Source organism: Ruegeria sp. BC6 (assembly GCF_056539185.1).
The window spans coordinates 1-57,671 of the sequence record NZ_JBQFUM010000002.1 but is presented as its reverse complement, the minus strand read 5'-3'; the positions used below and the strand labels follow the sequence as shown (position 1 = coordinate 57,671).

Below are 57,671 nucleotides of genomic sequence, written 5' to 3'. Positions count from 1 at the left end.
CCCGGGCTGCTTGCCCAGAATGATCATCGACAGCAGATCGTCGTCGGTCACGTCCGCGATATCGACCGTGCCGACCAGCTTGCCGTTCTTCATAACCGAGGCCCGATCACACAAATCCATGACCGCATGGACATCATGGTCGATCAGGAAAATTCCGATCCCCTGCGCCTTGAGCTGGTGAATCAGATCGGCAACCATCTGCGTCTCGTGCGGGCCCAAGGCGGCCGTCGGTTCGTCCATGATCAGGATGCGGGCGTTGAAATAGACAGCCCGCGCGATGGCCACCGACTGTCTCTGGCCACCGGACAGAGCCGAAACCGGATCGTTGAACTTCTGAAAGTTGGGGTTCAGCTGCGCCATGATCTTACGGCATTCGGCCTCCATCGCCGCGTCGTTGACCAGACCGAAAGGCGTAGTCATTTCGCGTCCCAGGAACAGGTTCGAGGTGGCGTCCAGATTGTCGGCCAGGGCCAAGGTCTGGTAGATTGTCTCGATATTGTTGGCCCGCGCGTCGCGCGGATTGTTGATCTCGACCGGCTTGCCATCGATCAGGATCTGCCCGTGGTCCATCTGATAGGCTCCGGACAGGACCTTGATCAGCGTCGATTTGCCAGCCCCGTTGTGCCCCAGCAATCCCACCACCTCGCCGGGATACAGATCGACCGAGACCTGGTCGACGGCCTTGATCCCGCCGAACGAGATCGAAATGTCTCGCATCTCGACCAGAGGTGGTTGCCCGGAACCGCGACCGGATGCCGGCGGCGTTTTCTGAGTTTCCTGCGCTTGCGTCATTTTCCACCCAATCGCTTGCGATAGACGATGTCGATATAGACGGCCAGAACCAGCACGCTGCCGACGACGATGTTCTGGAACGGCGCATCCACGCCGACCATGGCCATGCCCGATTGCAGCGCCTGCATGATCAGCGCACCAAGGATCGCGCCATAGATGGTGCCGATCCCGCCGGACAGGGCGGTTCCGCCAATGACCGCAGCCGCAATCACTCGCAGTTCGTCCAGTGTTCCGATGTCGTTGGAATGGTTGGCCAGCCGCGCCGAGGCGACCACTGCCGAAACCGCGCACAGGAAGCCCATCAACGCAAAGATCTTGACGGTCAGCAGGCGGGTATTGATGCCCGACAGCTCGGCTGCGTCCGGGTTGCCGCCGGTCGCGAAGATATAGCGCCCGAACCGGGTCTTGCGGGCCACGACCGTCAGGGTCACGGCGACGATGATCAGGATCAGGACCGAGATCGGGATGCCGTACCCGACGATCAGGCCCTCGGGCATCGTCTCGCCGCGGGCTTCGAACATACGCTGCAACCGGCGCGTCGGAATGGCATAGCTGTTCAGGATGTACACATATCCCAGGATGCTTGCGGCAATGATCCCGGCGAGCGTTGCCTCGGCCCAGACGGGTTTGACCGGGAAGCCATGCGCCGCCTTGGCCCGGCGGCTGCCCCACAGCGCCCAGATTGCAATAGCCGCCGCAAACAACCCGAACAGCCAGCTTGCCGTTGTTCCCAAGGTTCCGTTCGTTCCCCCGAACATCAGGAAATTGCTGTCCAGCGGCCCGATTGTCTGCCCGCTTGTCAGATACCAGGCGACGTTGCGCCAGACCAGAAAGCCACCCAAAGTCACGATGAACGCCGGAATGGTCAGGTAGCCGACCATCCAGCCATGAAACGCTCCGATCAGCGTTCCGATGGCAAGACCGACCAAGATGGTGATGATCCAGGTGGCGGGATGGTCCAGACCCATCCCCAACACGCGCGGCAACAACTCGGTCTGCGTCATGGCCATCACCGCCGAGGTGGTCGCCAGCAAAGCGCCAACGGACAGGTCGATGTGCCGGGTTACGATGATGAACACCATACCGCAGGCCATGATCGCCACCGAAACCGATTGGATCGACAGGTTGAACAGGTTGCGGGGCGTCAGGAACCGTCCGTCAGTGACTATATTGAACCCGATGCACAGGATCACGAATGCGCCGATCATGCCCAAAAGCCGCATGTCCAGTTCCAGCTGTTGGAATAGGCTTGGCTTGGTTTTCTGAGGTATCGGCTGAGACGAAGTTTCGGTCATTTCCGATCTTTCATATTCAGCAAGGGTCCCCGGCCCGCCCATGCAGGCCGGGGACTTTGGAGTTTAGTTGCAGGGTGCGGGGCCGTTCTCGACGCCCTGGCACAGATCTTCCAGCGCGATCCATCCGGCATCCACAACAACCGACAGATTGTCCTTGGTGATCGGAACCGGAGCCAGGAAGACAGAATTCATCGTCGTTCCGCCCGGCGAGGTCCAGCTGACCACTCCGTCGATTTCCGACGGGTCGGTGCCACTGCTGAGTGCGACGGCAATCTCGCCGGCTGCCTTGCCCAGCTCGCGTGCGTCCTTCCAGACGGAAACGGTCTGCGTACCCAGGGCCACGCGGTTCAGCGCGGCGTGATCGCCATCCTGACCCGACACTGGGATACCTTCCATGCCCTGCGCGGTCAGCGCCGCGACAACGCCACCTGCGGTCCCGTCATTCGACGCGACAACCGCATCGACCTTGTTTTCATTGGCGGTCAGGATCTGTTCCATGTTCCGCTGCGCATTCGCGGGCAACCAGCCATCAGTATAGGCTTCACCGACGATCACGATGTCACCGCTGTCCAGCGCCGCCTGAAGGATTTCCTGCTGACCACCGCGCAGGAAGTCCGCGTTCGGATCCGTAGGCGAACCCTTGATCATGACGTAGTTGCCCTTGGGCATCGCCTCGTATACGGCGCGCGCCTGCATGCGTCCCACTTCGACATTGTCGAAGGTCAGGTAGAACGCGCGATCGTCCTCGATCAGGCGGTCGTAGGCGATGACGGGAATGCCCTCATCCGCGGCGGCCTGTACGGCCGGACCGATGGCCTGCGCGTCCTGCGCGAGAATGATCAGAGCGTCCACACCCTGTGCGATCAGGCTTTCGATGTCGGACAGCTGCTTGGCCGAGGACGACTGGGCGTCCGCCGAGATATATTCGGCCCCACCGGCCTCAAGCGCAGACTTGATTGCCGCTTCGTCCGTCTTCCAGCGCTCTTCCTGAAAGTTGGACCAGCTTACACCGACGACCGGCTCGGCAAAGACAGCCGAGCCAACCATGGCAACAGCAGCTGAAAAGCTGAGAATTCGTTTCATGATTTCCTCCCGTTGATGGGGCCATCGCGTCATGATTCGCGGCCCTCGTATTTCTGCGTATCATATTTATTTCAGCGGGTAAAATATTTACTCTGTTCGTGGGTCCCAAATCCCAATAGATTGAGGCCTACAGAAGATTCGCGGAGACAAGATGCTGAAAAGCAAGGCTTCTCAAAACTCGCTGGACCAACGGAATGCCACGCGCCTGCGGGTGTTGGAGCATATCCGGACCAAGGGGTCGATTTCGCGGATCGACATCGCATCGGCCCTGCAGACCAGCCCGGCCACCGTCACCGCTGCAACCGCTGACCTGATTTCCGCCGGCCTGGTCCGAGAGACCGAAGGCGAGGCGCATTCCAAATCGGCCAAACGCGGGCGGCCGCGGGTTCTTCTACAACTGGACGGGCCCTCCTATCTTGTGGCGGGCCTCAAGGTCGCGCGCCAGGTCATCTCGGTCATCCTGGTCGATTTCGAAGGCAACGAAGTCACCTCGCACATGTACGCCCTGCAAGATGCCAGAATGTCTCCGCGCGATTTCGTCCGCACCGTGCGCCTTGCGCTTGAGGAGACCTGCGCAAAGATCGACCGTACGATCGACGGGCTTTCAGGTGTTTCCATAGGCATCGCCGGTTTGGTCGATGCCGAGAGGAATTTCGTGCACTGGTCATCTTCGATTACCGAGCGCAATGTGAACTTCGCCGCGTTTCTGGCCGAAGGCCTGCCCTGCCCGGCCTTCATTGAAAACGATGCGAACCTGGTGGCCAAGGCCGAACAGCTGTTCGGGCTGGGCAAGGGCCTGTCGAACTTTCTTGTCGTCACGATCGAGCACGGTGTCGGATTGGGCATTGTTCTGGACGGCAAGCTGTTCCGGGGCAACCACGGATGCGGGGCCGAATTCGGGCACGCCAAGGTCCAGTTGGACGGGGCGCTGTGCCAATGCGGGCAACGGGGATGCCTCGAGGCCTATGTCGGCGACTATGCTTTGATCCGAGAAATGACGGTCGCCGGGCAAAGCAGCGCGCTGAAAACCGTTTCCGACATTCACGACCGCGCGCACGCCGGAGACCAACGGGCAATTTCCGTTCTGGCCCGCGCGGGTCAGATGTTCGGCTTGGGCCTGTCAAACCTCATCAATCTGTTTGCCCCAGATTGCATCATTCTGTCCGGAGCCCAGGTCAGCTTTGAGCACCTGTGTTCGGACGACGTGATGGCGCGCATTCGAAACGGAGTGGTGAATGTCGACACCGCCCTGCCCGAGATCAAGGTGCATCATTGGGGCGACCTCATGTGGGCCAAGGGCGCGGCGGCCTACGGGATCGAACAAGTGTCGATCCTGAAGGTGCAGGAGATCGCAGCCCATGCGAGCTGAACTCGCCTTGGTGGCGGCCCTCGCCACGACCGCCAGTGCCGATCCTGCCATCCCCCGGTATCAACCGATCGATGTTCCCTCTCATGTCTATGACGGCGGTTGGGAGCATTTCGTGGGTGGCGGTGTCGCGGTTTTCGACTGCAGCGGGGACGGCTTGCCGGAACTCTTCCTTGCTGGTGGGGCGAACCCATCGCAGCTGTTCCGAAACACCTCTCAGGCGCAAATATCCTTTCAGGCAAACACGCCAGAGCCGCTGTCCCTGACAGGTGTGACCGGCGCCTACCCGATGGACATCGACGGCGACGCCATCCTGGACCTTGTGGTTCTGCGCGTTGGGGCGGACCTGTTGCTCAAAGGTGGGCCCGATTGCCAGTTCAGCCCATTCGCGGGGCTGGGGTTTGAGCCCGATGACCACTGGACCACGGCCTTCTCGGCCACGTGGGAACCCGGGCAGACACTGCCCACTCTCGCCTTCGGAACCTATGTGGACCGCGACAATCCGAATGGCCCATTCGAGGCCTGCGGCCCCACTCTGCTGTACCGCCCCCTTGGTGAAACCTATGGCCCGCCCGTTCGGCTGGAACCTGGGTACTGTGCGCTGTCGGCTTTGTTCTCGGATTGGGGCCGGACCGGGCGCGCGGATCTGCGGATCAGCAACGATCGGCACTACTATGTCCGTGGCGGACAGGAACAGATGTGGGCGCTGGAAGAAACTCCGCGCCTGTATGATCAGGCAGAAGGTTGGTTGCCCTACTCGATCTGGGGCATGGGCATCGCCTCGCGCGATCTGACGGGGGATGGCTATCCCGATGTCTACCTGACCTCGATGGGAGATCAGAAATTCCAGATTTTCGACCCCGAAGCCGGCGGTCCCACATGGCGTGATGCGACCTATGACAAGGGCACGACCGCACATCGGCCGCACATCGGCGCGGACGGGCGACCATCGACCGGTTGGCACGCGCAATTCGCGGATGTGAACAACGATGGGCGTGACGACATTTTCGTCGCGAAGGGCAATGTCGAGCAGATGCCGGATGCGGCTCAGGACGATCCCAACAGCCTGTTGCTGCAGCTGGAATCCGGTCAGTTTTTCGAATCCGCGGCTGAGGCCGGTGTGGCATCAATGGCCAAATCTCGCGGCGCCGCGCTGCATGATCTGAACAATGACGGCTGGTTGGACCTGGTTGTGGTCAATCGCGGATCACCCGCCGAAATCTATGAGAACCAGCCCGCAACAGGGAATTGGGTCATGGTGGATCTGGGCCAGGACGACGTCAATTCGCAAGCCATCGGCGCCTTTGTCGAAGTCCGGACCGCTGCCGGAATTCAGACCCGCGAGATCACGATCGGCGGAGGCCATGCCAGCGGGATGGCAGGGCCGCAGCATTTCGGTCTGGGCGACGCCGAGACCGTGGACATTCGTGTCGTCTGGCCCGGCGGAGACCGCTCGGACTGGGAGACATACGACACCAACCGGATCATCCGACTGCGGCGCTGATCACTTGTCGACTGGCAGCCCACTGGGCACCCGCTGTGGTACACCCAGCCGTTCGGCAGGATCCTCCAGTGCAGCCAGAAAACTCAGGATGTCGTCAATCTCTGCGTCTGACAGGGCAATCGGTTGCAGTTCGTTGGCCGCGGCGATGGCATCGACCAAGGCCGGATCCTGTAGCGGCCGTTGATCATCGGCTCCGGGAAAGACAGGCAGCTCTGCCATTTCGATCGAGTAGCGCCGCAACGCGCCTTCGGGGTCAAGGTGGTGCCGTACCACGTCCTCCAGCCGAGCATAGGCACCATCGTGACCATAGGGTGCAGTCAGCGTCACATTGCGCAGCGACGGCGTCCGGAAGGCAAACGCATCTTCCGCTGCACCGGTTACGCGCAGCCGACCATCATCCCGGACGTGATTTTCAAAACGAGCAGCCTTTCCCGGACCGATCTGGGGCATCGCGATCGCATGAAACCCGTGGTCGGTCTGAAACCACCCCGAATGGCACGATCCGCAACCGGCCTTGCCGAAAAACAGCTGCATGCCGCGCGCCGCGTCGGGCGGCAGAGGTTCCTCTCCGCGCATCGCGCGATCAAAGGGGCTGTTGTCGGCGCGCCATTCAAAGGCGATGAAATCGGCAATTGCGTTGGCGATGGCTACGAACGAGACCTCCTTTTCGGGGGTAACGTCGCGGAACATCCGTTGATATTCCGGAACCGAAGCCACCCGCACGGCGATCAGGTCCCATGCACCACCCTGTTGCGTCAGAAGGCCCAGCCGCACCGCCTTGCTGATCGGGTTTTCCGAATAATGTCCGGCCATCTCATCCGGCGACAGAACCGGGAACATCGCCTGTGCCGCCAATGCCGAGCGGAACCCCGGCCGCATATGCTGCCCCAACGGTGTTCTGATGCCGAAAGGTTGCTCAGGAGCATCCTCGAGCCTGCCGTCGTGAAAAAACGTCGTGAACTCGGTCGCGCCAAGGTTCCAGAGGGCCGGAGAGTTGCGCGGGATGCGCTGCTCGGGCAGGTTGTCGGACCCAAGCCCGCGGGCGCTGCCCAGCCCCACCCCGCCTTCTCCGATGCCCAGCGACATCCCGTCCGAGGTCCCGAACCTTGGGTGGTGGCAGGTGGCGCAACTGATGTTTTCGTTTCCCGACAGGATCGGGTCGTAGAACAGCATTTGCCCCAGTTCCACGATCGCAAGGTCGGGCTCGATGAACTCGGGAGCCGGGCCAAGGTTCTGGGCCGCTGTCCCGGTGGCAAAGCTGGCGAAAACAGCCAAGGCCGATAAGGAACGGATCACGCTCATGCCCCTGCCTCGGATATCTCAAGCATCAGCGTCTGGTGATACGGTTTCTCGGACGTACATATGATCGAGGGGAACGCGGGGACGTTCGGCGCATTCGGATAGCCCGATGGCTCGATACAGAGCCCGGCATGCGGCGCAAATGGCGCGGACAAATGGGCGGCAGAGTAGACCTGCGCCCCGGGCTGATCGGAATGGACCGTCATCGTCAATCCCGACGGCGCCGCAAGGGTGGCAACCGGTTGGGCCACCTTGCCGCCGGTGCCGAACAGGAAGAAGTGATCGAGGTCCGTGGCGGCCTGTCCGATCGGTTCGGGGGCCGCGAAATCCAGCCCGACCGATGCAGAGTCGACGATCCCGCCAGACGGTATCCCCTGATCGTCCAGTTCCAAGTGACGATCTGACGCCAACTGCAATCGGTGCTCGGAGATGCCTCGAGCGGACCCCAACGTGTAGTAGTTGTGTTGCGCGATGCTGATCGGGGTCGGCCTGTCCGGCCAGGCAGAGATCGAATATGTCAGGCGAGGGAAATCCAACCGGACCCTGACCTCGAAGCGCACAGCCCCCGGAAATCCGCCCGCGCCGTGGGGCGAGACATGGACCAGCACCGCCTCGCACGGCGAAAGCTGCTCGACCTGCCAGAACTGGCGCGAGAGCCCTTCTGCCCCCCCATGCAGCGTATTCGACCCTTCGTTCGCAATCAGCGCATGATGGGTGCCGTCCAGATCGAACCCTGCGCCGCCGATCCGGTTGGCAACCCGCCCGACGAGCGCGCCCAGATAGAACGGGTCGTTCAGGTATTCGGTCAGGTCGTCATAGCCAAGGATCAGCGGTTGGCCCTTGTACCACCACCCTTGCGTGATCGCTCCATAGCCCAGCAATGACACCCGCATGTCCCCGTCTTGCAGGACGATAACCGGGATATCAGTGCAATCAGTGCGACTTTTGTTCATCATCCAGCCAATGGCGCCAGCGCCTTGTAATACGCTCTGTATCGTCTGTAGGCGCTGTCATAGGCTTCGGTCAAATCACTCTGCGGTTCGATGATGGCGTCGATCTCTGGCGGGGTCATGATCTGTTCGGGTGTTGCGTCTCCGGCTGCGCACATGGCCAGCCGTGCGGCACCAGTCGCAGCCCCGAACGCGCTTCCCTTGGGCAGGGCCAGCGGCACATTCAGCGTGGTGGCGATGGTCTGAAGCCAGTAGCGGGACCGCGCACCGCCACCTACGGCAATCAACTGCGCCGGTTCGGTACCGGTGCTCCTCAGGGCCTCAAGGCAATCGCGCATTGCGAAACCGACACCCTCCATCACTGCCTGCACCAGATCCGTCGGCTCCGAAGCGATGTCTAGGCCCAGAAAAGCTCCTCGGATGGTGCTGTCATTATGCGGCGTCCGCTCGCCGGACAGGTAGGGCAGAAAGGTCAACGACGACGGCCCGTTTGGCTGGTCGGGCAGCGCCCCGGCCAGCGCCTCGACCGGTTGGCCCAGATTGCGTGACAGCCAGTTCAGGCTGTTGGTCGCCGACAGGATGACGCCCATCTGAATCCATCGCCGAGGCACCGCGTGGCAAAAGCAATGAACCGCCGTCTCGGGTGCCGGTGCATAGCTGTTCCGAGCCATCAGCAGCACACCCGAGGTGCCAAGAGACAGAAACCCGGACCCCTCGTCGATGCTGCCGATACCGCAAGCGGCCGCGGCGTTGTCGCCAGCACTGCCAGCGACCACAACCGGGCCGGACAGCCCCCATTCCCGAAGCAGTTCATCCCGCAGTTCGCCACCATGGTCAGTGCCCTCGACCAGTCGCGGCATCTGATCGGGCCTCATGTGACCCAACTCCAGCGCCCTGTCCGACCAGTCTCGCGCGCCGACATCCAGCCAGGACGTTCCCGCGCTGTCGGACATGTCACTGACATATTCCCCGGTCAGCCAGAACCGCAGATAATCCTTCGGCAACAACACCATGGCCGTACGGGCGAACAGGTCGGGTTCATGGGCACGGACCCATTCCAGCTTGGGCGCGGTGAACCCGGGGAACACGATATTGCCCGTGATCTCGCGCATCCCGGGGGTCTGGTCCAACTCTTTGGCCTCTAGCGCCGATCTGGTGTCATTCCACAGAATGCACGGCCGCAGGACGGTGCCGTCCCGATCCAACAGCGTTGCGCCGTGCATGTGGCCACTCAGTCCGATCGCCCGCAGTTGCGCCAGTGCATCGCCGTTCGTCTCACGCAGCCGGCCCATGACGGTCGCGCAGGCGTCGATCCAGTCCTGCGGGGCTTGTTCGGACCATCCCGATTGCGGGTTCGACGTAGCGATCTCAGCCTCAGCCTCGGCCAGAACCTGCCCGGCCTCGTCCACAAGAATTCCCCTGAGACCAGAGGTCCCCAGATCCAAACCCAGATACACGAGACGCGCCCTCACCAACATTATTTTAGTTGGTAAAATTATTAACCGAGATCACAAAATGTCAACACCGGAATCCGGCGCGCAAATTCATACGAGACAAATAGGGCGGAACGTTCGGCCCCACCAGGCTTCTTTGATCGGCAGCGGATCAGCCAGTACTCTGCCAATAGGCTGTTTGCGCGCTGAAGACGTAGTTCGCTGTAGTTTGCCAACTCTTGCGCATGCTGTCCTATATCTCCGAGATCAAGGCGGGAGTCTCATTGCATGACGACCGCAACATGGGGCATGGCTGAAATTCAACCTGCAAGGAAAGCGCGCGCGTTCTTTGGGTTACGCCCATCAGGTTTGATGGATGGCGACATCCCCTTTCCCGGCGACCGGGCCTCAGGGATCCGGGCGCAGGCACAGCCAGATCAGAAAGCCCAGGTACAGAAAGACGGTGACGTTCAGAACGGTATCCAGAACCTCGCCTGTCATGGCCCTTCCTCCCGCGCCAGCACCCGGAACAGACAGACCACCAGAACCGGAACTATGAAAACAAAGGCGATCGCCGAAATTGCGATCACAGATCGCACCAGCCCGATATCCCCGACAAAGACCATGGCAAGCCCAAGCGCACCCAGAATTGCCCCCCACACCGTGCGGATCCGGGGAGACGGGTTTTCATCACCACCGGTTCCGATCATCGCGAGGGTAAATCCGGCGCTGACAACGCTGGTGACCACAAACAGAAACGCGGCGACGATGGTCGCTGTCTGCGTCAGTCCGGACAGTGGAAACCGCTGAAGCAACGCGAATGTGGTCGCGTCAAGATTCTGCTGATTGACTACGGACAAGGAACCTTGCTGCCGCAGCGCGTCAAAAAACCCAAGCCCGCCAAACACGCCAAACCAAAGAATCGAGAACAAGGTTGGCGCGACGATCACACCCAGAAGAAACGCCCGGATCGTTCGGCCCCGGGAAATCCGGGCGATGAAGATACCGACGAACGGCGACCAGGCCAGCCACCAGATCATGTAGTTCAGAGTCCAGTCCTGGAACCAGTTGACGAGGTCGTCACCAAAGAACTCGGCCGTGGCAAACCCTGCGGGCAGAACGTGGAACACGTATCTTCCGAAGCCGCTCACGATACCGTTCATCAGGTATGAGGTGGGGCCAAGGATCAACAGATAGATCATCATTGCCACGGCAATCAGCATCGCAGCATTGGACAGCTTCGCCATGCCGTCCCCCAGATCCCGGCGCAGAGGAATGACAAATGCCACACACATGGCGACAAAGACCGGAAGCGTCAGAGCCGCCGAATCCGCCACGCCAAGCAATCCGGCCAGCCCGGTCTGCACCTGAAACACCCCCATGGCCAGCGAACCAGCCAACCCCACGGCAATGGCAACGATTGACAGAAGGTCAAAGCCCCAGCCCATCGCCCGAACCCACGGGGCCGACCCCAGAGCGTCTTTCAACGGCGCGCTCAGCAGCAGAGTGCCCCCACGGCGGAAGGCGAAATAGGCAATGATCAGACCGACCACCCCGTAGATTGCCCAGGCATGAAAGCCCCAGTTCAGGTAGGTTACGAACAGAGCGTTTCCGGCGGCCCTCGGATCTGGTTCGTATTTTCTGAGCTCTTCGAAATGAGTCAGCGGCTCGGCCGCACCATAAAACAGCAGCCCAACCCCCATCCCGGCCGCAAACAGCATGGCGATCCATGCGGGAGTCGAAAACTCGGGATCGGCACCATCCGGCCCCAACCGGATGCGCCCAAAGCGCGAAAAGGCCAGAAACAGCGCAACGAACAACAGGCCGCTGGCCTCGAGCATGATGAACCAGCCCCGGCTTTCGAACTGCGTCGCAACCGCGGCAGACGCCAACCGGCCCAGCCCCGCCGGGTCGACAAGACCCCAAATCGCAATGCCTGCGCTGATCGCAAGCGCGATGACAAGCAGCGAATTGGTCGATGTGCGGCGCATGGGCTTTGGTCCTTGGATTTGATCCAAGGCCGAGCGTAGAGACCCGTTTGCAACCTGTCCAGAAATCAACTCTTTCGAGAATTTTGTTTGAGAACAGCCGAATATCTGTGCCTAATGGCGGAATCGACCAACGGTGGCGGGCCGCAATGGTGCTGAGCCCGCAGGAGACGTGCATGGCAACTCAACCCAAGGCCGACAACCAGCGCGTGGGCAAGCCTGGGCTGACCTTCTGGTATCAGCTGGTTGTTCTGCTGTTTCTGACCATCGCGTCATTGGTGCTGGCGTCCTCGGTTCTGATACCGCTTTCCTTCGCCATACTGTTGTTTGTGCTGCTTACTGCAACATCTGACCGGATCCACCGGATCGTCATTCTGGGCCATTCCGTACCGAAATGGATGGCGCATCTTGGGGCCTTGTGCCTGATCCTGTTTGGATTGCTGATCATCCTGTCGATCCTGTCCAGCCAGGCCGGTCTGGTGTCCGAGGCTTTCCCGAAATACGAAGAGCGCCTGTCCGGTATCCTGGCAAAACTTGTCGCCCTCGTCGGCAACGAGAACTATGCCGCGGCCCAGAAGGCGCTGAGCCAGATCAACCTGTCGGGTTTTGCCGGCAGCATCATCGGATCCGCTGGCGCCTTCCTCAGCGCCTTCTTCCTTGTGCTGCTCTACGTGCCGTTCATGCTGGTTGAACGCCTGCCGATGCAGACCAAGATTGACCTCGCGATCTCGGATCCAAGGCTTGCCAACAAAGTTCGCAACGTGCTGCACAGCACGTCCGCCAGCATCCAGCGCTATGTCGGGATCAAGACTTTCGTCAGCGCGCTAACCGGGTTCGGCAGCTTTCTTGTCATGTGGGCGGTTGGGTTGGATTTCGCCGAGACCTGGGCGGTTCTGGCCTTTCTGTTGAATTTCATCCCCACGGTCGGCTCGATCATCGGTGTCGCCCTGCCCTCTCTGGTCGCTCTTGTCCAGTTCGAGGAACTAAGCCCGTTCCTGATGGTGCTGTTGGGATGCGGGGCCGTGCAATTCTCGGTCGGAAATATTCTTGAGCCGACCTTGCTGGGCAAAAGTCTGAACTTGTCCCCTCTCATGGTCATACTGGCCCTGACATTCTGGACCGCGATCTGGGGCATTCCCGGTGCGCTGATGAGCGTGCCGATCACTGTCTGCATCATGATCATTCTGACCCACATTCCGGCCACGCGCCCCATCGCCATACTGATGTCGGGCGATGGCCGCGTGGGTCCCAAAGACTGATCTCGATGCCGCCAAACCGGATTATCGGCCAATCGCCCGCGCGACTGGCCGCTTCACGAAAGGACAACGCCAATGGTTACCAAAGCGGAACTTGAACAGCAGGTCGCTGAGTTGAAGCGGCAGCTTGAGGAGCAGGCCGAGGACAAAAAATCGGGCGCGCGCAAGGCGGGCGAAAAGGTGAAAGAGGCCGTCCAGGACATTCCCGATAAGTTGTCGGCCGAGTTCGAAGACTGGTCCGGTGAGATCGAGACCGCGCTGGCCGAGTTGGATGCCATGCCACACAAGAAAGCCATCCTGTTCGCCCTAGGCGTTTTTGCTCTGGGCTACGTGATCGGTCGGTCCAGGTAGGAGACAGTCAGATGAGCCGCATTTCCCGAAACATTTCCATCATCCTGCGCACCGAACGGCTGATCGCTCAGCGGAACATGACCGTCTTGGCCAAACGCGCAGGCTTTTTCGCCGCAGCCGGATTGGCGGGCGGGTTGGCCATCATCATGCTGAATGTCGCGGGCTATCTTGCTCTGGCGTCAGTGATGTCCAAGCCGTTGGCTGCACTGGTCATCGCCCTGATCAACCTGATCGTGGCGCTGATACTCGCGGCTATCGCCAACTCGGTCAGCGCCGAGGCCGACACTGCGCCAGTAGCAGAACTGCGCGACATGGCGATCGGCGATATCGAGGCCGAGGTTCAGGACATGATGTCAGAGGCTCGCGAGACGGTCCGCGACCTTAGAACCGTCTCACGCGACCCTCTGGGAACGCTTGCCCCCGGGGTGGTGACCATGATCGCAAGCGCCGTTCTGAAACACCTGAAGAACCGCAAAGAGTAAGCGGCGACTGTCGCCCTAGACGGTCGCCCCTTTCTGACGGATCAGACAGCCAATGCTGCTGGCGCACACACCGACCAGAACGCCGATGATCAGTTCCATGGGCTCGACCTTGGCAAAGGTCCAATGCGCAAAAGCCAGGGTTTCCAGTACTCCGATCACCGCGCCCATGGTCGCGGCCAACCACAGTTGGCGGGTCATCATGCCTACCGCAAGGCCCAGAATGCCGGGCAGGCTCAGGATGTTGCCGCCGATTGTTCCAAGAATCTCAAGCATGTCGTGCCACTCCTAGTCGGATGTGCTGTTCAGGAATGACCGGATCTCGGCCGCGCCGGTACTCTGCGCAATTTCGGTGCCGGTCACCGGATCCAGCGAGGCGACCACTTTCTGATACTCCTCCAGATAGCCCGGCGGCAGGCTGTGCGCGATGCCCTGGTGGCAGTCGATGCAGGTCATGTTCTCGTCGATCGCACGCTGATGTTCGTTGGCGGCGCGCGTTTCCTGAATGGTGAAGTCCATGTATTCGAAATTGTGGCAGTTGCGGCATTCGCGGCTGTCCGACGCCTTCATCTTTTTCCACACGGCCGAGGCCATCTTCAGGCGGTGATCCTCGTATTTCTCGGGCGTGCTGATGGTGCCGACCAGCTCGTGATAGACGTCTTTCACCGCCATGATCTTGGCTTCGATCTTGAAGCTCCATTCCTTGGGCACGTGGCAATCGGAACAGATGGCCCGTACGCCGGAATGGTTGTTGTAGTGGATCGTTTCCCGGTATTCGCCAAGGTTGGTTTCCATCGTGTGGCACGAGACGCAGAATTCTTCGGTATTCGTCATCTCAAGGGTCCAGTGGAACCCACCCCAGAACAGGATGCCGGCCAGAAAGCCCGCCAGAACCAGAAAGCCTGCGCTGAACGCGGCGGCCGGAGTCCAGATCCACGCCCAGATGCGGCCGATCAAGCCGCGCTTTTCAGGAGAGTCTGCCATATTTGGTGCTCCTTTCAGTCCAAAGCTGGATCAGTTTCCGGCCGAGGGCTGGAACAGGTTGTCGACCAGGGCCGGCGCATCCGCCTGCGGCACATGGCACTGGTTGCAGAAATACCGGGTGCCCGCGATCTGATCGAGCTCGTTGCCTTCGCGATCCAGATAGTGGGTCATCGACAGGGTCGGCGCGTTGCGCTCGCCGGCCTTGGTCCAGTCGTGGCAGGACAGGCACTGATTGGTGCGGATGTCGATCTGGTACTGGTCGATCTTGTGCGGAATCAGCGGCGGCTGCTGGCGATAGTTGCGCTGCATGCGCCCTTCGATGTTGCGGTGCACATCATCTAGGATGGCCGGATCATCGATATCCACGCCTCGCAACGTGGTCACGGACGCGGATTGCGCAAAGGCAAGCCCGGTCACAAGAAGAACAGGGATCAGGGCTATTGCGCCTGTCGCTATTGATTTTTTCATCTTGGCACTCCCTTAAGCAGGTCTGGCGGCGCGCGGTTCTGGCGCGGCGGCTGGATCGGGTGGCGCGACGACGGCGTCATCGAACCGGTGGGTAAGTTTGAATACGTCGACTGAGCACACGTCGATGCAGCGGCCGCATGTGGTGCAACCGGGCGACAGGATCAGCGGGCTGGATCCCGGCTTGCCCTTCAGTGCGGGCGAGATCACCTGGTTTTCTGGACAGACCGCATAGCAATCCATGCAGTCGTCACAGGCGGCGCGGTTGGTGGCGCTGACCCGCAGCAGGCTTTTGGTGCCGATCAGGCCATAGAAGGCCCCGACCGGGCAGATATGGCCACACCAGCCATGCCGGGCCACGAACAGGTCAAAGACAAAGATCGCCACGACCATCGCCCAAACAAAACCCATACCAAAGACCAGCCCGCGGTGCAGCATGGTGATGGGGTTCACCAGTTCCCATGCAATCACGCCGGTCAGCGCCGACACGATCAAAACGGTCGCCAATATCCACAATCGGGTGCTGCGTTTGGGCTGCCAGCCTTTGGGCAGGTCCAGCCGGCGGTGCAGCCAATGCGCGGCATCCGTGACCGGGTTGATCGGGCACACCCACGAGCAATAGACCCGCCCTCCGATCAGCGCATAGGCCACCAGAACGATCAGCCCGCCGATCAGCGCGGTCATTTCCGGCCAGTGGCCGGCCACCAGCCCCTGCAGCAGGATGAACGGATCGGTCAGCGGCAGCACGTCCAGCGTCAACGATCCGGCCAGCGTGCCCTTGACGATCCAGATGCCGAACCACGGTCCCAACAGGAACAGCGCCAGAAAGAACACCTGACTGAACCGCCGCAGCAGCAGGAACCGATGGGCGCCGACCCATCCCTTGACCTCGCGGGCCTCGTGCCCGACGGGCATATGTGTCCGCGCCGTCATTGGCCTGCCCCCGGAAGGTTGTAGCCCGGTTCGTACCCGCCCGGCGCGGCAAGGTTGTCCGCGCCCGGTCCGGGCAGGCGATCGGGCAGGTCGATGATGCCTTCGACCAGCGGCCCGCCCTTTTCGGCCTTTTCTTCCCATCCCTTGCGGTAATGCTCGGCCGAACTGCCGCGCGCCAGCCGTGCGGGCAAAACCTTGATCGCCGCCTCGGGCAGAACGCAGCTTTTCTCGCAGACGCCACAGCCGGTGCAGCGGTCGGCATGAACCGTCGGCGCAAAGATCGCATGGTGGCCGGACCGGTCGTTGTGCGACAGTTCCAGCGTGATCGCCTCGTCGATCACGGGGCACACGCGATAGCACACGTCGCAGCGCAGCCCCAGGAAGTTCAGGCAGTTCTCCTGATCGACCAGAACCGCAACACCCATCTTGGCGCCGTCGATATCCTGCAACCCCTTGTCCAGCGCCCCAGTCGGGCAGGCCGCAACACAGGGGATGTCTTCGCACATCTCGCAGGGCACGTCGCGGGCGATGAAATACGGCGTACCGGTCGCCACCGCATCGACGCCCAACTCGGCCAGCTTCAGCGTGTCATAGGGGCAACCGCGGACGCACAGCCCGCAGCGGATGCAGGCCCCCAGAAAGCCATCTTCGGGCAATGCCCCCGGCGGTCGCAAGGCCTCAGCCGGCAGGGCGCGGGCGTCGCGGGCCAGATAGGCCAGCACCGACCCGGCGACCAGACAGCCACCCGCCGCGCGCGCCGAGTCCTGCAGGAACCGGCGCCGTTGCGGCGAAAGAGGTTTACCGACCAGAGACATTACACGCGACCTTTGCGATCCCTGCCCTTACGCCCGCTCGACCTTGCAGGCGCATTTCTTGAAGTCCGTCTCTTTCGACAGCGGACAGGTCGCATCCAGCGTCAGCTTGTTGGTCAGTTGGCCCTCGTCGAACCACGGCATGAACACGAGGCCACGCGGCACCTTGTTGCGGCCACGGGTCTCGATACGGCTGATCACCTCGCCGCGGCGGGTGGACAGCACGATCTCCTGCCCGCGGCGCACGCCGCGTTCCTTGGCGTCCTCGGGGTGCATGAACACCACGGCGGCGGGGAAGGCGCGGTGCAGCTCGGGCACGCGGCGGGTCATCGACCCGGAATGCCAGTGCTCCAGCACCCGGCCGGTGCACAGCCAAAGATCGAACTCTTCGTCCGGCTCCTCTGCTGCCGGTTCGTAGGGCGCGAAGATGATCTTGGCCTTTCCGTCCTTGTGGCCATAGAATTTGACGCCAGCACCCTCAGGCACATAGGAATCGTAGCCCTCGCGGAAGCGATAGAGCGTCTCTTTCCCGTCCACGACCGGCCAGCGCAAACCGCGGGCCTGGTGATAGGTTTCGAACGGTGCCAGATCGTGCCCGTGGCCGCGGCCAAAGCTGGCATATTCCTCGAACAGGCCCTTTTGGACGTAGAAGCCGAAATGCTCGGATTCGTCGTTGTGGAACCCTTCGGCGGTTTCCGACAGCGGATACTGGTCGATCTTGCCGTTGGCATACAGTACGTCGAACAGGGTCTTGCCACGATGCTCGGGCATCTTGGCCAGCAACTCTTCGTCCCAAACCTCCTCGACGGTGAAGCGTTTCGAGAACTCCATCAGCTGCCACAGGTCCGACTTGGCCTCGCCCGGGGCCTTGACCTGCTGACGCCAGAACTGGGTGCGGCGTTCGGCGTTGCCATAAGCCCCTTCTTTCTCGACCCACATGGCGGTCGGCAGGATCAGGTCGGCCGCAACGGCAGTCACCGTTGGGTACGGATCCGATACGACGATGAAGTTTTCGGGGTTGCGATAGCCGGGATAGCCTTCTTCGTTGATATTGGGGGCGGCCTGCATGTTGTTGTTGCACTGCACCCAATAGACGTTCAGGTCACCATCCTTCAGCTTGCGGTTCTGCAGAACCGCGTGGAAGCCCGGCTTGGGCGGAATGGTGCCTTCGGGAATGTTCCACTTGGCCTCGGTGATCTTGCGGTGTTCATCATTGGTCACCACCATGTCGGCGGGCAGGCGGTGGGCAAAAGTGCCAACCTCGCGCGCGGTGCCACAGGCCGAAGGCTGACCGGTCAGCGAGAACGGTGAGTTGCCGGGCTCGGAGATTTTGCCCACCAGCAAGTGCACGTTGTACATCAACGAGTTCACCCAGGACCCGCGGGTGTGCTGGTTGAAGCCCATGGTCCACAGGCTCATGACCTTGCGGTTCGGGTCGGCATATTCCTTGGCCAGCTGCTCAAGCTGGTTCGCCGGTACGCCCGACAGTTCAGAGACGTATTCCAGCGTGTAGTCGGCGACCGAGGCGGCGTATTCCTCGAACGAGATCGGCTCCAGCTTGCCCGAGTCCGGGTTCGCCGCGGCCTGTTGCAGCGGGTTGGTCTCGCGCAGGCCGTAACCGATGTCGGTAGCGGTCTTGGTGATGTTGACGTGGTTCTTGACGAACTCCTCGTTCACCGCGCCGGTCTGGATGATGTGGTTCGCGATGTAGTTCAGGATGGCCAGATCGGTCTGCGGCTTGAAGATGATGCCGTTGTCGGCCAGTTCGAACGAGCGGTGCTCGAAGGTCGACAGCACATGCACCTGCGCGCCCGGCTTGGTCAGGCGCGTATCGGTCAAGCGCGACCACAGGATCGGGTGCATCTCGGCCATGTTCGAGCCCCACAGCACGAAGGTGTCGGCATGCTCGAGGTCGTCATAGCAGCCCATCGGCTCATCAATGCCGAAGGTCCGCATGAAGCCCACCACGGCCGAGGCCATGCAGTGCCGCGCGTTCGGGTCGATGTTGTTCGTGCGGAACCCGGCCTTCATCAACTTGGCCGCGGCATAGCCCTCCCACACGGTCCACTGTCCCGAGCCGAACATGCCCACGCTGGTCGGGCCTTTCTTGGCCAGCGCCTCTTTCCACTTCTCGGCCATCACGTCGAAGGCTTCGTCCCAGCTGACGGGCTCAAAGTCACCGTTCTTGTCATAGACGCCGTTCGATTTGCGCAACAGCGGGGTGGTCAGACGGTCCTTGCCGTACATGATCTTCGAAAGGAAGTAGCCCTTGATGCAGTTCAGCCCCCGGTTCACCGGAGCGTCCGGGTCGCCTTGCGTGGCAACCACGCGGTCGTTCTTGGTGCCCACCAGAACCGAGCAGCCCGTGCCGCAGAACCGGCAAGGTGCCTTGTCCCATCGGATGTCGGCATTGGCGACTTGGGCGGCAGCTTGGCCCGTCGCCAGCGGGATACCGGCCGCGGACGCGGTCGCGGCGGCGGCGGTTGCTTTCAGAAACGTACGGCGAGATTCGGAAATGGTCATGACAAGGGCCTCCGGCTGGAATCTTGGCTGGGAGTTTCAGGACGCGGACGGGTCTCCGCGAGATCTTCGAAATGGTGATAGGTCAGGGTCAGCGAGACGACCCCGGGGATCTGATGCAGGTCCATGATGATCTCGGACGCCAGCCGTGTCGGCGTGTCCTCGACAACGACAACGAACCGGCTGTCGTCGGATTCGGCATGGACTTCGACCCCGTCAAACGCAGTCATCGCCGACCGTGCCGCCGAGGTCTGGTCCGGCGCGACATGCACGAGGCATCCACAGATATTCATTCACGCACCTCCACTTTGGCGGGCTGGTATCTCTCAAGGGAAACGGCACCGGTCGGGCATGCGGCCGAGCAGGCCCCGCAACCGACACATGATGCCAGGTCCAGGTTCACTTCGGCGCGGCCTCCGGTTTTCAGGCGGAATCGGATGGCCCCTTGATCGCAGCTGTCCTGGCACACCCGGCAACTGACTCCATTTGCCGAAAGGCACGTGTCGGACACTTTCGCGCGCCAAGGCCACTCGGCGAACCGGTCCAGGCTCAATGCGTCGGTATTGCACGCATCGGCGCAGTCTCCGCAAAAGGTGCAGCCACCCTGCTGCGGCTGAAACACCGGCAAGCCCGCGTCGTCCATAGCCAGAACATCCTCGGGGCAAACCGAGACACAGTCGCCGCATCGAGTGCAGAGATCGTGGAAGTTTTCGCGCGCCGCTCCTGGCGGCCGCTTCACGCTGTCGTCTTCGCGAGGCAGGCGTCCTGTCAGGAACGCGCGCCTGCTGGCTACCGCAGACATGTGCCGCCCACCTGTTCTAGAAACATTTGTGGTACTCCGTTCATGCTGCGTGGATAGCGGATACGAGTCAACTCTGACTTGATCTTGATCAGATTTGCTCATGGATTGAGCAAACGAATCCTTCCTGAAACACAACCCTGGAAAGGCGCGGCACAAAGCCGTTGCGAAACACCGGAAACGGCGGATTGCGCAGTCATAATCGAATATTACTATAAAAAATGCAGACTCGACCCGGTGGTCTGTACTAGGCTGCCTGCGGGTGGATACTTCTGAGGGCACCAATGTCTGGCGACCTAAGGGAATGGCTGAGCGCCCTTGGGTTGTCCGATTACACCCAAGCGTTCGCGGAAAACAAAATCGACTTTGCAATTCTTCCTGAACTTACGGGCGAGGATTTGCGCGAGATCGGGGTGACCGCCGTCGGCGACCGTCGCCGGCTGCTGCGCGCGATATCCGAGCTGGACGTCCCCGAAACCGTCGGCGCGTTTGAACCCGAGGTCGAACTGGAGCCGGCAAAACGTCAGGTCACGGTTCTATTCGCGGACCTAACCGGCTTTACCAAATTGTCCAGCGAACACGACGCCGAAGACATGCACGCGCTGCTGAATGCGTTCTTTGGCAAGGTCGACCGCGCCGTCGAGAAATTTGGAGGCCGGATCGACAAGCATATCGGAGACGCTGTCATGGCGGTGTTCGGGGCGCCGATCTCGCACACCAACGACACCGAACGGGCGGCCCGGGCTGCGTTGGAGATTCACGCCGCGCTGCCCACACTTGACCCGCCCCTGTCCTGCCATATCGGCATCGCCTCGGGGCAGGTCATCGCCAGCACCACCGGAAGCGAGGCCCATACCGAATACACCGTGACCGGGGATGGCGTGAATCTTGCATCCCGCCTGACCGATATATCTGCGCCGGGTCAAACGCTGGTGTCGGATGACATCCAGCGCGCGCTTGGCCCTCTGTTCGTGGGCGAGGCGATCGGCACCAAGGCAATCAAAGGCCTGAACAAGGATGTCGAAATCTGGCGTCTGGACCGTCTGGCACGGAACATCCGCACGCGGCGCCACAAATTCATCGGGCGGGAACGCGAGATGTCGTTGTTTTCGGCGACATTCGACCGGTGCCAGCGCCATGGAAAGGGTGAGGTTCACATCATTCTTGGCGAACCCGGTATCGGCAAGACCCACTTTTCGGAACAGGTGGCCGAGCTGGCCGCAAACCGGTCCTATTCGATCCACGGGGGCGTGGTGATGGATTTCGGCACACGCGAAGGGCATTCGGCCATCCAGTCCATCGCCCGCAGCCTTCTGGGGCTCGACCCGACCGACGACTCCGATGCCAGCACCGCGGCAGCCCATGACGCGATTGACCGGGGGTGGATCAACCCTGCCAGTTCCGCCCATCTGAGCGCTTTGCTCGAGCTTGAACAGGATCCCGGATTGGCCGAAGTCTATGCCGTAATGGACAACGCCGCACGCATGCGGGGTCGGCGACAGGTCATCGACGAACTGCTGCAGGCCCGCAGTCGCGAGGCCCCCCTTCTGCTCCAGGTCGAGGACATACATTGGGCGCCATCGGACATTCTGACCATGTGTTCGTACATGGCTGCCGCGACGCGGGACCTGCCTTGCGTTCTGATGATGACCAGCCGGGTCGAAGGCGACCCGATCGATCGGGAATGGCAGATGGGAACGGATGGTGCACTGGTGTCCAAGCTTGAGCTGTCGCCGATGGGCGACGAACAGGCGCGGAAACTGGTCGAGGAATTCACCGCCATCGACCCCGAGCTGTTGGAAACCTGCGTGCAACGCGCCGGAGGCAATCCGCTGTTTCTCGAGCAACTGCTGCGCAATATCGACGGCCTGACCCGCGACACCGTCCCCGGCAGCATCCAAGGCATCGTGCAATCCCGTCTGGACGGGTTGGATCGTCGAAGCAGAACGGCGATTCAGGCAGCATCGGTTCTGGGGCAGCGGTTCTCGCCCGAAGTTCTGAACTACCTGCTGGGTGAAGGCCATCTGGACACGTCCGACCTGATCCGCTCGGCCCTGATCCGCGAGGCCGGGGCAGATCTGATGTTTGCGCATGCTCTGATCCGCGACGGATCCTATGCTACGCTGGTCAAGTCCGAGCGCGCCCGACTGCACCGGCAGGCAGCAAGCTGGTACGAAGGCAAGGACGCCACCTTGCGCGCCCAACACCTGGACCGTGCCGACGCCTCCAACGCAGCCGAAGCTTATCTGGAGGCCGCCGAAAACCTGATTCATGCCTTCCAGTTTGACGAGGCCAGCCCGCTGATCGAACGCGCGCTCGAGCTTTCGGCGCCGCCGGGTATCCGGTTTGACCTGATGTGTGCCCGCGCGGAAACCCATCGACTTCAGGGCCTGTCGGACGAGGCCCTGAGCGAATTCAACGAAGCCGCTGCCTTGGCCGAGACTGACGCGCAGAGTTGCCGCGTTCATATCGGTCTGGCACAAGCCGCACGCCAGGCCAGCCTGTACCAGGATGCGCTGCACAGCCTCGACATCGCCGAGGCCGCCGCTGACCGCAATGGATCGGAACGGGATCTGGCCCAGATCAGCTATGTTCGCGGAAACATCTATTTCCCGCTGGGACGGGTCGCGGATGCTCTGCAAAGCAACGAAAAAGCGCTGACGCTGGCCCGCAAACTGGAATCCGTCCGGCTGGAGGTCGGCGCCCTCAGCGGCTTTGGCGATGCGAATTTCATGAATGCCGCAATGCGTACCGCCGCAGGGTTCTACACTCAGGCCGTCGAAAGAGCGCGGGACAATGGACTGGTCCGGGACCTGGCCGCCAACCTTCACAATCTCAGTGTTGCCCGCAGTTACTCGGGTGACGTGGCGCAAGGTCGGGCCGATGCGCAGGAAGCCATCGAAATCTCGCAGAAATACTTTGCCTTCGTGCCGGAATGTGTCGCGCAGACCTGCCTGGGCGTCGCGTGCACCTTTCAGGATGACTTGGACGGTGCGCTGCAGGCCTTCATCCAATCCGCCGATATCGCCCAACGTGTCGGTGCCAAGCGACTCGAGGCTCAGGCGCTGGAACACTTGGCGCGGGCGCAGGTTTATGCCGGGCAAAGGCACGAGGCTGAACAGGTGGGGCGGCGCGCCGTGGAAATCGCGTTGGAACATGGCCGCAACTTTGTCGGCCCCAAGGCGCTGTCGGCATTGGCCTTAGCTCTGGACGATCCGGATACCCAGGATGAACTGTTGGATCAGGGCGTCCGGATACTGGGCGAAGGCTGCGTTGGGCATAGCCACCTGCATTTTTACGCAGATGCCTGCGCCGTGATGCTGGCCCGCCAGAATTGGGACCGCGCGATCCGCTTTGCCGACGCCTTGTCTGAGTTCACCGCCTCAGAACCACTGCCGATGGCCGATCTGTCCATCCGTCACACCCGTCTTCTTGCTGCGACCGGGCAACAGGGCCTCGCCCTGTCTGACCACGCCGAGTTTCCAGAACTTCGATCACAGTTCGACGATCTGGGCGTGGTGCGGTCGCTGATGGGGCATCTGGATTTCCCGGTGGCCGGGATGGCCGGTCAACCGACGGCATGAACCGCACGACGATGGAACAACAGAAAGAAACAGAGCGCGGAATGACGGTCGAGAAAAAGGTCTGGGGCCTGTCAGGCCTCGTGTCGCTGATCCTGACGGCCGTATTGTTCTACCTTTGGGCCTCGCTGAACCATTTCGAGCAGGACCCGACCCAATTGCCGGATCAGGCCTCGGTCGATACCTATCTGGAGTCGCTGGAGAACCCGCCGGATTATCGGGTCAGGACGGGAATATTCCTCAAATCCTTCAGTTTCGTCGACGCGAGCGATGTCCACGTCACGGGCTATGTCTGGCAGCACTATCAAACCGGCATCCATGACGCGATAAAACCCGAACCCGGTCAGGCCGGGTTCCTTCTGCCCGAGTCCGTGGATGTCGGGAGCGGCCTTATCGAAGAAGCCTACCGGATGCCAGAACCCGGTGGCGAAGTGATCGGCTGGTACTTTGAGCAGACCCTGCGCCAGTCCTTCGACTACACCAGCTATCCTTTCGACCACAAAACCGTCTGGGTGCGGTTCTGGCCAGGCCGGTTTGACGTGAACGTCGCCTTGGTTCCCGACTTCGACGCTTATCCCGCGACTGGGCCAAAGGACATTTTCGGGATCGACAACCGCATCGTCATGGGCACCTGGGAACGCGAAAATACCTATTTTGACTACAAGCTGTCTGATTTGGACACGACGCTGGGCATCAACCAGAACGAGTTTCAGACCAGACTGCCCGAACTGCACTACAACTTTGTCATCAAACGCAACTTTGCGAACGCCTTCGTGGTGCACATGATCCCATTGATCGTGGTCACGATGCTCCTGTTCGGCGCCGTAATGACGGTGACGCGGAAGCCAAACCTGGTCGAACGGCACGATTTCAGCACCTCAAGCGTGATCGGCACCTGCTCGGTCCTGTTCTTCGTGATCCTGCTGGCCCATGTGCAATTGCGCGAGGGTTTTGCCGGGTCACCAGTGATCTACATGGAGTCCTTCTTTTTCCTGATGTATTTCATGCTGCTTGTGGTGTCGGTGAACACCTATCTGTTCGTCTCCGAGTCCGCGCCGTCGCTGCGCTTGATCCACTACCGTGACAACCTGATTCCAAAGGCCGCGTTCTGGCCATTTGTCCTGAGCTGCATGATCGCGATCACCGCCTACAACCTCAGCCTCAAGTCACCTCCGTCAAGGGATGCCCCCGAGGCCATCACGCATCAGGACGGCTAGCGGCCGCCTCATACCCGGGCTTGAGCGTCCCTGTGGCCATGTCGATCGAGTATTCGTCGACCAACTCGGACGCACCGCTTTCCAGTTCGGCAAGGTATTTTTCCGGATTGGCGATGACGTAGACGTAGGCCGGTTTTTTCACGCCATCCATCAGGACATTGATCCGCTTGCGGACATAGACATTGTCAGCCGCGCCCGGTCCGTGAAAACCCTCGAGCTTGTCGAGTTCCTTCAACCCGCCCGAGGTGACCCGGTAGACCTCGCCCTTGATTGGACGGCCAGTGCCCTTGCGATCCACCAGTGTGGCCATGCGGTGCAGATAGGCACAGTTCGGGTTGTCGCAAAACGGCTCTTTCGGAACGATCAGGGGCATGGGCTGCCGAGTGACCGCCTGTCCAACGAAATCATCCAGAACGTCCGCATGAGCGTCGTGGTTGGGAAATCCTTTTTTGAGCGATCCGTAGGTAAAATACAGATAGGTCTTTTCGCGTTCATCGATCAGGTTGTCTTCGTCTTCCACCTCTTCCGGTTCTGACAGGGCGTGCGTGTTGGCCCATTCGTCCAGCATCGCGCGGATCTCGTCCGACACCCTGATGCCCCTGGACCGCACCCGATCCTGCAGGAAGTGGATCAGAGGGCTTGCATCGATGCTCTCCGCCGCCAGCAGTGTTTCTACCATCTCGGCCGAGTTGTTCATCGCGGCGACATGCAGGCTGGTAAATCCGTGGTCATTGACCGCGTTCACGTTGATACCTCTTGCGATGAGGGCTTTGGCAGCCTCGATGTCCGGTTTTCCCAGATCTTGCCCGTTCTCGGTCAGCTCGCCCTCGCCGCCCGCCGCATAGTGCAGCAGCGTGTCACCATTATGGTCATCGACAATGTCGATACCGGCGACCCCCTCATCTATGGCCTGAAAAACGGGTTCCCATTGGGCGAAGTCATCCGAGGCCGCAGCATCCTGCGCCCATTTGCAGATATTGTGTTCGTGGTTTTCCAGCTCTTCGAAGGCTTCTTCCAGAACCTCCATGATCTGGTCGGGCGTGGCCATCATTCCGATGCCCATCATCCCGTTCGACAGGCGCCCCTTGCGGGGACCCACAAGATCAATCCCCAGATCGCGCAGCTTTTCGACGTTGTTCTGGGTGGTGACGTTGTTCCACATGTTGGTGTTGCACGCCGGACAGAGGATCGCCGGCTTGTTGCGGTATTGCCAGGCTACGAAGACCGAGGTCAGCAGGTTGTCGGCAATGCCGTTGGCGATCTTGCCCATCGTGTTGCAGGTGACCGGCGCGACAATCACGCAATCGGCCCAGTCGCATAGCGCAAGATGCGACGCGCGCAAGGGCATCCCGAACTCGGTATAGCGAAAGTTCCACTCGTCATCGTCGCGGTAGTAGTCATTGTGGGTGATGTAGTCGTCGACTGTCTTGCTTTTCTTCCCGGTCTTTTTTGCCTTGCGGGTCTCGCTGGCCTTGTCGGTCCCGATATCGCGAAAGAACTTTTCGGCCGAAACCGAAGGGATCAGTTTCACGTTGTGACCTGCCTCGGTGATCCGGGCGACCAACTGAGGCACCTTGTCCGCAGCCGACGAGCCGCAGGCGCACAGCAGAACGTTCCGGCGACCGTTTGGCGGGGCTGTCAACCCGCCCTTGGGATACCCGAAGATGTTCTTGTCGAGGCTCGGCGACTCGTGGCGCAGCAAGACAGGCAGACCGGCTTTCTTCATGTCTTCCTGCAGGCCGCCATCCAGGATCATGTCAACGATATCGCTGCGCTTGCCCAGGCATTTCCCATGGAAGAAGAGATAAGGCACCTTTTCCTTGCCGCTTTCCGCCACCAGTTGCCGGCGCATTTTCATGGCGTTGGCCCCGTGTCCGGCGACATCGACCAATTTCAGACCGGTCGCGCCGATATTGGCCAGAATGTTCTTCAGCATGTTCGACCACGGGTCCTCATCCTCGTAGAACAGAACCAGCGGGTTTTCCCGGACGATCCGCGCCACGTCGCTGGGGTCTTCCGGGGGCTGGGTCTCCTCGATCACCAGCATGGCCGGGCTTTTCAGGTCGCGCAGCCCGCGAAAGATATGCCCGCGCGGCGCCTGCCAAACCTGCGAAGTCGCCGGGCTCATATCTACGACCGTTACAAGATCGGCCTTTTCGTCATAGGCCACGCACAAGCACCAGAACTCTTCCAGCAGCGCCGTCTCGCGGAACACGTTTTCGGGCGGCCGGATCACCTCGAACCCCAACACGCGGTTGAAGTCGATGTTGATCATCAGGTGGCGCCCCTCATGTTCGTTCAGACTGCGCAGCTGATCCCGGAACCAGTCTTGCGGCGACCTTTTGTCCTTCCCGGGTCGTTCCGCATAGCTGCGGAAGGTGCTGCCGATATGCACCTCGGAGGTGCCGGCCAGATACCGCTGGGCCATCTCGCTCATCTTCTTGGCGGTCGAAACCCGGCTCAGCGCCTCGGTGTACGAGGTCTGGGTCGCGATCAGCAGCTTGTCTTCGGTGACCTGGACATCGCCCAAAATCTGCAGGCTTTCAGCCAGGACGCCCAGGCTGTTCATGTTCGGGCTGGCCCGCCGGAACAGGTTGCGGCGCTTCTTGGGATCGCGGGCCAGATACCTGGTGCTGTCCACATAGTTGCAGTCCTGCCGGAAGGTCTGCAGCGTGGTCGTGACCGCTTCGCGTGCAGAGAACCGCAGCAGGCCGCGCGCCCGCATCGAAGTGCCGTCGCGGTCGGACATGGCAGCGTACAGGCGGTCGATCGTGGTGACCCACAGCTTGCCGTATTTTTCGGGATGCACGTCCATCATGTGCACCAACCCGGTGCTGGGGTTGCACTTGGCGATCACCGCGAAATGGCCGCCGGGCATGGTGGGCTTGCCATGCGCGACCCCAACCTGAAAATTCGCCACCAGAATGTCGTTGTCTCCGCCCAGACGATTGGACTCGTCAATCGCCTCAAGCAGCAGTGGCACCGAGGTCGTGGCCTCGTCCATGAAATAGGCCTGGACCTGCACAAGGTCGCGCAGACCCTGCGAATGGATATAGGTGCACGCCACGTCGAACAGTTCACCCAGCGAGATGCCGTCATTGACGACAAAGCTGGTGGGCAGTTCGCAGACCCGGAAGATGTCGTTCACCTCGCAGCTGAAGCCCAGCGCCGACATGCTCAGCGCGGCCGCGGTCACGCTGCAGCAGTTGATCGGCTGCTGGAAATTCTGAAGATGCACGCTGACCAGATCGCCGAACAGAGTGGCGTAGCATTCGCGTCGAATTTCCGCGGGAATATCCAGCCACTCGTTACTGGCCAGAAAGGCCAGCCGAGTGCCCGGCAAGGCCACGGCCTGCAGGCTGACCGGTATGTCGCGGATCTCCAGATGCTCTTCGTAGAAATAGTCCCCGGTATCGGCGGTCGCCAGATCAACGTCGTTCTGGCGCAGCTTCACGATGCCGTCCAAAACCACATACATCCCGCGCGGCGGCAGAACCGTGTCCTCAAGAACTTCGAACAGATCGAAATGCTGCCTGAGCCGCTCGGCGCTCTGCCGCACCTTTTCGCCGGGCAGGACGGCGAATATCTTCTCCCAATCGGCAGATGTGGCTTCAATCGGTTTTGAATTGGAAATCGTCTGTGTGGACACGGCCAGTTCCTCCCCCAAAAAGTCAGTGGCGCAATGGTTTCGTATTTCGTGGTCACTTTCCTGAAATCAGCATTTGTACTTTGCAGTCTCCCCCGCCGGACAAACGGCAGACCGCCCGACGCGTGGCGCCATTCAATGCTGGCTCCACCCCTCAATTTGCGCAGGCAATAAGAGCGATACCTGCATTCTTAGTACAGATTTTCAGAAAAATCACTGGGATTCTGGGGTTTACCCAGCTTCGCGACCTGATGCACCGCTGATTCAGAGCGGCCTTGATTGATCGGGTGATAGACGCCAACGTGCAAGCAACCCGCCAGACCCGCGGCCGGTTCAAAGCAACGGAGCCCCCAATGTCAAAACATGGATATGAATCCGGCCGCCTGAATCTGCCGTTCGTTGGCATCGCCACATTCGGCAAGAAGCCATATGTGCAGGACTGGGACCGGATCGATGCCGATGTCGCCATCCTGGGCGCCCCGTTCGACTTCGGCTGCCAATACCGGTCCGGAGCCCGGTTCGGCCCGCGTGCGGTGCGCGAGGCATCGACTCTGTTCAGCTTTGGTCATGCAGGTGCTTATGATCACGAGGACGATGCCACCTATTTGGGCGAAGAGGTGCGCATCGTCGATCTGGGGGATGCCGACGTCATCCACACCAAAACCGAAGCCAGCCACGCGAATATCGAATACGGGGTACGCAAGATCCTTGAGGCCGGCGCTCTGCCCGTGACGATCGGCGGAGACCATTCCATCAACATTCCCTGCATCAACGCCTTTGATCAGGACTGCGCCCGAAACGGTCCCATTCACGTGGTCCAGATCGACGCACATCTGGATTTCGTGGACGAGCGTCATGGCGTTACGGCGGGCCATGGAAACCCGATGCGGCGGGCGATCGAGAAGGACTATGTCTCGGGTATGACCCAGCTGGGCATCCGCAATGTCTCATCGACCGCGAAAGAAGGTTACGAGGATGCACGCGCGCGCGGCTCCGACATCTTGTCGGTACGGCAGGTCCGCAAGCTGGGGACCGAAGGGGTGTTGGACCGCATCCCCTCGGGCGTACGATACTACGTGACCATCGACATTGACGCGTTTTGCCCATCCATAGCACCGGGCACCGGAACACCAAGCCACGGCGGTTTTTTGTACTACGACGTTCTGGAAATCCTGCAGGGCCTTGCCCGGAAAGGGCAGGTCGCTGGCATCGACCTTGTCGAAGTTGCCCCGGCCTATGACCCGACCGAAAGCACGCAGATCCTTGCTGCGCAGCTGTTGCTGAACTTCATCGGCTTCATCTTTCACCACAAGGAATGAAAGAAACCCCGGTCACATAAACTCGGAGAGATCAACCAACGGGGTCTCTCGTGTAACCGCGACGGCGTGACTACCACCCGGTGACTGAACCCGCACGTCCACACGTTCAGCCTGCGAAAACCGGTCGAAGTAATCAAATCTCATTTCACCAAGCGCCTGAAGGTTGCTGCACCTGATCGTGTATTCGGCCTGAAATTCGGGCCGGTGATCGCCAGGCCCCAAGGCCGAACCGGCTTCGCCGCCGACCAGCGCCACGTTCGCCGTGGCCGTGGCACAACCCGCCTCGGCCGTGACCGCGAACAGGGTCATGGGCTGTGACAGGTCCGAAATGGCGACCGCGACCTTCGCCTTTTCCTCTGCGCTCGAAGCGGGAAGTTCAAAGCCAACGATTTCTGACGCAGGAACAGACAGGGACAGCGTGTACCCCGAATCCAATAAGGCGATCTTCAGTGCTGCGGGTTTTGGCGCCACTTCCTGCTGCGCGTCCAACGCAAGGGGAAACACGCAAAGGGCAAACGCCAAGGATCTCATCACGCAACCACCACCAACTCAAGAATCACACCATCATTGTATCTTCGCGCCATCCGCAGGCAACGGCGCGCAACGCCGTCTGACCCCGCCGGAAATGGCTAGACAGATCCAGAGAACCCATCCAGCCAAACCGTATTTGGCCAAAACAGCGGCGTGTTTCAAAATTAATTCCCGACTTAAAGACTCGGGTTGACATAACTTACAATTTCACTCAGTTAATATTCATCTCTGCACCCGCACTGGGTGCTCTTGCCCATTCATTTCGACAGGAAGGCCTGAACTTTATGACCCGCGTATTTTCGACGACCAGCCTGGCAGCCTTGCTGATGGCAACGGCTGCAGCCGCCGGCGACGCCCCCGCCAAGGTCGACATTCTGGACACCTATGCTGACATTGCCGAAGCAAAATATGACGACAGCCTGCGTGCTGCCCGCAACTTGCAGGCCGCCGTTGCCGCGCTGGTTGACCAGCCTTCTGCTGAAAACCTGACCGCCGCACGCCAGGCCTGGGTTGCCGCGCGCGTTCCGTATCAACAGACCGAGGTCTATCGCTTCGGCAATCCCATCGTCGACGAATGGGAAGGCAAGGTGAACGCGTGGCCTCTGGACGAGGGTCTGATCGACTATGTGGATGCGGCCTATGGCGGCGCGACGGACGAAAACGAGCTTGCGGTTCTGAACGTGATTGCCTCGCCCAGCTTTGAGCTGTCTGGCCAGCCGGTCGACGTCACCGAGATCACACCCGAGCTGCTGTCTGAGACCCTGCACGAGGCCGACGGGATCGAGGCCAATGTGGCAACGGGTTATCACGCCATCGAGTTCCTGCTGTGGGGCCAGGATCTGAACGGTCACGGCGAGGGCGCCGGCAACCGTCCGTGGACCGACTATGCGCAGGACGAGTCCTGCACCGGCGGCAACTGCGATCGCCGGGCCCAGTATCTGGTGGCGGCGACCGACCTGCTGGTCTCGGATCTGGAGTGGATGGCCGCGCAATGGCAGGACGACGGTGCCGCGCGGGCGGCCCTGACCGACGACGCCGACTCGGGCATCAGTGCAATTCTGACGGGCATGGGATCCCTGTCCTATGGCGAACAGGCCGGTGAGCGCATGCGCCTTGGACTGATGCTGAACGACCCGGAAGAAGAGCATGACTGTTTCTCAGACAACACGCACAACAGCCACTACTATGACGGGTTGGGGATTCAGAACGTCTATCTGGGTCGGTATGTCCGGATTGACGGCACTCCGGTTTCGGGTCCGTCCCTGTCGGATTTGGTTGCGGCCTCGGACCCGGCTTTGGACACCGAGATGAAGACAAAGCTGGCCAACACAATGTACGCGCTGGGCCAGATCAAAACCGCAGCCGAGGCAGGATTTGCTTACGATCAGATGCTCGAGCGCGGGAACGTCGGTGGCGAAACGCTGATCATGGGCGGCGTCGAAGGTCTGATCGATCAGACCAAGACGATCGAACGCATCGTGTCCGTGCTGGGCTTGGGCAATGTCGCATTCGAAGGGTCTGACAGCCTCGACAACCCCGACGCCGTTTTCCACTGATGAACCAAAGCAGCCGGGCGCAGCGACCGCTTGTGCCCGACCCTGCGACAAGCTGTGTCTGGACCCGAAGCAAATACCCTACTATTTGACTAGGAATTACGAAAGGCCGAGTCGCCATGATCGTCTGCCACTGCACCAACATCACGGATCACGAGATCCGCGCGGCAATCGACTGGATGCGCGCGGCAGATCCTCAAACCATCATCACGCCGGGCAAGATTTACCATGCTTTGGGAAAATCGGCGGATTGTGGCGGGTGTATGCCGCTGTTTCTGGACACGATGCGCGCAACCGATAACCTCGAAGTACCCATGCAACTCCGCGCCCTGCGCGTGGATGATACACAGGAGAGTGCAGATGAAGGGCGACCCCAAAGTCATCGAATACTTAAACAAGTCCCTGCGGCATGAACTGACGGCGGTCAGCCAGTACTGGCTGCATTACCGCCTGCAAGAGGACTGGGGCCTGGGCCACATGGCCAAGAAAAGCCGCGAGGAAAGCATCGAAGAGATGCAGCACGCGGACAAGCTGATCGAGCGGATCATCTTCCTGGGCGGCCACCCCAACCTGCAGAAGCTCGACCCGCTGCGCATCGGCCAGACGCCCAAGGAAACCCTGGAATGCGACCTGGCGGCCGAGATCGACGCCCGAGCCCTGTACAAGGAAGCGCGCGAATACTGCCAACAGGCCGGCGACTTCGTGTCGATGGCGCTGTTCGAACAACTGATGGCCGATGAAGAAGGCCATATCGATTTCCTCGAAACCCAGCTCGATCTGTACGAAAGACTCGGCGAAGCAAATTATGCGCAACTCAATGCATCGAAAATGGACGAGGCCGAATAAGACGGGCCTTTTCGTGGTGGCCGTATTTGCGGCCACCCCTTCCCTGTCTCAGGATCTGCGGGACAGTCATTTGAACCCCCTCCCCCGAACCGGCGCTGAACGGGCACGGATCGCCACAGTCACCGCAGCGCCGTCGGATTTCACGCAGCCCCAGCGCTATGAGGACCTGCCGGCAGGCGCCGCAACGGTGCGCGCCCGGACCGACGCGGATGCGTTCTCGCAACCCTCGGCCAACCTGAGCTTTGAGCAGGAGCTGGATTTCAAAGTCGGCAACGGGCTGTTCAAGAAAGTCTGGGTGTCGTCTCCGTCCTCGACCCTGGCCTCGGATGGGCTTGGGCCGCTGTTCAACGCGCGGTCGTGTCAGCGCTGTCACATCAAGGACGGGCGTGGCCACACCCCTGCCGGGCCGGAGGACAACGCAATTTCGATGTTCCTGCGCGTTTCCATCCCCGGGACGCCCGCGGACGCGCCGGAAGGGATCGAGGGGTATCTCGCCACCCTGCCCGAACCCAGCTATGGCGGCCAGATGCAGGATTTCGCCCTACCCGGCCACAAGGCCGAATACCGGCTGGACATCACCTACGAGGAAATACCAGTGGAGCTGTCCGATGGCGTAACGGTATCGCTGCGCAAGCCCACCTACAGGGCGGCCGATCTGGGCTATGGGCCATTGCACCCCGACGCGATGCTCAGCCCGCGCGTGGCGCCGCAGATGATCGGTCTGGGCCTGCTCGAGGCGATCCCGGCCGAGGACATTCTGGCCAAGGCCGACCCCGACGATGCCGATGGAGACGGCATTTCGGGGCGGCCCAACATCGTGTGGTCGACGGAATTCGGCGAACCCATGCTGGGCCGGTTCGGGCTGAAGGCGGGCATGCCGACGATCATGGAGCAGTCGGCCGCGGCCTTCGCCGGCGATATCGGAATTTCCAGCCCGCTCTACCCCGCGCCTTTTGGCGACTGCACCCAGGCGCAGGCCGATTGCCAGGCCGCCCCGCATGGTGACGGCGACGAACGCGGCTTTGAGATCGACCAGCAAGGCATGGATCTGGTGGCCTTCTACAGCCGCAACCTGGGCGTTCCCGCCCGCCGCGATGTGGATGACCCGCAGGTTCTGCGCGGGAAAGAAGTGTTCCACACCATTGGCTGCGCGTCCTGTCACACGCCCGCTTTCGTCACCCACCGCCTGCCGGACCAGCCCGAGCGCAGTTTCCAGCTGATCTGGCCCTACACGGACCTGCTGCTGCACGACATGGGCAAGGGACTGGCCGACAACCGCCCCGAGGCCCTCGCCACGGGCCGCGAATGGCGCACCGCGCCGCTGTGGGGGATTGGCCTGACCCGGCGGGTTTCGGGACACACCCAGTTCCTGCATGACGGCCGGGCGCGCTCGCTTCTCGAAGCGGTTCTGTGGCACGGCGGCGAGGCCCAGGCCGCGCGCGATGCAGTCGTTTCCATGCCAAAACCGGATCGGGACGCCCTGATCGAATTTCTTGAAAGCCTCTGACCGATGCGCCTGATTGCCGTGATCCTTTCCGCATTGATGCCGCTCTGCGCGGTGGCACAAAGCCGCGATGCGATCCTGACCGACGTGACCCAAGCCCATATCCTGCCGCGTTTCGATCACCTTGTCGAAACGACGGCTGCGCTGGATGCCACTGCTCGCGCGGACTGCGCGCCCGGATCTGTCGACCTGCGCGCGGCCTATCACGCCGCCTTCGACGCCTGGATATCCGCCAGCCACTTGCGGTTCGGCCCGACCGAGGTCGGAGACCGTGCCTTTGCCCTGGCCTTCTGGCCCGACAGCAAAGGGTTCACGCCCAAGGCGCTGTCGGCGATGATCGCGGCCGAAGACCCGGCCATTGCCGACCCCGATGCCTTTGCCGAAACCTCGATCGCGGGGCGCGGCTTCCTCGCGCTCGAGAGGATGCTGTACGACCCGGCCTTTGCCGATCAGGGCGATGCGGCCTATCGCTGCGGGTTGATCCGCGCCATCGCCGCCGACATCCATCGCACGGCCCGGGCCATCGACCGGGACTGGCACGGCTATGCCCGCATCATGACCCAGCCCGGGCCGGACAGACCCTATCGGTCCTCCGACGAAGCCCTGCAGGAGCTCTACAAGGCCCTTGTCACCGGGCTCGAGTTTACGGCCGATACGCGCCTGGGCCGCCCGATGGGCAGTTTCGACCGCCCCCGCCCCAACCGGGCCGAGGCCCGTAGGTCGCTGCGGTCGCTGCGGCATGTGGAACTGTCGCTGGTGGCGCTGCGCGACCTGGCGGCGCGGCTGGCGGCCGACCACCCGCAGATTGCCGCCGCGCTGGACGATGCCTTTGCCCGCAGCATCGCCCGGGCACAGGCGCTGGACGATCCCGCGCTGGCCGGCGTGGCCGAGCCCCAGGGGCGGCTGCGGGTCGAGGCGCTGCAGCAGTCGATCAACGACATCCGCAGCCTGGCCGCTGAGCGGCTGGGTCCGACCCTGGGCATCAGCGCCGGGTTCAATTCGCTGGACGGAGACTGACCCATGACCAGCCGCCGAGGATTCCTGGCCGGTTTGGCAGCGGCCACTCTTGCCCCCCTGCCGGGCTGGACTGCGGTCGGTTCGCCCGATTTCCTGTCGGCTGCGCTGTTCGACGATGGGTCGTACCGCCTGGTCGGGTTGACCAGTTCGGGGGATGTGCGGTTCTCGGTCCCCCTGCCCGGCCGCGGGCATGCCGCCGCCGCCCATCCCCATCTGGCGCGGGCCGTTGCATTTGCGCGCCGTCCGGGGCGGTTTGCGCTGCTGATCGATTGCGCGACCGGGGACCAGCTTGCCCGGCTCGAGGCGCCAGACGGGCGTCACTTCTACGGCCACGGCGCGTTTTCGCCCGACGGCTACCGTTTGTTCACCACCGAAAACGACTATGAGGCAGGCACCGGTGTCATCGGCGTCTGGGACGCTGCCAAGGGCTATGCCCGGATGGGCGAGTTTTCTTCGGCGGGGGTCGGCCCCCATGACGTGGTGCTGATGCCCGACGGCGAGTCTCTGGCCATTGCCAACGGCGGCATCGAAACCCATCCGGATACCGGGCGCAGCAAGCTGAACCTGCCTACCATGCGCCCGAACCTGACCTATGTCAGCCTTGACGGATCGGTTCTGGAGCAGGTCGAACTGCCTGCGGCGCTGCACAAGAATTCGATCCGGCATCTGGCCGTTCGCGCGGATGGCCTGCTGGCCTTTGCGATGCAGTGGCAAGGCGACCTGTCCCACAAGCCGGCCCTGTTGGGGCTGCATCGGCGGGGTGACGGCTACCACCTGCTGTCCGCGCCGGATGACATTCAGGCGACGCTGGCCGGCTATGCAGGCAGTGTCGCCTTTTCCGCCGAGGGGCGGCAGGTCGCCCTCACCTGCCCGCGTGGCAACGCGCTGCACGTCTTTGATGCCGAGGCAGCCCGTTTTGAACGCGCCCATTCGCTCAGCGACGTGTGCGGGTTGGGCCCCGGGCCATCCGGCTTTGTCTTTACCACCGGGCATGGCGATGTGGGGCATCTGGTTGGGTCAAACCAGGCGGTATCGCCCCATCCTCGGGTCCGTTGGGACAACCATCTGGTTCCCATTCGCCCTGCGATCTGAATTGGGCTAACCTCCGATACAGATTACACTTGGAAGAATCGAACGGCTGCCGTATTGGCGGGCGAAATTTCCACGCCTGCAACGCAAGGACTGACTTGATTGAAACAAACGCCCGTCGCACCGCATTCCATCTACGGGGTTGAAAAATGGGGCAAGGGTCTCATCGAGGTGACGGAGGACGGCGAGATCAGTCTGCGCAATCCCATGGCACCCGATGCGGCGGCCATCAGCCTGCCCGGCATTTTGCACGACCTTGATCAGCGCGGAATCAAGGCACCGATGATTCTGCGCATCAGTTCGTATCTGGAACGCGAGATCGCGCATATCAACGAAAGCTTCCGCGATGCGATTGCGCGTACCGGCTACAGGGGGTCCTATCGCGGCGTTTTCCCGATCAAGGTGAACCAGCAGGCGCAGGTCGTCGACCGGATCGTCGAATTCGGCAAGCAATACAATTACGGGCTCGAGGCCGGTTCGAAACCCGAACTGGTGATCGCCCTGGCGCACCGTCTGGCCCCCGAGGCGCTGATCGTGTGCAACGGCGTCAAGGACGCGGAGTTCATCGAGCTGGCCATCCTCAGCCGCAAGATCGGGTTTAACACGGTCATCGTTCTGGAAAGCCCGAAAGAGGCCGACACGGTCATCAAGGTCTACGAACGGCTGGGCATCGAACCGCTGCTGGGCGTGCGGGTAAAACTGACCAACCAGATCAGCGGCAAATGGCAGGAAAGCTCGGGGGATCGGTCGACCTTTGGCATGAACACCGATCAGCTGGTTGCGGTCGTCGATAAGCTGCGCGATGCCGGCCTGCTGCATTGTCTGAAGCTGCAGCATTCGCATCTGGGCAGCCAGGTGCCCGACGTGAACGACGTGCGCCGCGCCGTGGGCGAGGCCTGCCGTTATTACACCGAACTGACCCGCGAGGGCGTGCCGCTGACGCACCTGGATCTGGGCGGCGGCATGGGCGTCGATTACACGGGCGAGAAGAAGGCGACCGAGAACTCGATCAACTACACGGTCGATGAATACTGCGCCAATGTGGTGGAGACCGTAGCCTATGCCATGGACGAGGCCGAGGTGAACCACCCCACGCTGGTGACCGAAAGCGGCCGCGCAGTGGTGGCGACCTCGTCGATGCTGGTGTTCAACGTGCTTGAAAGCACGCTCTATGACGCACCCAACGGCCCCGAGGTGGAACCCGACGACCACCACATGGTGTCCGATCTGGCGGCGGTGAACGGTTATCTCAGCCACGACCGGCTGCAGGAATGCTGGAACGACGCCACCTTCTATCGCAACGAACTTCGCGCCCTGTTCCGCCGCGGCTATGTCGACCTGCGCCAGATGGCCCGGGCCGAGCGCATCTACCTGTCGCTGATGGCGCGGATCAAGGCGCTGGCGGCCTCGGACGAGGTCGAAACCGATGTGGACGATCAGTTGGAAAAGCTGGCCGATATCTATCACTGCAACTTTTCGCTGTTCCAGTCGCTGCCGGATGTCTGGGCGATCGACCAGCTGCACCCGATCGTGCCGCTGCAGATGCTGGACCAGGCCCCCGACCGCCGCGCGGTGCTGTCCGACATCACCTGCGACAGCGACGGCAAGATCGACCGCTTCATCCTGGCCGACGGCGTCTCGCCCAGCCTGCCGGTGCATTCCCTGCCCGAAGACCGCGACTATTACATGGGCGTGTTCTTCGTCGGCGCCTATCAGGAAACCCTAGGCGACCTGCACAACCTGTTCGGTGACACCAACGTGGTCACCATAGACCTGCGCGCCGATGGCGGGTTCGACCTGCTGCATGAGCAAGAGGGCGACACGATCAGCGAAGTCCTGTCCTATGTCGAGTTCGACCCCAGCGATTGCATCGCGGCCTTCCGCAAGATGGTGGACGAGGCGATCTCGACCGGTACGCTCAAGGCGAATGAACGCAAAACCCTGATGACTGCCTATCGCGACAGCATCAACGGCTATACCTACTACGAATGACCCCGGCGAAAGGAGAATTTCCTATGGGCAAGACACTGGTTGTTGGCGCGGGTGGCGTCAGCCACGCCGCCGTGCACAAGATGGCGATGAATTCCGACATCTTCACCGAGATCACGCTGGCCAGCCGCACCAAGGCGAAATGCGATGCCATCGCCAAATCGGTCAAGGAGCGCACCGGCGTCGACATCAAGACTGCCGAGCTTGACGCCTACAACGTCGCCGACACCGTCAAGCTGATCAAGGACACCGGGGCCGAGCTTTTGGTGAACCTTGCCTTGCCCTATCAGGACCTTGTGCTGATGGATGCCTGCCTCGAGGCCGGGTGCCACTATCTCGACACCGCCAACTACGAGCCCGAGGACGAAGCCAAGTTCGAATATCACTGGCAATGGGCCTATCAGGACAAGTTCAAGCAGGCCGGCCTGACCGCGATCCTCGGCTCGGGCTTCGATCCCGGCGTGACCAGCGTCTTTGCCAAGTGGCTCAAGAAACACAAGCTGGACTCGATCCGCCAGATCGACGTGCTGGACGCCAATGGCGGCCAGAACGATCAGGAATTCGCCACCAACTTCAACCCCGAGATCAACCTGCGCGAAGTGCTGGCCGACGCCCGCCACTGGGAAGGCGGCGAGTGGAAAGTGACGCCGGCCATGACCCACAAGGTCGAGTTCGACTTCCCCGGCATCGGCCCGAAGAACATGTACCTGATGTATCACGAGGAGCTGGAGTCGCTCTCGACCCACTTCCCCGAGATCGAGCGTGCCCGCTTCTGGATGACCTTCGGCGATGCCTACATCACCCATGCCAAGGTGCTGCAGAATGTCGGCATGACCCGCATCGACCCGGTGGTGCACAACGGGGTCGAGATCATCCCGATCCAGTTCCTGAAGACCCTGCTGCCCGATCCCGGCGATCTGGGTGCCGAAACCAAAGGCAAGGCCTGCATCGGCGACATCGCCACCGGCCAGGCCAAGGACGGCTCGGGCGAGAAAACGTACTACATCTACAACATCTGCGACCACGAGGAATGCTACCGCGAGGTCGGCAGCCAGGCCGTCAGCTACACCACCGGCGTCCCCGCCATGATCGGCGCGGCTCAGGTACTGAAGGGCAACTGGCGCGAGCCGGGCGTGTGGAACATGGAACAGCTGGACCCGGATGACTTCATGGACATGCTCAACAAGCACGGCCTGCCCTGGCAGGTCCACGAACTCGACGGCCCGGTCGAGTTCTGAACCCTCGGGGCGGTCCGCGCGACCGCCCTACTTCATCTGGCCCAAAATATCCGGGGGGGGGGGCGCCATTGGTCCGAGCGACAATGGAGACGGGCGGCGCCCCCGGCCTCTAGAGTTCAGGAGACGCTGGTTATGTCCGACATGATGACCACACAAGCCGGCGACGCCGGAGCCTTCCGCACCTTCGACCTCAATCGCGTTCCTACGCCTTGCTTCGTCGTCGACGAAAAGGCGGTCGAGCGAAACCTAGCGGTTCTGGCCGATATCGGAGAGCGGTCCGGCGCGCATATCCTGTCGGCGCTCAAGGCATTCTCGATGTTCGCGCTGGCCCCGCTGGTGCGCCAGTACTTGGGCGGCACCTGCGCCAGCGGCATCTACGAGGCCCGGCTGGGCCGCGAGGAATATGGCGGCGAGGTCGCAACCTTCTGCGCGGGCTACAAGGATTCCGACATTGACGAAATCTTGGCGCTTTCGGATCACATCATCTTCAACAGTCCGGCGCAGAAAGACCGCTTTCTGGCCGAGGCACAAGCCGCGGGGCGGCAGGTCGGGCTGCGCATCAACCCCGAACACTCCGAAGGCGAGGTTGCGAAATACGACCCCTGCGCCCCGTGCTCGCGCCTCGGCACCCCGGTCAGCCAGTTGGACGCCAAGGCGCTGGAGGGCGTGGATGGCCTGCACATGCACACGCTCTGCGAACAGGGGTTCGAGCCGCTGGCGCGCACATGGGCGGCGATCGAACCGAAGCTCGCGCCATTCCTGAACAGCCTGAAATGGCTGAATTTCGGCGGCGGCCACCACATCACCCGCAACGACTATGACCGCGACGGGCTGGTGGAGTTTGTCAAACACATCCGCGCCAAATACGGCGTCGAGGTCTATCTGGAACCCGGCGAAGCCGTGGCACTGGACGCGGGCATCCTGGTGGGTGAAATCCTCGACCTGCCGCACAACGGCATGGATCTGGCAATCACCGACATCTCGGCCACCTGCCACATGCCCGACGTGATCGAGGCCCCCTACCGCCCCGCCCTGATGGACGAAGCCGAAACCGGCCACACCTATCGCCTGGGCGGCCCCTCGTGCCTGGCGGGAGACGTGATCGGCGACTACATTTGGGCCGAGCCGCTGCGGATCGGGCAGCGCTTCGCCTTTCTCGATCAGGCGCATTACTCGATGGTCAAGACCAACACGTTCAACGGCGTGCCCCTGCCCACCATCGCCCTGTGGAACAGCGAAACCGATGATCTGAAGATCATCAAGCAATTCGGCTACGACGACTTCAAAAAGAGGCTATCATGAGCATTTTCCTCGACAGCGAACTGACCGAGGCCGAACGCAGCGAAGACGCCCGGTTCCGTGTCATCCCGGTGCCGTTGGAACGGACGGTCTCCTACGGTTCGGGTACTGCAGGCGGCCCCGCCGCGATCATCGCAGCCAGCAATGAACTCGAACGCATCACTGGCCATTCGGAACCCTGTGTCGATGGCATCTTCACCGAACCTTCGCTGGATTGCTCCGGCCCGCTGCCGGACGTCATGGAGCGCCTGGCCCAGCGCACCGAGGCCGCGATCCGCGCCGGCAAGGTACCGGTCACGCTGGGCGGTGAACACTCGCTCAGCTATGGAGCGGTGATGGGCGTGGCGCGCGCCTTGGGTCAGCCTCTCGGCATCGTGCAAATCGACGCCCATGCCGACCTGCGCAACGCCTATCAGGGCGAGAAACACAGCCACGCCTCGGTCATGCATCTTCTGGCCGAGGAAGGCGTCCGTCTGGCGCAATTCGGCGTACGCGCCTTCTCGACCGAGGAAGCCAAAAGCCGTCTGAGGAACCGTGTCTTCCATGTGGATGCCGAAGAACTGGTGACCGGCAACATCCATGCCGTCGACCTGCCCGAGGACTTTCCCGAACTGGTCTATGTCAGCTTTGACGTCGACGGGCTGGACCCGTCATTGATGCCCGCAACCGGCACGCCGGTTCCGGGCGGGCTGGGATACTATCAGGCGCTGCATCTGGTCGAACACGCTTTGAAAGGCCGCCGATGCGTGGGCTTCGACGTGGTCGAACTGGCCCCAGACGGCAACGCGGCGTGGGATTTCACCACGGCACAGATCGTTTATCGCCTGATGGCCTCCTGCTAGGCGTCCACGGTTTCGTTCAGCTCCATATGCCCGTCGCCCTTGTTCAACACGCGGCGCAGCATGGGCTCGAAGAACTCCAGCGGCCTGGTCGGATAGTCCGGGTCGAACGCCTTTTGATCGTATTCGTGGCAGAAATAGCGGCAGTCCTCCCAATAGGGGCTGTCGCGGTATTTCTCCCGCGCGTTGCGGTCTCCACCCAGATGGTGGTTGTAGTAATAGCCCTGGAACACGCAGTGATGCTTCAGGATCCAATGGGTCCGTTCGCTGACATAGGGCTTCATCATCGCCGCTGACAGCTCACCGTGGTTGTAAGGCGACAGGATGTCCCCGGTGTCATGGATCAGAGCAGCCACGACCAGTTCCTCATCCGCGCCATCCTCGTAGGCCCGCGTCGCGGCCTGCAGGCTGTGCTGATACCGGTTGACCGGATAGGGTGTCCATTCCTCGTCCAAGGACCGGATCGCGTCCAGAATCCGGTCGGGCAAAGCCGCGTTGTACGCCTCTTCATATTCCATGACGGCGTCCCAATCGGCCTTGGTGGCCTCTTCGAAACTGGTCCAGGTGGGTTTGTGGCTTTTGTCCAGCATGGCGGGTCCTTTGTCTGCGGGTCACAGCCAGACTAGTCGCGACCAACCAATAGAAAAAATGAATTGATTTTATCACAGTGATCAAAAAATAGTGCCACATGCAGATGCGTGAGCTCGAAACGTTTTTGTGCGTGGCGGAAACCGGTGGTTTTCATGCTGCGGCACGGCGGATGAATGTGACACAGACGGCTGTCAGTGCACGGATTCGCCAGCTTGAGGCCGCCACGGGCAAAACGCTGTTTTCACGTGGTGCCGGCGGTACCAGCCTCACCGACTTCGGGGCACAGTTCAAACCCTATGCCGAACAGATGCTGTCGCTTTGGTCCTTCGCCTCGCAGGACCTGCCGGCCCAAAGTCAGGGTCGTGTGGCCCTTCGCTTGGGCGCTCAGCTCAGTATCTGGGACCCGCTTCTGGTCGATCTGGCCGTCCGGTTCGAGCAGAGGTTTGGCAAACTTCTGTTGACGCTCAACTATGACCACACGCTGAACATGGCCGAGGCCGTTGCTTCGCACGTTCTGGACGTGGCTTTGACACATGAGAGGCCATCGCGGTCCGGGATTTCGTGCCAGGAATTGCCGCCCGAGCACTTGATCCTTGTCGAGACGCCCCATCTGGCTGAGTCCGGTACCGATCCTGTTTTCATCAATCTCGAACTTGGTGAAGGCTATCAGGAGCATGTACGCGGTCTTGCCCGGCTGTCTGCTGGGCAAACCGTGTTTCTGGGCAATTGCATGATGGCACTGCGCTATATCCTGCAACGCGGCGGGCGCGGTTTTTTCCCGCACAGCGTTGTAGCCCCGCACCTTGAGAATGGCGCGCTGCGCATGGTCGAGGAAGCCGCACCGCTAATTCTACCGGTCCACTTGGTCTCGCGCGCAGAGGACGACCACCAAAAACTGTTGGGTGAATTACACCAGTGCCTGTCAGAGCTGCGGGACTGACCTCAGGCCGGGGATGGCGCGGGTGCGGCAGTTCTCACCCGCCGGCGGATGATCGGTCTTCCGGCGAAAGCCAGGAATACGGCCGATATTGCGAACCCGACAACGGCTGGACCATAGAGCAGCGGCCATAGCTTCGCATCCTTGATCACCACCGGAGATACGAACCCACGCACGCCTTCCAACAAGACAAGAATCGTGAATGCCGCGAATATCTGAGGCCAAAGGCCGAACCGGGAAAAACTGCCCAGCATCAGAGTCGAATACCCCACCAGCGCCACGGTGATGCAGATCGCGATCCAGGAAAACCGCTGGTGCAGCTCTTCCACCAATTCCCCCAACGGGTAGCCGTCTGCCACGGCGACAGCGTCAAGATCGCCCAACAACTCGATCGTCGGAATCGCCTCAAGACTGCGGCGTCCATTGTCAGTGTTTCGGGACAGCTCCGAAATGTCGTATGATGCATCGTCGAAAAGGGTCGACGACAGGGTCTTGCCTTCTTTGTTCAACCGCAGTGCAACCCCATCCACCATGACCAGATGAACGCCGGATCCGTTGTTCACCAGATAGGCGGACGTGCTGGAGTATGTGGCGGGGTTTTCCTGATCGCGACGGTCGGACACGAACACCTCGTGCAATGTGCCATCCAGATCAATCCGACCGATATAGACGGTCACGCCCCGAGCCGGGTGCATGAACTCCCCCTCGTTGAGCAACTGCGCGGTGATGTCACCTGCCACCTCGGCCTGGCGCAATTCCAGCTGTTCTACGGATGCGGGCCGCAGAATGACGCTGACGATCGCCATCATCAGCCCCGCCACCAGACCAAACAGCAACACCGCCCGGCCCAGCCGCCATGGGCTGGACCCGGTGGCCAGCATCACGGTCAGCTCGCTTTCCCGGCTCAGCCGGTTGGTGGCATAGACTGCGGCGGCAAAGACCGCCATCGGCATGACCGTTCGGACAAGTGTTGGCAGGGTCAGCGCCGTGAACTCCAGAAACACCATAGCTGACTGGCCGCCGCTGATGACGTGTTCGAACAGGCTGACCGAGCGGGTGATCCAGAACACGCCCACCAGAACAAGCGTGAAGAAGCCGAAAAGAACCAATAGCTGCCGCAGGAAATACCCATCAAAGCGCGACATGTGACCTCTTTCGGCTGTTTTATCCTGGCGGGACATTAGGCCATTCGCCAGTCAAGGGGAACCGCGATTGCGCCCCGGTTCACCGGCCGGCACAAGGATTTTGGTGTGCCACAGCCACCGCAGGACCTTAACCGCCGAGGTGGGTCCGATGCGGCTCGACCATCGCTGCAGAATATCGGGCACAGAGAGTGGGTCGCGCAGATCGGATATCAACGGCGCCAGCTCGGCCCCCGCCAGCGAGTGGACCGGGCGCGGCAAATTGGGGTGGGTCAGAATCTCTGACCACACAACATATGCGTCGCCTTGCACACCGCCCTGTACCAGCTTCGCCTCCGGCGACAGGCGAAGCACCTCACCCTTGGACAACTCGGCGTTCTGCAGGTCCGCAGGCGGGCGGCGAAGCCAGTCCGGCGGCTGCGCGCGCTGGCTCCAGAACGGCCCAGAGGAGACCTCGTGGTGACGTGCATAGAATGCCGCCGCCAATTCGGCGTGGGTTTCGACGCGTTCGCGCTGTCGTTCCGAATAGAATCCCAGCGCGATGTTGGTGTCGCTGGGCCGGGTCAGAATCGTGTTCGCAACCACTGCCGCCTGCATGGCCTGCGCCATAGCCAGTTGCACCCCTTGCGATGACAGCGCATCGACCGAGAAACTCGCTTCGCCCACACGCAGCAGATCATTGGCGGGCGGGGTCAATTCACATTGGCTGCTGGCATCACACCGGCGCACCGGGCCCATCCGCGCCTGCTCCAGACAACCGGCCAGAAGAGTCGATCGTGCCAGAAGGTTCAGATACAGATCACGCCGGGCTGCCGGCAACAAACCAGTGCAATCCGACGGGTCGACAAAAACGCAAGCGTTGACCGTACCGTCCGGCTGTGCTGCGCCCCAATACCAATGGGCATCACCAGCCTCCACGCGGGCCTGCGTGCCAAAACCCGGTGGGGCTTGCCAATAGGCATAGAGCGCCGTCAATGGCGCTGAGGCCGGGCGGAACCTCCGACCCAGTCCCGCATGCTTGCCTGCCGCATCCACCAAAAGGTCGGGGCGCAGCCGGCCTTTTCCCTGCGCAGTCAGGATCGGAACCTCCCAACCGGCGCCAGTGCGCCGTGGTCGATAGGCGCGTGCGGGTTGCAACACACGAACACCCGACTGGCGTGCAGCGTCCAGCAGGATGGCATCGAACCGGCTGCGATCCACCAGAAGGCCCGGATCGTCAACTGGCTCACCCCGCCTTTCAAACGCCCCGCCCCACATAAGGACGGAACCCGACGATTGCAGGAATCCCGCAGCTTTCATAGCATCGCCCACACCCAGAAACCGCAGAATGGGCCAGATGGAGGCAGGCAGTGACTCTCCGATGTGTTGGCGTGGGAAGATGGCGCGTTCCAGCAGACAGACTCGTCGCCCCAGCTGTGCCAGCCGCATCGCCGTCACGGCTCCGGCCGGACCACCGCCGATCACGCATATCTCGGCTTCAATCTCGGCCGCCATCCGCTGCGCCCTCAGGCCGAAAGGCGGGCAGCGTCGCCGAAGAAATCCGGGCGGGCAGCCGACAGCCGGACATAGGCCTGCAGGCAATAATCCAGCCAACCGCGGATATAATCACACGCCGGGCGGCCACGATGAATGACCTCGTGATGGCAACCGCCACCGCACATGTACCGTGCCCAACAGATGTTGCACGGCGATTGGTTGTGCACGTGGCGCTCGGCCAGCCAGGCTTCTCGCCGCGCATCCGGGCCGTCATGGACGTTGCCCATCGCGGCCAAGTCATCCTCGACGAAGCGGTGGCAGGCGAACAGATCGCCATCCGCCGAAACCCCGAAATATCCGCCACCGGCTCCGCAAGCGTAGGGCCGGTGCGTGCCACGGTGGATCTCGTGCATTGCGGCGGCCATGTTCGAGAAGGGAAAGCGGCGGCCCTGCAGCACTGCGTCTTCGAAAACGCGTCCGCAGCGGATCATCTGCGAAAGCATTTCGGCCATGTCCTTGCTGCTCATTTCTTCGCGCCCGGTTGGCGAAGCCAGCATGGGTGAGAACCCGACCGAGTGGAAACCCAAGCCTATGAAATGGCTCAGGGTCTCAGGCAGCTCGATGTTGCGCGGTGTCACAGTGACTCGAGCGCCCACCTGCATGCGGTGCTGTTTGTCCAGCAACGGCAGCACCTTGCGCAGAATGGTGTCGTAGCTGCCGCGCCCACCCTGGTTGGGGCGCAACCGGTCATGTGCCTTGCCAACGCCATCCAGACTGATGGTGACGGCAAAGGCGTGGTCTTCGAAAAACTCAGCGTCTTCCGGGCGCAGCAACGTGCCATTCGTCGTGATCGAAAATCCCACATCCACTTTGTTGCGTTGCGCGTGTTCAGCAGCATAAACCGTCGTTTTTCGGATCAGGTTGCGATTGATCAACGGCTCGCCTCCCAGGAAGGCAAGATTGATCCGGGTGCCGGGTTCCGAGTCCATGATCAGCCGATCGACCGAGGCTTTCGCGACCTCCCATTCCATACTGCGGGCAGGACCACCAAAGCTGCCCTGCGAGGCATAGCAATAGGTGCACGCCAAGTTGCATTTCTGCGCGACCGCCAGCGACAAAGACCTGACCGGCATGCGGCGCGGCGGCGCGTCGTCAATGAACGGCACACCATCAAGACCCATCTGCGTCAGGAACTCTCGCTGACTTTCGGCGGCCATACGGGCGAAGTGATCCGCCGTTCCTTCGGCCACATCGAACACGCGCGAGCCATCTACGGCGAGCATGTGCTCGCCCAATGTCGTTTCGAAAAAATGCACCTCGGCAGATGGGTCGGTCATGTCTCGACCTCGGGCCAGAACGGGATACCGATACCCTTTTCCGCCAAGGCTTCACCGGCGACCCGGAAGCTTTTCATCGTGTCGCGCACCTGCTGGATATACTTCTGCGCTTCGGTAAATCGGTTCTGAGCCTCGTTTTGATAGGCCTGTTCGAGCCCATCGGTGATGCGGCGGAACAGATCCAGTGCCTCTTTCGCCTGCGTTTCCGAGCCCACTTGGATCGGGCGCAGATAGGCAGGTGTGCCGCGGCCCGTTTGGTATTTGGCCAGAACGTCCTTCATCTGGCGGAACCGCAGAAAATGCTCGTCGCCGTCGGTGTCGATCCGCACGGCCAAAGCATACAGACGCCGATCGGTGAACGCCTTGTGTTCCAGTGTCGCCACGCACTGGGCATAAGCACGGTCGATGAACCCGTCGGGGCGTTCGATCTCGATGAAGTCGTCGATGGCCTCAGGCGTCAAAGGGCGCAACGACCGTGGGATGATCCGCTTGGGTCCGATGGGCAGGGCAAGCGTGGGCGTCAGCACCGGTTCGTAATCCTTGCCCTGCAACGACCACAGCAACTGGTTTGCCCAGCGCATGTGGGTCATCTCGCCGATCGCAACTTCAAGCAGGGCGCGCCGCGCAAAGATCAGATCATCCTTCAGCGTTGGCCAGCGCTCGGAACCGACGGTTTCGGGATCGGCCAGCGAAAAATAGGCATAGAGGTATTGCAGGCTGAGCGTCATCTCCATCGGCGCCAGACGGGTCTGCAGGTCTTTGACCATCGCCGCTACGCTTTCATACGGTTCGACACCGGGCAGGTCCGTGTCGGCCTCGTAGACTTCGCCGGTCTCGCGTCCCTCGACGACGATCGGCAGGTCGCTCCACATCTGGTTGACCTCGTAATGGTCAATCTGGAACGGGCGGTTCTGTTCGACGGTATTCAACGCCGCCACATTGCCCGAGGGCGATTTGTCCGAGCGCAGCCAATCCAGATAGGTTTCGGCCACGACCGGATCGTCGGGCGCACCAGTCGGCAGGCGGGTGTCATGCGGTACTTCGGCAGTGACCACATCCGGGTGGTTTGATGGCCAGTAGTGGCAGCCGCAATCCCGAAAGTCATGCGACCAGGGATTGCACAGGCTTTGGGTCAGCTCTCCGGGGTCGTAGGCCGTATCGAACACGCCGGCTTCGGTGCGGTACTGCCGGCGGTATCCATGCAGGACGACCGGCGGTGCGTCGACGACACCGTCGTGATTGCGCCGCTCCAGTGCGATGGTCACCGGATGGTCGTCGCCGCATTCAAGGCTGCGGATGAACCGCCAGACCAGCATGCCGTCGTAGGGTTTGCCCTTGTCGTCGCGGAACGAGATACGTCGACCGCCTTGTTCGACCCAGGCCAGAAACCACCGGCCGCTGGACAGCTCGGCGCCGATTTCGCCACGATAGGCGTCCAGCAAATCCTGCACCCAAGGTGTCGAACTGTCATCGGGCAACATCGGGTCATAGAAATAGTCGACATAGACCAGATGAAACCCTTGCGCGTTTTCGGGTGCTTCCGGAACCGGGTTCAGCGGGACACGTACGGCATTGAAAACCAATCCCGGAAAGAACCGGCGATCAAGGTCGCGTACGTCCATTTCCAGCCCCGGGAAACAATTTCCGACCGACCCGTCCAGCCGGGTGTTGTCAGGGTTTCCGGGCACCTTGTAGGCCGCACGGGCCGTCAGGTTGCGGGGTTTGATGCGGATCGGCGCTGGTTTGTCAGACATCCCGAGGCTCTCCTACCGGTTCGGTTTCGGGCGCGGGCGGGTGCGCCTCGAGGTAATCGATGAAAGACATCACCAGATGGTACTGCCGCCGTGACAACGAGAGCGGAAAATAGTTTGAATCCCGCATGTAGGGCGGCATGCGGGCGTCGTGCATCATGTCGCGCACGATCCGCGGGTCGCGGAAGGCGGGATCGGGTGTCTGGTCAGGGTTCGGGTCCTCTTCGAACTGGGCCAAAACGCCAAAGGGCGGGCGCATCAATCGCCGCACGAAATCAGGCCTGCGGCGCAGAAAGTCCAAAAGGTTTTCCTCATCGATCAACTGCTCGTGCACAAACTTGGTGGCGACCGTATAGGGCAGCTGTTCATTCGGGACCGAGTTCGAGAAAACCGACACCGGCTGTGGGCGGATCAACTCGTCGATCTTGTCGGGCGGCACCGCGTCCTTTTCCGTCATCGATGCCGCATCGGTGGACGGCAGGCCCGGTGTAGGTGCGATATTGGTCTGCGCCTGAAGAGAGGCATTGTCCTTGAGGCCCTGTGCCCGGATGTCATCCAGATTGATCAGGCTGTTGGTCTCGAACGCCCTTCGGAAGATGTCGACCACTTCGGTTTTTGCATCAACGTAGTTTTCGGCGGTGACCGAGATCAACGACATGTCGCGATCCGCCAGATCGTCTTCGAGGCTGTAGAAAGGCCGGCAATCCGGTGCGAAATCCGGCGGTCCGGTGAAGATGCGCGCCCGGGCGACCAAACGCTGACCGCGAACAGCCAGCGTGGCCTCGATCGTTCCATCACACGTGTCGTCAACCACCCCCCAGGACTGATCGTTGCCGACCCGTGCACCATCATAACTGTCATGCGGTTCGGGATCGTCAGACAACCCCGACATCATGATCCACTTCGACCACGGCGTGTCCGGGTTCAGGATGCGGTTCTGGGCCGGCACGATCTCATGAATCCGGCCATATTCCGATTTGGGCGGGTCATTCTTGTATCCCGGAACAGCAAGGGTTGCGGGACCGAAGGCGGCATCGGGCGGGCCGTATACCTCGCCCTTGGGCGGAGTGAACCGCAAACGCAGAAGACTGCGGTCCACCATCTCGCCGGGCACCGGCTCGTCCGTCCCGTGGACCGGGCGGACAACCCGCACCGAGCCCAGCGGGATCGGGTTGTGTTCATAGACCAGCGGCTGCTGTTCCGACGTGTGCGGACTGAAGGCCAGCAAAGGTTTGGGAGCAAAATCCTCGGCCGCGATCTCGACCCGGGCGCGAAACCCGCAGGCTGCATCGCCGGTGCGGCGGGCGGCTTTCTGATTGCCTACAGCGACCGTGTAGCGGATGTTCTTCAGCGACAGCCCCTGCCCTTCAAGAAGGTTCAGAGTCACAGGAGTTTCATAGGCCTCGCCGGTTTCAGCATCGAACATGCGCGCCCACAGTTCAAAGAACGGCGCGACCGGACGCAGAGCGCCGGTGCCTTCATCCCGAAATCGGATCTTCCGCGGGTCCGGCAGGTAGGCCGAGACACTCCCATCCTCGTTTTTCCGCAAAGTCACGTTCGAGCGTATGACCGTCTTGTTGTTGCCATGCGCGTCCAGATCCTGCTGCCATTCGTAGCTTTCCAGCGGAGTCTCGCCCGGACCAAGCCTGGCAACGGCCATCGGCGGCAGAAAGAAGATTTCCTGTATCGTGTCCATGCCGGGCCCTCTCCAGTTTGGCCATGCCGGTCCGCAACCCGTTTTCAGGGGTACGAATAGCTTTGATAGGTGATCGTCGGGTCCGAGAAGAACGGAGTCGACTTGTCCCGAATGATGTCCGGCGGCGCGTCGTCCGGAACCGGAGAAATACTCTGCTGGTAGTGAAAGAAGTTCTGGGGGTCGAATTTCTGCTTCACGAACAGAAGTGAGTTGAAGTTGTCGCCCCAATAGAGCCAACGATAGTTCAACTGAGTCCGCCGCGGATAATTCTGATAACAGCGGTCGATGAAGAACCCCTCGTCCGTCATCATCTGCATGAACCCATCCAGCCACGGGACCACGACGTCTTTCTCATCCTCGGACAACCAGAACACGTCAACGTAGAAATTCATCGACACGTCGCGGTGAATGAAAGCGTTTCCCTGTTTGCCAACCGGCATTCGGTTGATCGCCCCGCCATACGGCTCGATCGCCACGGCCCCGTAGGCGTTTGGCGTGCTGCCCAGATAACCGACGACCCTTTGCCATTCATCTTGCGACAACTGGCGGGCGATATACCCGCCCTGCTTGTCTTCGCGGGCTTGGTCCGGAACCACCGGGATGTCGTATTTCTCGTCATACAGCCAGGAATTGATCTGCTGGTAGGTCCCTGTCTTGCTGTTTTCCATGTGGCCGCCAATGGGTTCGTCCAGCAGTGGCTGAATGACCCGGCGCCCTTCGTCTTCGGGGCCGTGATATAGGGCCGAGACCAAGAGAACCTTCTGGTCTCCTTGATACGCAAGAAAGATGTAGGCCCCAAATTTGTCCGAGAGACCGTCTTTCATGTAGTTGGCCTGCAGAAACTCCAAAGCCTTGGCAGCCCTGTCCAGTGGCCATTTGATATGAACGCCCCAAACTTCGTACAGGTTGTGCAGCTTGAACCGGATTTCCAGAAGCACCCCGAAATTGTTACCGGTACCTCCCCGGATCGCCCAGAAAAGATCCGGGTTGGTCGTGTCATCCGCGATCACGATACTGCCATCCCACAGCATCACCGTCACGCCCAGGACATTGTCGCAGGCCATTCCGAACAGGCGCGACGTGAACCCGTATCCTCCGCCCATCATGAATCCGGCCACGCAGACATCCTGACACGCGCCACCCGGCACATGCAGGTGATAGGAATCCAGCACCGAGTTCAGGACCTTGAACGGGGTGCCGGGGCCGACATAGGCCATCGGGGTATCTGGATCGACCGTCACGTAACACATCCTGCTGGTATCCAGCACCATCGCATTGTTGACCGAGTACCCCGCCGTACTGTGCCGTCCCGATCGGCTGACCACCCACAGATCATGAGCCCGCGCGAAGGCCAGACTGGCCCGCACGTCCTGAATGGTTTCGCAATAGACAATGATTTCAGGGTAGTCCTGAAAGGCCGGGTTCCAAAGCTGACGATCGGTGTTGTAGTTCGGATCAGTCGGCAAAACGACCGATCCAACCAAGCCTTTTTCAAACTCCCGGATCTGTTCGGGTGTGATCGGATGATAGCGCTGCAGCGATAGGTCCGTTCGGCTGGAGGCGACGCGATCCTTGGCCAGAATGGTCTTGCTTATCTTGCGCATGATGGACGCTCCCTTGGCATAACATGCAGAACGCGCAGGGAAAAAACACTGCGCGCACGTATTACGGTCTTTCCATCAACCCATTTCTGCCCGTCCCAAGCTGGCAGAAAGCTTCCATACCGGTCAAGAGATCGTTTCAAGCAATGCCCGGGCTTCGAGCAATTCCGGGATCTCGGCCTTTGGATCGAAACGATCCAGAGCATCGGACAGCCATGGCCTCTGCCGCCCCCCGGTTTTGGATTCGCGGCGGGTCAGCGCCACGGCTGCGCGCAATTCGAACAGGCTGGCCCCGCATTTGCGCGCCTCGGACACCGCCTGTTTGAGCATCGGTTCGGGATCTTTCCGCTCATGATCGTCAAGCAACGAGCGGACCCTGAAAACCTCGGCATCGGCCCATCCTTCGTCGGTGTCTTTGCGCCAAAGTTCAGCCTGCGTCAGCGCCTGCTTAGCGGCCTTGAGCCCCCCGGCACGCACCAGAAGTTCCGCGATCAGCGACAGAAAGAAGCTTTTGTAGTTTCCGGCGCCACTGGACCACCAGTCATCCGACGCCTGCCGCAGGGCCGCGATGTGCTCGGCGTCCGGGGTCTGGTGCGCCCGTGCCCAACTGAGCCACATGCGGGCCGTGATCGACATGAAGGCCAACCTGTGCTCGCGAGAAATCTCCTCCAGCGGTGCGACGGTCGCGACCAGTGCGTCGATATCGCGGTGCAACAGATGGACCATGCACGTATAGGTCAGGACCTGGGCCACGCTGTGCGCGTGTTGCAATTCATTGGCCCACTCCAGAGCCTGCGCCTGAACCTTCCGCGCGCGGGCCGGCTCACCCATCAGGCTGTAACAGACCCCCAGGAAGCCGGCTGTGATGGCCGCATGGTCGGTGCCGTAGACATAGGCCAGCTTCCCATGTGTTTTGAAATCGTAAAGGGTCCAGGCCTGCTCAAGGTGCGCTCTGGCATCTGTCAGATTGCCGATGTGCAGTTGCACGGCGCCCATGGCGCGGTGCCCTACCATCCGATGCTCGGTCCGGCCGCTGACTTCGGCGAGGTCCAGGATCTGGTCCGCCACCTCACCGGCCAGGCGGTACTCGGCCCGCACAAGGTGAAACGCATAAAGCCCATTGAGAACCGGGAACAGGCGTTCCGTCTCGCGAGCCCGACGGCACAGCTCGCGCAGCCTGCCATAGGCCTCGCCTGTCGCTTCGCCTGCAATCCCGTCAGTCGAGCGCAAGACACCCGCCCGAAGCACTTGCAGATCAATCTCGCGCAAGTCGCGGTCGCGGCTTTTCGGCAGCTCTGACACAAGACCAAGCGCCTTGGACAAATGGGTCAGTGCTTCGGACAGAGCCGACCGCTCGATCGCTCTCTGACCGGCGTTTTGCCAATGGGTAACGGCCTCTTCGGGTCGGTTTGCCAGCGTATAGTGCTGGGCCAGAACTTCGGGCTGGGTCTGCGCAAGATAAGGTTGCTTGTCCAGCAATACACCCGCGGCCTGGTCGTGCAGGACCTGCCGCTCGGACCGCAGAAGGCTGTCATAGGCCATGTCCCGGATCAGAGCATGGCGAAACAGGTATTCGTCCTCGGCCCCGTCCGGCGGCCGTTGGATGATGCCCGCCATGGCCAATTGTTCCAGGCTGGCCTGCATCGACGCCGCCGGCAGCATGGAGACCGCCGCGACCAGAGCCACCGAAAAGCGTCGCCCGAACACGGCGCCGGTCTGCGCCACGTCCTTTGCCATACCCAGGCGGTCGAGGCGCTCCATCAGCGAATCCTTGAGCGTGCTGGGCACCGAGAGCGACGGAAGCGGACCGCGCAGGACATAGCCATCCTCGGTCAGCCGCAACTGGCCGGATTCCAGAAGGCCGCGCGTCACCTCCTGTACAAAGAGCGGGATCCCGTCGGTCTTGGCGGCAATCAGGTCGCAGACCGGTCCCGGCAAAGGTTTGCCCCCCGCAACATCCGTGACGATTTCCGCCACCTCGGCATTCGACAATCGGGTCAGGGGGATGTGCAACGTGTTGTGGTGGTGCCCCCAGCTGGGGTCGAATCCCTGCCGGGCCGTAACTACGATCAAAACCGGCAGGTCACGGATCCGCTCGATCACCCTGTCGGTCAGCGAAAGCGTGGTCGGGTCCACCCAATGCGCGTCTTCGAACAGCAACAGAACGGGTTTGCTTCGGGCCATCGACACCAATTGCCGCGTGACGGCTTCCAGCGTCTTTTCCAGCTTGACCTGCGGCGGCAGGTCCAAGGGTCCCAATGCATCATCGGCATCGATGCTCAACAGATCCGCAATCAGGCGCTGTTGTTCGGACGTCAGGTACCGCAGCAGCGGCAGAAGCTTGTCCAGCTTTTGGGCGTCCGTATCCGCCGGCGCGAACCCGGCGGAACGTTCCAGTTGCTGCACGATCGGATACAGAGCACTGCTTGAGTGCAGCGGCGAGCATTGAAAATTCAGACGCAGAATGTCCTGACCCTGCAACTCGTGCGCCAACCCTTCGATCAACCGCGACTTTCCGATCCCCGCCTCGCCTGAGATCAGAACGGATTGACCCGCCCCGTGACTGGCTTCGTTCCACTTGTCACACAGCTTGCGAAACTCGGAGCCGCGACCGATCAGACGGCCGGAACCCGCTTCGGGATTGATCTCGAACCGCCGTTCGATCCGCGCGGTACCCTCCACGGTCCAGGCCTGAATCTCGTCCGCAAACCCCTTGAGAACATGCCTGCCGGCATCCTTCAGCCGGAAAGCGCCCCCGATCAGGCGGCGCGTCGAGGGGCTGATGATCAGCGAATTTGGTTCGGCCAGACCCTGCAAACGGGCAGCCAGATTCGGCGTCCGCCCCATGACCACGTCGTTTTCCCGCAACCCGTCCCCATAGATGGTGCCGACCACCACAAGTCCCGTGGCGATTCCGATCCGCGCCTGCAACTCTTCCTTTCGGTCGATCGCGGGGAGTTCGTCCAAAATCTGCAACCCGGCCTCGATCGCGCGCGAGGCCGCATCCTCCTGCGCGTGCGGATAGCCGAAATAGATCATCGCACCATCCCCCATGAAACAGGCGATGTGACCACCGAATTTCGAAACGGCGGTTGTGCAAGTCTCTTTGAATCGCCGCACCAGCTCGCCCAGATCTTCCGGATCCAGGCGCTCGGACATTGCCGTCGAGCCGACGAGGTCAACGAACATGACCGTCAATTGCCGGCGTTCGGCCACGATTTTCCCCTGTCGGCGGGTGTGCACGGCGTCACCGGCCGTGTCCTGGGCAAAACGCGCGGTTGCGGCAAGCAGGCGACGTCTGGGACCCAGCGGCAGCCCGAGATCGATCAGATCATGCTCGGACAGATGAACGAGGTCGGACAAGGCCACTTCTGCCGCAGCGAAGGCGGGGGCGTATTTGGACAGCCCCAACTTCTCCAGAAAAGCGGCGATATCCGTCATTTCTCCCCCAACGGCCTGTCCAACGCCGGTTTGTTTTGGCTCGGTCCACCCCGCGCAGATCGCGCGTCGCAAACCGTGGCCCGTTCATTATCCAACTGACTGAACAGCCTTTTCGTTCTTTACCCGCACGTCAAGAGGTTTGGCGAACCAAACCGGCACAGCACGGTTGACCTTGGAGGCTGCATTGCTGAATTGCTTGGAGAATGGCAGGGGCAGCAGGGTTCGAACCCGCGACCTACGGTTTTGGAGACCGTCGCTCTACCAACTGAGCTATACCCCTGTGGTGCGCCATCAGATATGCCAGCGGCGCGACGGACTCAAGAGGCTTTTTCAGTTTCTCGGGCACATATGCAATCGACAAAGAAGTTGCGTGCGTCGTGCAGTTCTATAAGACAAGGTTCGGCCCACCGAGAGGAAATTACCCTTGAGCCTTCGCAAGAAGATTGCCGACAGCGAGACAACCCTGAACTGGGCCGCGCGCCGCATCGCCAGCTACATCAGGATGGTCCATCGCAACACCAAATGGCAACGGATCGGCTATGACGAACTGGACAAGCTCGCGGAACAGGGCGAGCCGGTCATCGTCGTGCTTTGGCACCAGCGGCTGGCCCAATCGCCCTATTTCTTTCCGCTGGACAAAGGGCGCATCTGCTCGATCACATCGGCCGCGCGCGCCGGCAGCATGGTGGGCCGGGTGCAGAAGCTCTTCGGCATGGACACCATCGCCATGTCCAGCCACAAGCGTCACGTGGCCCTGTCGCGTGAAGTGCTGGGCAAGATGAAACAGGGGATCTCGATCGGCATAGCTGCCGACGGTCCACGCGGCCCGGAACGGGTGTGCTCGACCGTCCCGCTGGTCTGGGCGCGCAGCTCGGGCAAACGCGTTTTTGGCATCACCTATTCGGCCCGCCATGGCCGTGAGGCGGGCACCTGGGACCGGCTGCTGCTGCCGCGCCCCTGGCGCAACGAAGGCGTCTTTCTGTGCCGCGAATGGACTGAGACCGTACCCCGCAAGGCCTCGGACGAACAGATCGAGCAACTGCGCCAAAGCCTCGAGAAGCACATGAATGACATCACCGCCGAGGCCGATTGTATGGTCGGTCGCGCCCCGTGGGAACCAAAGCTCTGATCAGCCCGCCTGCTTTCCGCCAAAGTCACGGCGAAGGGCACCGGTCTGTTTGCCCCCAAGCCTTCTGCGTTCCCGACAAAAATCGCTGACGGTGCAGTCGACTTCGTGATCATCATCGCTGAGAATGGCCTCGCGCATATCTTCAAGGTCCTTGTTGTGAAGGATTTGCGCCCCGTAATTCAGAAACTCAAAGCCAAACATCGCGTCCTCCTGCTGTTCGGGCATTCTGCCGAGCGTGCACAGGTCGCTGTCGGCGTTGCACATCAGGTAGACATTCAGCTTTTGAAGCAGATGGGCGGAAGGTTAAAGATTTCTCGAGCCGAGGGTCGGGGCACCATCAAATCGAAAACACTGGCAGACTTGGAACCGTCTGATCGGCTTCCCAACAAGAAAAAGGGCGCCCCAAGGGACGCCCTTTCCATCAGTATGCGCTGATGCGCCTTACTCGATGATTTTGGACACGACGCCTGCGCCGACGGTGCGGCCGCCTTCGCGGATGGCAAAGCGCAGACCGTTTTCCATGGCGATCGGGGCGATCAGCTCGACGCCGAACGACACGTTGTCGCCGGGCATGACCATCTCGGTGCCTTCGG

Annotated in this window: 47 protein-coding genes and 1 tRNA gene (1 of these 48 running past the window's edge); 20 read left to right on the top strand and 28 right to left on the bottom strand. The window is 61.4% G+C overall.

All coding sequences use genetic code 11. The features are described from left to right. The 3 genes from ACR0MM_RS07715 to xylF all read right to left on the bottom strand — a co-directional run. A protein-coding gene (locus ACR0MM_RS07715; protein WP_093965003.1) for an ATP-binding cassette domain-containing protein crosses the window boundary here: on the bottom strand, window positions 1-717 show its 5' portion. It extends 15 nt beyond the left edge of the window; 717 of the gene's 732 nt are visible here — the first part of the coding sequence; the start codon lies at window positions 715-717; its stop codon lies off the left edge, out of view. A 71-nt stretch (window positions 718-788) separates the two neighbouring features. Then, entirely contained in the window at window positions 789-2,087 is a 1,299-nt protein-coding gene (locus tag ACR0MM_RS07710) for a sugar ABC transporter permease (protein ID WP_170339578.1), read from the bottom strand. A gap of 63 nt (window positions 2,088-2,150) precedes the next feature. Continuing rightward, window positions 2,151-3,170, bottom strand: coding sequence for a D-xylose ABC transporter substrate-binding protein (gene xylF / locus ACR0MM_RS07705; RefSeq protein ID WP_093965002.1), 1,020 nt, complete (start codon window positions 3,168-3,170; stop codon window positions 2,151-2,153). A 151-nt stretch (window positions 3,171-3,321) separates the two neighbouring features. On the opposite strand from xylF, the gene ACR0MM_RS07700 reads away from it, so the two are divergent. Continuing rightward, complete coding sequence (locus ACR0MM_RS07700) at window positions 3,322-4,539, top strand: ROK family transcriptional regulator (protein WP_170598998.1); 1,218 nt, start codon at window positions 3,322-3,324, stop codon at window positions 4,537-4,539. Further along, window positions 4,529-6,040, top strand: coding sequence for a CRTAC1 family protein (locus tag ACR0MM_RS07695; protein ID WP_480695408.1), 1,512 nt, complete (start codon window positions 4,529-4,531; stop codon window positions 6,038-6,040). The genes ACR0MM_RS07700 and ACR0MM_RS07695 overlap by 11 nt, the downstream gene beginning before the upstream one ends. Here the strand turns inward: ACR0MM_RS07695 and ACR0MM_RS07690 are convergent, their stop codons facing one another. The 4 genes from ACR0MM_RS07690 to ACR0MM_RS07675 form a co-directional block, all read right to left on the bottom strand. Then, complete coding sequence (locus ACR0MM_RS07690) at window positions 6,041-7,342, bottom strand: cytochrome-c peroxidase (protein ID WP_480695406.1); 1,302 nt, start codon at window positions 7,340-7,342, stop codon at window positions 6,041-6,043. It lies immediately after the preceding gene. Beyond that, window positions 7,339-8,292 carry an aldose epimerase family protein gene (locus ACR0MM_RS07685; protein ID WP_480695404.1) on the bottom strand — a complete coding sequence of 318 codons (954 nt, stop codon included), beginning with the start codon at window positions 8,290-8,292 and terminating at the stop codon, window positions 7,339-7,341. Before ACR0MM_RS07685 ends, ACR0MM_RS07690 begins: the two co-directional genes overlap by 4 nt. Continuing rightward, on the bottom strand, window positions 8,292-9,746 hold the full coding sequence (gene xylB / locus ACR0MM_RS07680) for a xylulokinase (RefSeq protein ID WP_480695402.1): 1,455 nt from the start codon (window positions 9,744-9,746) through the stop codon (window positions 8,292-8,294). Before xylB ends, ACR0MM_RS07685 begins: the two co-directional genes overlap by 1 nt. A gap of 473 nt (window positions 9,747-10,219) precedes the next feature. Next, window positions 10,220-11,713, bottom strand: coding sequence for a BCCT family transporter (locus tag ACR0MM_RS07675; RefSeq protein WP_480695400.1), 1,494 nt, complete (start codon window positions 11,711-11,713; stop codon window positions 10,220-10,222). 173 nt (window positions 11,714-11,886) lie between these two features. Here ACR0MM_RS07675 and ACR0MM_RS07670 point away from each other — a divergent pair, with 173 nt between their 5' ends. The 3 genes from ACR0MM_RS07670 (at window position 11,887) to ACR0MM_RS07660 (ending at window position 13,799) form a co-directional block, all read left to right on the top strand. Beyond that, window positions 11,887-12,969, top strand: coding sequence for an AI-2E family transporter (locus ACR0MM_RS07670; RefSeq protein WP_170340177.1), 1,083 nt, complete (start codon window positions 11,887-11,889; stop codon window positions 12,967-12,969). Window positions 12,970-13,041: 72 nt separating this feature from the next. Next, the gene (locus ACR0MM_RS07665) at window positions 13,042-13,317 is read left to right on the top strand and encodes a hypothetical protein (protein ID WP_170339561.1); all 276 of its coding nucleotides are present in this window, start codon (window positions 13,042-13,044) and stop codon (window positions 13,315-13,317) included. An 11-nt stretch (window positions 13,318-13,328) separates the two neighbouring features. Continuing rightward, window positions 13,329-13,799, top strand: a complete 471-nt coding sequence (locus ACR0MM_RS07660; RefSeq protein WP_170340174.1) for a phage holin family protein — start codon at window positions 13,329-13,331, stop codon at window positions 13,797-13,799. 15 nt (window positions 13,800-13,814) lie between these two features. Here ACR0MM_RS07660 and ACR0MM_RS07655 read toward each other — a convergent pair whose 3' ends face one another. Genes ACR0MM_RS07655 through napF form a run of 8 tightly spaced genes read right to left on the bottom strand, consistent with a single transcriptional unit; the run spans window position 13,815 to window position 20,312 of the window. Beyond that, window positions 13,815-14,072 carry a hypothetical protein gene (locus ACR0MM_RS07655; RefSeq protein WP_480695398.1) on the bottom strand — a complete coding sequence of 86 codons (258 nt, stop codon included), beginning with the start codon at window positions 14,070-14,072 and terminating at the stop codon, window positions 13,815-13,817. A 12-nt stretch (window positions 14,073-14,084) separates the two neighbouring features. Continuing rightward, window positions 14,085-14,780 carry a NapC/NirT family cytochrome c gene (locus ACR0MM_RS07650; RefSeq protein WP_170524636.1) on the bottom strand — a complete coding sequence of 232 codons (696 nt, stop codon included), beginning with the start codon at window positions 14,778-14,780 and terminating at the stop codon, window positions 14,085-14,087. 30 nt (window positions 14,781-14,810) lie between these two features. Beyond that, complete coding sequence (locus ACR0MM_RS07645) at window positions 14,811-15,248, bottom strand: nitrate reductase cytochrome c-type subunit (RefSeq protein ID WP_170339556.1); 438 nt, start codon at window positions 15,246-15,248, stop codon at window positions 14,811-14,813. A gap of 12 nt (window positions 15,249-15,260) precedes the next feature. Further along, on the bottom strand, window positions 15,261-16,178 hold the full coding sequence (gene napH, locus ACR0MM_RS07640) for a quinol dehydrogenase ferredoxin subunit NapH (RefSeq protein ID WP_170340169.1): 918 nt from the start codon (window positions 16,176-16,178) through the stop codon (window positions 15,261-15,263). Then, on the bottom strand, window positions 16,175-16,993 hold the full coding sequence (gene napG, locus ACR0MM_RS07635; protein WP_170340167.1) for a ferredoxin-type protein NapG: 819 nt from the start codon (window positions 16,991-16,993) through the stop codon (window positions 16,175-16,177). Before napG ends, napH begins: the two co-directional genes overlap by 4 nt. A gap of 27 nt (window positions 16,994-17,020) precedes the next feature. Further along, entirely contained in the window at window positions 17,021-19,513 is a 2,493-nt protein-coding gene (gene napA, locus ACR0MM_RS07630; protein WP_480695396.1) for a nitrate reductase catalytic subunit NapA, read from the bottom strand. Then, window positions 19,510-19,803 carry a chaperone NapD gene (locus ACR0MM_RS07625; RefSeq protein WP_170365080.1) on the bottom strand — a complete coding sequence of 98 codons (294 nt, stop codon included), beginning with the start codon at window positions 19,801-19,803 and terminating at the stop codon, window positions 19,510-19,512. The genes napA and ACR0MM_RS07625 overlap by 4 nt, the downstream gene beginning before the upstream one ends. Beyond that, window positions 19,800-20,312 (bottom strand): ferredoxin-type protein NapF, encoded by a 513-nt coding sequence (napF, locus tag ACR0MM_RS07620; RefSeq protein ID WP_480695394.1) that lies wholly within the window; start codon window positions 20,310-20,312, stop codon window positions 19,800-19,802. The genes ACR0MM_RS07625 and napF overlap by 4 nt, the downstream gene beginning before the upstream one ends. Before the next feature lie 281 nt (window positions 20,313-20,593). On the opposite strand from napF, the gene ACR0MM_RS07615 reads away from it, so the two are divergent. Then, window positions 20,594-23,893 (top strand): adenylate/guanylate cyclase domain-containing protein, encoded by a 3,300-nt coding sequence (locus tag ACR0MM_RS07615; RefSeq protein WP_480695392.1) that lies wholly within the window; start codon window positions 20,594-20,596, stop codon window positions 23,891-23,893. 41 nt (window positions 23,894-23,934) lie between these two features. After that, window positions 23,935-25,107, top strand: coding sequence for a hypothetical protein (locus ACR0MM_RS07610; protein ID WP_480695390.1), 1,173 nt, complete (start codon window positions 23,935-23,937; stop codon window positions 25,105-25,107). On the opposite strand, the gene ACR0MM_RS07605 is transcribed toward ACR0MM_RS07610, so the two are convergent. Next, on the bottom strand, window positions 25,088-28,756 hold the full coding sequence (locus ACR0MM_RS07605) for a flavoprotein (RefSeq protein WP_480695388.1): 3,669 nt from the start codon (window positions 28,754-28,756) through the stop codon (window positions 25,088-25,090). The two genes, ACR0MM_RS07610 and ACR0MM_RS07605, sit on opposite strands and share 20 nt — an antisense overlap. A 350-nt stretch (window positions 28,757-29,106) precedes the next feature. Here ACR0MM_RS07605 and speB (ACR0MM_RS07600) point away from each other — a divergent pair, with 350 nt between their 5' ends. After that, on the top strand, window positions 29,107-30,072 hold the full coding sequence (gene speB, locus ACR0MM_RS07600; protein WP_480695386.1) for an agmatinase: 966 nt from the start codon (window positions 29,107-29,109) through the stop codon (window positions 30,070-30,072). 12 nt (window positions 30,073-30,084) lie between these two features. Here speB (ACR0MM_RS07600) and ACR0MM_RS07595 read toward each other — a convergent pair whose 3' ends face one another. Continuing rightward, the gene (locus tag ACR0MM_RS07595; protein ID WP_170369937.1) at window positions 30,085-30,561 is read right to left on the bottom strand and encodes a ZrgA family zinc uptake protein; all 477 of its coding nucleotides are present in this window, start codon (window positions 30,559-30,561) and stop codon (window positions 30,085-30,087) included. 326 nt (window positions 30,562-30,887) lie between these two features. Between ACR0MM_RS07595 and ACR0MM_RS07590 the strand changes: the two genes are divergently transcribed. The 10 genes from ACR0MM_RS07590 to speB (ACR0MM_RS07545) all read left to right on the top strand — a co-directional run bounded on the left by ACR0MM_RS07590 (window position 30,888) and on the right by speB (ACR0MM_RS07545) (window position 41,980). Then, window positions 30,888-32,159, top strand: a complete 1,272-nt coding sequence (locus ACR0MM_RS07590; RefSeq protein WP_480695384.1) for an imelysin family protein — start codon at window positions 30,888-30,890, stop codon at window positions 32,157-32,159. Window positions 32,160-32,275: 116 nt separating this feature from the next. Further along, complete coding sequence (locus ACR0MM_RS07585; protein WP_170365157.1) at window positions 32,276-32,569, top strand: (2Fe-2S)-binding protein; 294 nt, start codon at window positions 32,276-32,278, stop codon at window positions 32,567-32,569. Then, on the top strand, window positions 32,517-33,002 hold the full coding sequence (gene bfr / locus ACR0MM_RS07580) for a bacterioferritin (protein WP_149776400.1): 486 nt from the start codon (window positions 32,517-32,519) through the stop codon (window positions 33,000-33,002). The genes ACR0MM_RS07585 and bfr overlap by 53 nt, the downstream gene beginning before the upstream one ends. After that, window positions 32,974-34,509, top strand: coding sequence for a di-heme oxidoreductase family protein (locus tag ACR0MM_RS07575; protein WP_480696006.1), 1,536 nt, complete (start codon window positions 32,974-32,976; stop codon window positions 34,507-34,509). Before bfr ends, ACR0MM_RS07575 begins: the two co-directional genes overlap by 29 nt. Before the next feature lie 3 nt (window positions 34,510-34,512). Beyond that, complete coding sequence (locus ACR0MM_RS07570) at window positions 34,513-35,523, top strand: imelysin family protein (RefSeq protein WP_480695382.1); 1,011 nt, start codon at window positions 34,513-34,515, stop codon at window positions 35,521-35,523. Window positions 35,524-35,526: 3 nt separating this feature from the next. After that, window positions 35,527-36,615, top strand: coding sequence for a DUF1513 domain-containing protein (locus tag ACR0MM_RS07565; RefSeq protein WP_480695380.1), 1,089 nt, complete (start codon window positions 35,527-35,529; stop codon window positions 36,613-36,615). A gap of 99 nt (window positions 36,616-36,714) precedes the next feature. Next, window positions 36,715-38,604, top strand: a complete 1,890-nt coding sequence (gene speA / locus ACR0MM_RS07560; RefSeq protein WP_480695378.1) for a biosynthetic arginine decarboxylase — start codon at window positions 36,715-36,717, stop codon at window positions 38,602-38,604. Between the two features lie 23 nt (window positions 38,605-38,627). Then, a complete protein-coding gene (locus tag ACR0MM_RS07555) occupies window positions 38,628-39,839 on the top strand; it encodes a saccharopine dehydrogenase family protein (RefSeq protein WP_480695376.1) in 1,212 nt (403 codons plus the stop codon). Between the two features lie 132 nt (window positions 39,840-39,971). Then, entirely contained in the window at window positions 39,972-41,141 is a 1,170-nt protein-coding gene (gene nspC / locus ACR0MM_RS07550) for a carboxynorspermidine decarboxylase (RefSeq protein WP_480695374.1), read from the top strand. Then, window positions 41,138-41,980: an agmatinase gene (gene speB / locus ACR0MM_RS07545; RefSeq protein WP_480695372.1), complete on the top strand. Its 843-nt coding sequence runs from the start codon at window positions 41,138-41,140 to the stop codon at window positions 41,978-41,980. The genes nspC and speB (ACR0MM_RS07545) overlap by 4 nt, the downstream gene beginning before the upstream one ends. On the opposite strand, the gene ACR0MM_RS07540 is transcribed toward speB (ACR0MM_RS07545), so the two are convergent. After that, entirely contained in the window at window positions 41,977-42,567 is a 591-nt protein-coding gene (locus ACR0MM_RS07540; protein ID WP_170595776.1) for an HD domain-containing protein, read from the bottom strand. The two genes, speB (ACR0MM_RS07545) and ACR0MM_RS07540, sit on opposite strands and share 4 nt — an antisense overlap. A gap of 98 nt (window positions 42,568-42,665) precedes the next feature. On the opposite strand from ACR0MM_RS07540, the gene ACR0MM_RS07535 reads away from it, so the two are divergent. Then, window positions 42,666-43,508, top strand: coding sequence for a LysR family transcriptional regulator (locus ACR0MM_RS07535; RefSeq protein WP_170595774.1), 843 nt, complete (start codon window positions 42,666-42,668; stop codon window positions 43,506-43,508). Between the two features lie 2 nt (window positions 43,509-43,510). Here the strand turns inward: ACR0MM_RS07535 and lptF are convergent, their stop codons facing one another. From lptF to ACR0MM_RS07495, 8 genes are all read right to left on the bottom strand, one after another. Next, window positions 43,511-44,650, bottom strand: a complete 1,140-nt coding sequence (gene lptF, locus ACR0MM_RS07530; protein WP_170390743.1) for an LPS export ABC transporter permease LptF — start codon at window positions 44,648-44,650, stop codon at window positions 43,511-43,513. 51 nt (window positions 44,651-44,701) lie between these two features. Continuing rightward, the gene (gene qhpG / locus ACR0MM_RS07525; protein ID WP_480695370.1) at window positions 44,702-46,141 is read right to left on the bottom strand and encodes a flavin-dependent monooxygenase QhpG; all 1,440 of its coding nucleotides are present in this window, start codon (window positions 46,139-46,141) and stop codon (window positions 44,702-44,704) included. A gap of 11 nt (window positions 46,142-46,152) precedes the next feature. Continuing rightward, entirely contained in the window at window positions 46,153-47,460 is a 1,308-nt protein-coding gene (locus tag ACR0MM_RS07520; protein ID WP_480695368.1) for a radical SAM protein, read from the bottom strand. Beyond that, window positions 47,457-49,214: a ferritin-like domain-containing protein gene (locus ACR0MM_RS07515; protein WP_480695366.1), complete on the bottom strand. Its 1,758-nt coding sequence runs from the start codon at window positions 49,212-49,214 to the stop codon at window positions 47,457-47,459. Before ACR0MM_RS07515 ends, ACR0MM_RS07520 begins: the two co-directional genes overlap by 4 nt. Next, the gene (locus ACR0MM_RS07510; protein ID WP_480695364.1) at window positions 49,207-50,907 is read right to left on the bottom strand and encodes a hypothetical protein; all 1,701 of its coding nucleotides are present in this window, start codon (window positions 50,905-50,907) and stop codon (window positions 49,207-49,209) included. Before ACR0MM_RS07510 ends, ACR0MM_RS07515 begins: the two co-directional genes overlap by 8 nt. A gap of 44 nt (window positions 50,908-50,951) precedes the next feature. Then, window positions 50,952-52,511: an FAD-binding oxidoreductase gene (locus tag ACR0MM_RS07505; RefSeq protein WP_480695362.1), complete on the bottom strand. Its 1,560-nt coding sequence runs from the start codon at window positions 52,509-52,511 to the stop codon at window positions 50,952-50,954. A 123-nt stretch (window positions 52,512-52,634) separates the two neighbouring features. Then, window positions 52,635-55,949: an adenylate/guanylate cyclase domain-containing protein gene (locus tag ACR0MM_RS07500; protein ID WP_480695360.1), complete on the bottom strand. Its 3,315-nt coding sequence runs from the start codon at window positions 55,947-55,949 to the stop codon at window positions 52,635-52,637. Between the two features lie 204 nt (window positions 55,950-56,153). After that, window positions 56,154-56,229 (bottom strand) — tRNA-Trp (locus ACR0MM_RS07495). Between the two features lie 144 nt (window positions 56,230-56,373). On the opposite strand from ACR0MM_RS07495, the gene ACR0MM_RS07490 reads away from it, so the two are divergent. After that, a complete protein-coding gene (locus ACR0MM_RS07490) occupies window positions 56,374-57,078 on the top strand; it encodes a lysophospholipid acyltransferase family protein (protein ID WP_480695358.1) in 705 nt (234 codons plus the stop codon). Here ACR0MM_RS07490 and ACR0MM_RS07485 read toward each other — a convergent pair whose 3' ends face one another. Both ACR0MM_RS07485 and ACR0MM_RS07480 read right to left on the bottom strand, forming a co-directional pair. Further along, window positions 57,079-57,342, bottom strand: coding sequence for a hypothetical protein (locus tag ACR0MM_RS07485; protein WP_170405350.1), 264 nt, complete (start codon window positions 57,340-57,342; stop codon window positions 57,079-57,081). Window positions 57,343-57,519: 177 nt separating this feature from the next. Beyond that, on the bottom strand, window positions 57,520-57,671 hold a 152-nt coding region (locus ACR0MM_RS07480; RefSeq protein WP_480696004.1), incomplete at its 5' end, for an EF-Tu C-terminal domain-related protein.

Bases quoted from the DNA above. Each gene is read 5' to 3' on its own strand.
- ACR0MM_RS07570 (WP_480695382.1), top strand. From the start codon at position 34,513: ATGCGCCTGATTGCCGTGATCCTTTCCGCATTGATGCCGCTCTGCGCG.
- ACR0MM_RS07565 (WP_480695380.1), top strand. From the start codon at position 35,527: ATGACCAGCCGCCGAGGATTCCTGGCCGGTTTGGCAGCGGCCACTCTT.
- bfr (WP_149776400.1), top strand. From the start codon at position 32,517: ATGAAGGGCGACCCCAAAGTCATCGAATACTTAAACAAGTCCCTGCGG.
- speB (WP_480695386.1), top strand. From the start codon at position 29,107: ATGTCAAAACATGGATATGAATCCGGCCGCCTGAATCTGCCGTTCGTT.
- ACR0MM_RS07515 (WP_480695366.1), bottom strand. From the start codon at position 49,214: ATGTCTGACAAACCAGCGCCGATCCGCATCAAACCCCGCAACCTGACG.
- napF (WP_480695394.1), bottom strand. From the start codon at position 20,312: ATGTCTGCGGTAGCCAGCAGGCGCGCGTTCCTGACAGGACGCCTGCCT.
- ACR0MM_RS07665 (WP_170339561.1), top strand. From the start codon at position 13,042: ATGGTTACCAAAGCGGAACTTGAACAGCAGGTCGCTGAGTTGAAGCGG.
- ACR0MM_RS07660 (WP_170340174.1), top strand. From the start codon at position 13,329: ATGAGCCGCATTTCCCGAAACATTTCCATCATCCTGCGCACCGAACGG.
- ACR0MM_RS07670 (WP_170340177.1), top strand. From the start codon at position 11,887: ATGGCAACTCAACCCAAGGCCGACAACCAGCGCGTGGGCAAGCCTGGG.
- qhpG (WP_480695370.1), bottom strand. From the start codon at position 46,141: ATGGCGGCCGAGATTGAAGCCGAGATATGCGTGATCGGCGGTGGTCCG.
- ACR0MM_RS07685 (WP_480695404.1), bottom strand. From the start codon at position 8,292: ATGAACAAAAGTCGCACTGATTGCACTGATATCCCGGTTATCGTCCTG.
- lptF (WP_170390743.1), bottom strand. From the start codon at position 44,650: ATGTCGCGCTTTGATGGGTATTTCCTGCGGCAGCTATTGGTTCTTTTC.
- ACR0MM_RS07615 (WP_480695392.1), top strand. From the start codon at position 20,594: ATGTCTGGCGACCTAAGGGAATGGCTGAGCGCCCTTGGGTTGTCCGAT.
- napG (WP_170340167.1), bottom strand. From the start codon at position 16,993: ATGTCTCTGGTCGGTAAACCTCTTTCGCCGCAACGGCGCCGGTTCCTG.
- ACR0MM_RS07645 (WP_170339556.1), bottom strand. From the start codon at position 15,248: ATGAAAAAATCAATAGCGACAGGCGCAATAGCCCTGATCCCTGTTCTT.
- ACR0MM_RS07485 (WP_170405350.1), bottom strand. From the start codon at position 57,342: ATGTGCAACGCCGACAGCGACCTGTGCACGCTCGGCAGAATGCCCGAA.
- napA (WP_480695396.1), bottom strand. From the start codon at position 19,513: ATGACCATTTCCGAATCTCGCCGTACGTTTCTGAAAGCAACCGCCGCC.
- napH (WP_170340169.1), bottom strand. From the start codon at position 16,178: ATGACGGCGCGGACACATATGCCCGTCGGGCACGAGGCCCGCGAGGTC.
- ACR0MM_RS07610 (WP_480695390.1), top strand. From the start codon at position 23,935: ATGACGGTCGAGAAAAAGGTCTGGGGCCTGTCAGGCCTCGTGTCGCTG.
- ACR0MM_RS07585 (WP_170365157.1), top strand. From the start codon at position 32,276: ATGATCGTCTGCCACTGCACCAACATCACGGATCACGAGATCCGCGCG.
- ACR0MM_RS07520 (WP_480695368.1), bottom strand. From the start codon at position 47,460: ATGACCGACCCATCTGCCGAGGTGCATTTTTTCGAAACGACATTGGGC.
- ACR0MM_RS07540 (WP_170595776.1), bottom strand. From the start codon at position 42,567: ATGCTGGACAAAAGCCACAAACCCACCTGGACCAGTTTCGAAGAGGCC.
- ACR0MM_RS07690 (WP_480695406.1), bottom strand. From the start codon at position 7,342: ATGAGCGTGATCCGTTCCTTATCGGCCTTGGCTGTTTTCGCCAGCTTT.
- ACR0MM_RS07500 (WP_480695360.1), bottom strand. From the start codon at position 55,949: ATGACGGATATCGCCGCTTTTCTGGAGAAGTTGGGGCTGTCCAAATAC.
- ACR0MM_RS07700 (WP_170598998.1), top strand. From the start codon at position 3,322: ATGCTGAAAAGCAAGGCTTCTCAAAACTCGCTGGACCAACGGAATGCC.
- ACR0MM_RS07655 (WP_480695398.1), bottom strand. From the start codon at position 14,072: ATGCTTGAGATTCTTGGAACAATCGGCGGCAACATCCTGAGCCTGCCC.
- ACR0MM_RS07575 (WP_480696006.1), top strand. From the start codon at position 32,974: ATGCATCGAAAATGGACGAGGCCGAATAAGACGGGCCTTTTCGTGGTG.
- ACR0MM_RS07695 (WP_480695408.1), top strand. From the start codon at position 4,529: ATGCGAGCTGAACTCGCCTTGGTGGCGGCCCTCGCCACGACCGCCAGT.
- ACR0MM_RS07590 (WP_480695384.1), top strand. From the start codon at position 30,888: ATGACCCGCGTATTTTCGACGACCAGCCTGGCAGCCTTGCTGATGGCA.
- ACR0MM_RS07535 (WP_170595774.1), top strand. From the start codon at position 42,666: ATGCAGATGCGTGAGCTCGAAACGTTTTTGTGCGTGGCGGAAACCGGT.
- ACR0MM_RS07625 (WP_170365080.1), bottom strand. From the start codon at position 19,803: ATGAATATCTGTGGATGCCTCGTGCATGTCGCGCCGGACCAGACCTCG.
- ACR0MM_RS07650 (WP_170524636.1), bottom strand. From the start codon at position 14,780: ATGGCAGACTCTCCTGAAAAGCGCGGCTTGATCGGCCGCATCTGGGCG.
- ACR0MM_RS07710 (WP_170339578.1), bottom strand. From the start codon at position 2,087: ATGACCGAAACTTCGTCTCAGCCGATACCTCAGAAAACCAAGCCAAGC.
- xylF (WP_093965002.1), bottom strand. From the start codon at position 3,170: ATGAAACGAATTCTCAGCTTTTCAGCTGCTGTTGCCATGGTTGGCTCG.
- ACR0MM_RS07510 (WP_480695364.1), bottom strand. From the start codon at position 50,907: ATGGACACGATACAGGAAATCTTCTTTCTGCCGCCGATGGCCGTTGCC.
- ACR0MM_RS07555 (WP_480695376.1), top strand. From the start codon at position 38,628: ATGGGCAAGACACTGGTTGTTGGCGCGGGTGGCGTCAGCCACGCCGCC.
- nspC (WP_480695374.1), top strand. From the start codon at position 39,972: ATGTCCGACATGATGACCACACAAGCCGGCGACGCCGGAGCCTTCCGC.
- ACR0MM_RS07505 (WP_480695362.1), bottom strand. From the start codon at position 52,511: ATGCGCAAGATAAGCAAGACCATTCTGGCCAAGGATCGCGTCGCCTCC.
- ACR0MM_RS07675 (WP_480695400.1), bottom strand. From the start codon at position 11,713: ATGCGCCGCACATCGACCAATTCGCTGCTTGTCATCGCGCTTGCGATC.
- speB (WP_480695372.1), top strand. From the start codon at position 41,138: ATGAGCATTTTCCTCGACAGCGAACTGACCGAGGCCGAACGCAGCGAA.